Origin of the sequence: Marinobacter similis (assembly GCF_000830985.1) — a bacterium.
In the GTDB taxonomy this organism is placed as follows: Bacteria; Pseudomonadota; Gammaproteobacteria; order Pseudomonadales; family Oleiphilaceae; genus Marinobacter; species Marinobacter similis.
Genome location: NZ_CP007151.1, coordinates 2,928,679 through 2,986,349 on the forward strand (window position 1 = coordinate 2,928,679; position 57,671 = coordinate 2,986,349).

General features: G+C 57.0%; 47 protein-coding genes and 13 pseudogenes (2 of these 60 only partly in view). 39 read left to right on the forward strand and 21 right to left on the reverse strand.

What is annotated here, in order from left to right; translation table 11 throughout:
- On the reverse strand, window positions 1–806 hold the 5' portion of the coding sequence (gene ispB / locus AU14_RS13600) for an octaprenyl diphosphate synthase (protein ID WP_041341644.1). The gene continues 163 nt to the left of window position 1, outside the view; only the first 806 of its 969 coding nucleotides appear in the window; its start codon is at window positions 804–806; its stop codon lies beyond the left edge, outside the window.
- 254 nt (window positions 807–1,060) lie between these two features.
- Here ispB and rplU point away from each other — a divergent pair, with 254 nt between their 5' ends.
- The 4 genes and pseudogenes from rplU (at window position 1,061) to proB (ending at window position 4,145) form a co-directional block, all read left to right on the forward strand.
- The gene (rplU, locus tag AU14_RS13605; protein WP_041341647.1) at window positions 1,061–1,372 is read left to right on the forward strand and encodes a 50S ribosomal protein L21; all 312 of its coding nucleotides are present in this window, start codon (window positions 1,061–1,063) and stop codon (window positions 1,370–1,372) included.
- A 36-nt stretch (window positions 1,373–1,408) separates the two neighbouring features.
- Window positions 1,409–1,669: a 50S ribosomal protein L27 gene (gene rpmA, locus AU14_RS13610; protein WP_041341649.1), complete on the forward strand. Its 261-nt coding sequence runs from the start codon at window positions 1,409–1,411 to the stop codon at window positions 1,667–1,669.
- 135 nt (window positions 1,670–1,804) lie between these two features.
- Window positions 1,805–3,001: an Obg family GTPase CgtA gene (gene cgtA / locus AU14_RS13615; RefSeq protein WP_041341651.1), complete on the forward strand. Its 1,197-nt coding sequence runs from the start codon at window positions 1,805–1,807 to the stop codon at window positions 2,999–3,001.
- Between the two features lie 21 nt (window positions 3,002–3,022).
- Window positions 3,023–4,145: pseudogene (gene proB / locus AU14_RS13620) on the forward strand (glutamate 5-kinase).
- 112 nt (window positions 4,146–4,257) lie between these two features.
- Here the strand turns inward: proB and rpsT are convergent.
- Window positions 4,258–4,527 (reverse strand): 30S ribosomal protein S20, encoded by a 270-nt coding sequence (gene rpsT, locus AU14_RS13625; protein WP_041341654.1) that lies wholly within the window; start codon window positions 4,525–4,527, stop codon window positions 4,258–4,260.
- A gap of 269 nt (window positions 4,528–4,796) precedes the next feature.
- Between rpsT and murJ the strand changes: the two are divergent.
- The 20 genes and pseudogenes from murJ to AU14_RS23945 all read left to right on the forward strand — a co-directional run bounded on the left by murJ (window position 4,797) and on the right by AU14_RS23945 (window position 19,058).
- A pseudogene (murJ, locus tag AU14_RS13630) lies at window positions 4,797–6,376 on the forward strand (murein biosynthesis integral membrane protein MurJ).
- Between the two features lie 113 nt (window positions 6,377–6,489).
- A pseudogene (ribF, locus tag AU14_RS13635) lies at window positions 6,490–7,460 on the forward strand (bifunctional riboflavin kinase/FAD synthetase).
- A 71-nt stretch (window positions 7,461–7,531) separates the two neighbouring features.
- Entirely contained in the window at window positions 7,532–10,351 is a 2,820-nt protein-coding gene (ileS, locus tag AU14_RS13640; protein WP_041341656.1) for an isoleucine--tRNA ligase, read from the forward strand.
- Window positions 10,351–10,883 (forward strand): annotated as a pseudogene (lspA, locus tag AU14_RS13645) (signal peptidase II). The gene ileS and the pseudogene lspA overlap by 1 nt, the downstream one beginning before the upstream one ends.
- Window positions 10,880–11,332 (forward strand): FKBP-type peptidyl-prolyl cis-trans isomerase, encoded by a 453-nt coding sequence (gene fkpB, locus AU14_RS13650; RefSeq protein ID WP_041341658.1) that lies wholly within the window; start codon window positions 10,880–10,882, stop codon window positions 11,330–11,332. The pseudogene lspA and the gene fkpB overlap by 4 nt, the downstream one beginning before the upstream one ends.
- Window positions 11,333–11,378: 46 nt before the next feature.
- On the forward strand, window positions 11,379–12,332 hold the full coding sequence (gene ispH / locus AU14_RS13655; RefSeq protein WP_041341661.1) for a 4-hydroxy-3-methylbut-2-enyl diphosphate reductase: 954 nt from the start codon (window positions 11,379–11,381) through the stop codon (window positions 12,330–12,332).
- 215 nt (window positions 12,333–12,547) lie between these two features.
- Window positions 12,548–12,751, forward strand: a complete 204-nt coding sequence (locus AU14_RS21845; RefSeq protein ID WP_169745960.1) for a prepilin-type N-terminal cleavage/methylation domain-containing protein — start codon at window positions 12,548–12,550, stop codon at window positions 12,749–12,751.
- Entirely contained in the window at window positions 12,733–13,152 is a 420-nt protein-coding gene (locus AU14_RS13660) for a GspH/FimT family protein (RefSeq protein ID WP_236744081.1), read from the forward strand. Before AU14_RS21845 ends, AU14_RS13660 begins: the two co-directional genes overlap by 19 nt.
- Before the next feature lie 13 nt (window positions 13,153–13,165).
- On the forward strand, window positions 13,166–13,708 hold the full coding sequence (pilV, locus tag AU14_RS13665; protein WP_052472055.1) for a type IV pilus modification protein PilV: 543 nt from the start codon (window positions 13,166–13,168) through the stop codon (window positions 13,706–13,708).
- A gap of 14 nt (window positions 13,709–13,722) precedes the next feature.
- Window positions 13,723–13,821, forward strand: a complete 99-nt coding sequence (locus AU14_RS21850) for a prepilin-type N-terminal cleavage/methylation domain-containing protein (protein WP_236744629.1) — start codon at window positions 13,723–13,725, stop codon at window positions 13,819–13,821.
- A 47-nt stretch (window positions 13,822–13,868) separates the two neighbouring features.
- Window positions 13,869–14,114, forward strand: coding sequence for a PilW family protein (locus AU14_RS21855; RefSeq protein WP_236744082.1), 246 nt, complete (start codon window positions 13,869–13,871; stop codon window positions 14,112–14,114).
- Complete coding sequence (locus AU14_RS13670; protein WP_041341664.1) at window positions 14,063–14,815, forward strand: PilW family protein; 753 nt, start codon at window positions 14,063–14,065, stop codon at window positions 14,813–14,815. Before AU14_RS21855 ends, AU14_RS13670 begins: the two co-directional genes overlap by 52 nt.
- A gap of 13 nt (window positions 14,816–14,828) precedes the next feature.
- Entirely contained in the window at window positions 14,829–15,311 is a 483-nt protein-coding gene (locus AU14_RS13675) for a pilus assembly PilX family protein (RefSeq protein ID WP_041341667.1), read from the forward strand.
- Window positions 15,312–15,336: 25 nt separating this feature from the next.
- Window positions 15,337–15,711 (forward strand): hypothetical protein, encoded by a 375-nt coding sequence (locus AU14_RS13680; RefSeq protein ID WP_041341671.1) that lies wholly within the window; start codon window positions 15,337–15,339, stop codon window positions 15,709–15,711.
- Between the two features lie 67 nt (window positions 15,712–15,778).
- Window positions 15,779–15,964 (forward strand): vWA domain-containing protein, encoded by a 186-nt coding sequence (locus tag AU14_RS21860; protein WP_052472056.1) that lies wholly within the window; start codon window positions 15,779–15,781, stop codon window positions 15,962–15,964.
- Window positions 15,964–17,901 (forward strand): pilus assembly protein, encoded by a 1,938-nt coding sequence (locus tag AU14_RS13685; RefSeq protein ID WP_052472057.1) that lies wholly within the window; start codon window positions 15,964–15,966, stop codon window positions 17,899–17,901. The genes AU14_RS21860 and AU14_RS13685 overlap by 1 nt, the downstream gene beginning before the upstream one ends.
- Complete coding sequence (locus AU14_RS21865; RefSeq protein ID WP_052472058.1) at window positions 17,871–18,260, forward strand: hypothetical protein; 390 nt, start codon at window positions 17,871–17,873, stop codon at window positions 18,258–18,260. Before AU14_RS13685 ends, AU14_RS21865 begins: the two co-directional genes overlap by 31 nt.
- Window positions 18,250–18,603: a hypothetical protein gene (locus AU14_RS21870; RefSeq protein WP_052472059.1), complete on the forward strand. Its 354-nt coding sequence runs from the start codon at window positions 18,250–18,252 to the stop codon at window positions 18,601–18,603. Before AU14_RS21865 ends, AU14_RS21870 begins: the two co-directional genes overlap by 11 nt.
- A 6-nt stretch (window positions 18,604–18,609) precedes the next feature.
- Complete coding sequence (locus AU14_RS23940; RefSeq protein WP_158498322.1) at window positions 18,610–18,756, forward strand: prepilin-type N-terminal cleavage/methylation domain-containing protein; 147 nt, start codon at window positions 18,610–18,612, stop codon at window positions 18,754–18,756.
- A gap of 17 nt (window positions 18,757–18,773) precedes the next feature.
- Window positions 18,774–19,058, forward strand: a complete 285-nt coding sequence (locus tag AU14_RS23945) for a type IV pilin protein (RefSeq protein ID WP_158498323.1) — start codon at window positions 18,774–18,776, stop codon at window positions 19,056–19,058.
- Between the two features lie 33 nt (window positions 19,059–19,091).
- Here AU14_RS23945 and AU14_RS13695 read toward each other — a convergent pair whose 3' ends face one another.
- The 3 genes from AU14_RS13695 to AU14_RS13705 all read right to left on the reverse strand — a co-directional run bounded on the left by AU14_RS13695 (window position 19,092) and on the right by AU14_RS13705 (window position 22,846).
- Complete coding sequence (locus tag AU14_RS13695; RefSeq protein WP_041341674.1) at window positions 19,092–19,652, reverse strand: GspH/FimT family pseudopilin; 561 nt, start codon at window positions 19,650–19,652, stop codon at window positions 19,092–19,094.
- 111 nt (window positions 19,653–19,763) lie between these two features.
- On the reverse strand, window positions 19,764–21,146 hold the full coding sequence (locus AU14_RS13700; protein ID WP_041341677.1) for a sigma-54-dependent transcriptional regulator: 1,383 nt from the start codon (window positions 21,144–21,146) through the stop codon (window positions 19,764–19,766).
- A gap of 56 nt (window positions 21,147–21,202) precedes the next feature.
- Window positions 21,203–22,846, reverse strand: coding sequence for an ATP-binding protein (locus AU14_RS13705; protein WP_041341680.1), 1,644 nt, complete (start codon window positions 22,844–22,846; stop codon window positions 21,203–21,205).
- A gap of 93 nt (window positions 22,847–22,939) precedes the next feature.
- On the opposite strand from AU14_RS13705, the pseudogene AU14_RS13710 reads away from it, so the two are divergent.
- Window positions 22,940–24,603 (forward strand): annotated as a pseudogene (locus AU14_RS13710) (NAD+ synthase).
- A gap of 21 nt (window positions 24,604–24,624) precedes the next feature.
- Here the strand turns inward: AU14_RS13710 and AU14_RS13715 are convergent.
- The gene (locus AU14_RS13715; protein ID WP_041344007.1) at window positions 24,625–25,458 is read right to left on the reverse strand and encodes an outer membrane protein assembly factor BamD; all 834 of its coding nucleotides are present in this window, start codon (window positions 25,456–25,458) and stop codon (window positions 24,625–24,627) included.
- Between the two features lie 147 nt (window positions 25,459–25,605).
- Here AU14_RS13715 and rluD point away from each other — a divergent pair.
- From rluD to clpB, 3 genes and pseudogenes are all read left to right on the forward strand, one after another.
- Window positions 25,606–26,582 (forward strand): annotated as a pseudogene (rluD, locus tag AU14_RS13720) (23S rRNA pseudouridine(1911/1915/1917) synthase RluD).
- A gap of 87 nt (window positions 26,583–26,669) precedes the next feature.
- Window positions 26,670–27,320 carry a peptidoglycan editing factor PgeF gene (gene pgeF / locus AU14_RS13725; RefSeq protein WP_330217907.1) on the forward strand — a complete coding sequence of 217 codons (651 nt, stop codon included), beginning with the start codon at window positions 26,670–26,672 and terminating at the stop codon, window positions 27,318–27,320.
- Window positions 27,321–27,489: 169 nt separating this feature from the next.
- Window positions 27,490–30,065 (forward strand): annotated as a pseudogene (gene clpB, locus AU14_RS13730) (ATP-dependent chaperone ClpB).
- A 60-nt stretch (window positions 30,066–30,125) separates the two neighbouring features.
- On the opposite strand, the gene AU14_RS13735 reads toward clpB, so the two are convergent.
- Entirely contained in the window at window positions 30,126–30,587 is a 462-nt protein-coding gene (locus AU14_RS13735) for a DUF4124 domain-containing protein (RefSeq protein WP_041341683.1), read from the reverse strand.
- 535 nt (window positions 30,588–31,122) lie between these two features.
- Between AU14_RS13735 and AU14_RS13740 the strand changes: the two genes are divergently transcribed.
- The 6 genes and pseudogenes from AU14_RS13740 to AU14_RS13765 all read left to right on the forward strand — a co-directional run bounded on the left by AU14_RS13740 (window position 31,123) and on the right by AU14_RS13765 (window position 37,072).
- Window positions 31,123–32,841, forward strand: coding sequence for an acetolactate synthase 3 large subunit (locus tag AU14_RS13740; protein WP_041341686.1), 1,719 nt, complete (start codon window positions 31,123–31,125; stop codon window positions 32,839–32,841).
- Window positions 32,842–32,863: 22 nt separating this feature from the next.
- Entirely contained in the window at window positions 32,864–33,334 is a 471-nt protein-coding gene (gene ilvN / locus AU14_RS13745; RefSeq protein WP_041341689.1) for an acetolactate synthase small subunit, read from the forward strand.
- 65 nt (window positions 33,335–33,399) lie between these two features.
- Window positions 33,400–34,414 (forward strand): annotated as a pseudogene (ilvC, locus tag AU14_RS13750) (ketol-acid reductoisomerase).
- 90 nt (window positions 34,415–34,504) lie between these two features.
- Window positions 34,505–35,356, forward strand: coding sequence for a CDP-diacylglycerol--serine O-phosphatidyltransferase (pssA, locus tag AU14_RS13755; RefSeq protein ID WP_041341692.1), 852 nt, complete (start codon window positions 34,505–34,507; stop codon window positions 35,354–35,356).
- 101 nt (window positions 35,357–35,457) lie between these two features.
- The gene (gene msrP / locus AU14_RS13760; RefSeq protein ID WP_041341695.1) at window positions 35,458–36,432 is read left to right on the forward strand and encodes a protein-methionine-sulfoxide reductase catalytic subunit MsrP; all 975 of its coding nucleotides are present in this window, start codon (window positions 35,458–35,460) and stop codon (window positions 36,430–36,432) included.
- Window positions 36,433–36,454: 22 nt separating this feature from the next.
- Window positions 36,455–37,072 carry a protein-methionine-sulfoxide reductase heme-binding subunit MsrQ gene (locus AU14_RS13765; RefSeq protein WP_236744085.1) on the forward strand — a complete coding sequence of 206 codons (618 nt, stop codon included), beginning with the start codon at window positions 36,455–36,457 and terminating at the stop codon, window positions 37,070–37,072.
- Window positions 37,073–37,220: 148 nt separating this feature from the next.
- On the opposite strand, the pseudogene AU14_RS13770 reads toward AU14_RS13765, so the two are convergent.
- Window positions 37,221–37,433 (reverse strand): annotated as a pseudogene (locus AU14_RS13770) (cupredoxin domain-containing protein); the annotation flags it as partial.
- 200 nt (window positions 37,434–37,633) lie between these two features.
- Here AU14_RS13770 and AU14_RS13775 point away from each other — a divergent pair.
- Both AU14_RS13775 and AU14_RS13780 read left to right on the forward strand, forming a co-directional pair.
- Complete coding sequence (locus AU14_RS13775) at window positions 37,634–38,299, forward strand: response regulator transcription factor (protein WP_022990681.1); 666 nt, start codon at window positions 37,634–37,636, stop codon at window positions 38,297–38,299.
- Window positions 38,286–39,620 (forward strand): ATP-binding protein, encoded by a 1,335-nt coding sequence (locus AU14_RS13780; protein WP_041341701.1) that lies wholly within the window; start codon window positions 38,286–38,288, stop codon window positions 39,618–39,620. The genes AU14_RS13775 and AU14_RS13780 overlap by 14 nt, the downstream gene beginning before the upstream one ends.
- 120 nt (window positions 39,621–39,740) lie before the next feature.
- Here AU14_RS13780 and AU14_RS13785 read toward each other — a convergent pair whose 3' ends face one another.
- The 7 genes and pseudogenes from AU14_RS13785 to malE all read right to left on the reverse strand — a co-directional run bounded on the left by AU14_RS13785 (window position 39,741) and on the right by malE (window position 46,706).
- Window positions 39,741–40,355: a tyrosine-type recombinase/integrase gene (locus AU14_RS13785; RefSeq protein ID WP_041341702.1), complete on the reverse strand. Its 615-nt coding sequence runs from the start codon at window positions 40,353–40,355 to the stop codon at window positions 39,741–39,743.
- Window positions 40,356–40,602: 247 nt separating this feature from the next.
- Window positions 40,603–41,298, reverse strand: a complete 696-nt coding sequence (locus AU14_RS13790) for a hypothetical protein (RefSeq protein ID WP_041341705.1) — start codon at window positions 41,296–41,298, stop codon at window positions 40,603–40,605.
- Between the two features lie 15 nt (window positions 41,299–41,313).
- Entirely contained in the window at window positions 41,314–42,048 is a 735-nt protein-coding gene (locus AU14_RS13795) for a HupE/UreJ family protein (RefSeq protein ID WP_407942803.1), read from the reverse strand.
- A 48-nt stretch (window positions 42,049–42,096) separates the two neighbouring features.
- On the reverse strand, window positions 42,097–42,435 hold the full coding sequence (locus AU14_RS13800) for a hypothetical protein (protein ID WP_236744086.1): 339 nt from the start codon (window positions 42,433–42,435) through the stop codon (window positions 42,097–42,099).
- A gap of 516 nt (window positions 42,436–42,951) precedes the next feature.
- A complete protein-coding gene (gene malG / locus AU14_RS13805) occupies window positions 42,952–43,842 on the reverse strand; it encodes a maltose ABC transporter permease MalG (protein ID WP_041341711.1) in 891 nt (296 codons plus the stop codon).
- Window positions 43,843–43,851: 9 nt separating this feature from the next.
- The gene (gene malF, locus AU14_RS13810; protein WP_094191221.1) at window positions 43,852–45,345 is read right to left on the reverse strand and encodes a maltose ABC transporter permease MalF; all 1,494 of its coding nucleotides are present in this window, start codon (window positions 45,343–45,345) and stop codon (window positions 43,852–43,854) included.
- Between the two features lie 163 nt (window positions 45,346–45,508).
- Window positions 45,509–46,706: pseudogene (gene malE, locus AU14_RS23475) on the reverse strand (maltose/maltodextrin ABC transporter substrate-binding protein MalE).
- Between the two features lie 496 nt (window positions 46,707–47,202).
- Here malE and AU14_RS19150 point away from each other — a divergent pair.
- Together AU14_RS19150 and AU14_RS13825 are read left to right on the forward strand one after the other, a co-directional pair.
- Window positions 47,203–48,802 (forward strand): annotated as a pseudogene (locus tag AU14_RS19150) (alpha-amylase).
- Between the two features lie 5 nt (window positions 48,803–48,807).
- On the forward strand, window positions 48,808–49,689 hold the full coding sequence (locus AU14_RS13825; protein ID WP_041341716.1) for an aldo/keto reductase: 882 nt from the start codon (window positions 48,808–48,810) through the stop codon (window positions 49,687–49,689).
- 22 nt (window positions 49,690–49,711) lie between these two features.
- Here the strand turns inward: AU14_RS13825 and AU14_RS13830 are convergent.
- The 6 genes and pseudogenes from AU14_RS13830 to AU14_RS13855 all read right to left on the reverse strand — a co-directional run bounded on the left by AU14_RS13830 (window position 49,712) and on the right by AU14_RS13855 (window position 55,840).
- Window positions 49,712–51,492 (reverse strand): annotated as a pseudogene (locus tag AU14_RS13830) (ABC transporter substrate-binding protein).
- Window positions 51,493–51,677: 185 nt separating this feature from the next.
- A complete protein-coding gene (locus AU14_RS13835; protein WP_041341719.1) occupies window positions 51,678–51,953 on the reverse strand; it encodes a DUF2160 domain-containing protein in 276 nt (91 codons plus the stop codon).
- Between the two features lie 12 nt (window positions 51,954–51,965).
- Window positions 51,966–52,772 (reverse strand): carbohydrate ABC transporter permease, encoded by an 807-nt coding sequence (locus AU14_RS13840; protein WP_041341722.1) that lies wholly within the window; start codon window positions 52,770–52,772, stop codon window positions 51,966–51,968.
- Between the two features lie 10 nt (window positions 52,773–52,782).
- A complete protein-coding gene (locus AU14_RS13845; RefSeq protein WP_041341724.1) occupies window positions 52,783–53,649 on the reverse strand; it encodes a carbohydrate ABC transporter permease in 867 nt (288 codons plus the stop codon).
- A pseudogene (locus tag AU14_RS13850) lies at window positions 53,649–54,746 on the reverse strand (ABC transporter ATP-binding protein). The gene AU14_RS13845 and the pseudogene AU14_RS13850 overlap by 1 nt, the downstream one beginning before the upstream one ends.
- A complete protein-coding gene (locus tag AU14_RS13855; RefSeq protein WP_041341727.1) occupies window positions 54,746–55,840 on the reverse strand; it encodes an ABC transporter ATP-binding protein in 1,095 nt (364 codons plus the stop codon). The pseudogene AU14_RS13850 and the gene AU14_RS13855 overlap by 1 nt, the downstream one beginning before the upstream one ends.
- A 331-nt stretch (window positions 55,841–56,171) precedes the next feature.
- Between AU14_RS13855 and AU14_RS13860 the strand changes: the two genes are divergently transcribed.
- Window positions 56,172–57,671 carry the 5' portion of a sigma-54-dependent Fis family transcriptional regulator gene (locus AU14_RS13860; RefSeq protein WP_041341730.1) on the forward strand. 432 nt of this gene lie beyond the right edge of the window, so 1,500 of the gene's 1,932 nt are visible here — the first part of the coding sequence; the start codon lies at window positions 56,172–56,174; the stop codon falls past the right edge of the window.

Genomic DNA, 57,671 nt, shown 5'->3' on the forward strand with positions numbered 1-57,671 from the left:
TGGGACAGGTCGTCCAGACCACCTTTGCGGATGGCCTGACGGATGAGCTGTCGCTCTTCGTCACTGCCATTGGCCATGGCGTGAATCAGTGGCAGCGTGGCCTTGCCTTCTGCCAGGTCGTCGCCAACGTTCTTGCCCATGGTTTCAGCATCGCCGCGGTAATCCAAAACGTCGTCTACCAGCTGGAACGCCAGGCCCAGGTGTTTACCGTAGTCCTGAAGCGCCTTCTCCTGCTGTTGGCTGGCGCCGGCCAGCAGGGCGCCGGAGTGGGACGCGGCTTCAAACAGCATGGCGGTCTTGTTGTGAATGACCTTCATGTACTGCTCTTCGGTGAGATCCGGGTTTTTGACGTTCATTAGCTGCATCACTTCGCCCTCGGCAATGACCGCGGTGGCGTGTGAGAGTACGTTCATGATTGGCAGGCTTTCCAGCTCCACCATCATCTCGAACGCCCGTGCGTAGAGGAAATCCCCTACCAGAACGCTGGGTGCGTTGCCCCAGCGGGCATTGGCGGTGCTCCGGCCCCGGCGCATGTCCGAGGTATCGACCACGTCGTCATGGAGCAGGGTGGCGGTGTGCAGGAACTCGATCACCGCGGCCAGTTTCAGGTGATTACTGCCGCTGTAGCCGGCGGCCTGGCTGGAAAGCAGCACCAGCAGGGGCCGCAGGCGCTTGCCTCCGCTCTCAATAATGTATTGGGCAATCTTTTCCACCAAGGGAACGTCTGATGACAGCCGCTGGATGATCAGGTCGTTGACGCGGCTGAAGTCGTCGGCCACGGTGTCGTAAATGCGCTGGGCTGTCATGCGGCTTGTTGATCCCTTGTTTCTATTGGATGGCTACTGTTTGATGAAAGCGGCCAGTGATATTTCGGGCAGGTCGCGGCAATGCTAGGTATTGCTGCCTACAGTGTCAACTTGGCTTGTATTGCGCGGCACCTTTTCGTACAATCACGCGCCCAACTCATCCCAACCTGCGCTCCCTGCTATAGGGTTGCCAAAGAGCTTCCCTTAGAACCAGGTGGATAAGAGCAGGGATGGGTCAATCGCGGAGAAGGTTAATGTACGCAGTTATTGTTAGCGGTGGTAAACAGCACCGTGTAAAAGAAGGCGAAACACTGAAGCTGGAAAAGCTGGAAGTTGAAACTGGTGGCAACGTTGAGTTCGATCGCGTTCTGCTGGTTTCCGACGGCGACAAGGTTCAGGTAGGTGCGCCGGTTGTAGATGGCGCCAAAGTGACTGCGGAAGTGGTCAGCCACGGTCGTCACGACAAGGTTCAGATCATCAAGTTCCGTCGTCGGAAGCATTCCATGAAGCGTCAGGGCCACCGTCAGTGGTTTACTGAAGTCAAGATCACGGGTATCAAGGGCTGAGGCTCTCGAATTACCCCTTAGAGAAGGAGGCTGGTAATGGCTCACAAAAAAGCAGCAGGTAGTACCCGTAACGGTCGCGATTCCGAGTCGAAACGACTTGGTGTGAAGCGTTATGGCGGCGAAAATGTATCTGCAGGCAGCATCATCGTTCGTCAGCGCGGAACCCGTTTCCACGCTGGTAACAATGTAGGCATTGGCAAGGACCACACCCTATTCGCGAAAGCGGAAGGTCAGGTGAAGTTCGAGGTCAAAGGCCCGCAGAGCCGTAAGTTCGTGAGCATCGTTCCTGCTGCGTAAGCAGCGGCGATCCGGTTCTGTCGAACCTTAGGTGGCCCTGATATCATCAGATATCAGAGTTGCCAGGAGCCCCGCAAAGCTTCCTAGAGGCTGCGGGGCTTTTTAGTTTATGCGCGAAGCGCAAAGGGTTTATCAATGAAATTCGTAGACGAAGCCACCATCATCGTTGAAGCTGGAAAAGGCGGACATGGTTGCCTCAGTTTTCGGCGCGAGAAATACGTGCCAAAGGGCGGTCCCGACGGCGGCGACGGTGGTGACGGTGGCTCCGTGTATCTGGAAGCGGAAAGTGCGTTGAATACGCTGATCGACTATCGGTTCCAGCGTAAGCACAAGGCTCAGAATGGCCAGCCTGGTTCGGGTCGTAATTGCACAGGCAACAAGGGCGAAGACCTGGTGTTGCCGGTGCCGGTGGGAACCACCGTGGTGGATATGGATACCCATGAGGTGTTGGGTGATCTGACCCGCGCCGGCGAGCGTTTGAAAGTGGCTCAGGCCGGCTTTCATGGCCTTGGCAATACTCGTTTCAAGTCCTCGGTGAACCGGGCGCCCCGACAGACCACCAAGGGTTCCGAGGGTGAGCTGCGAAATCTCCGTCTTGAGCTGAAAGTGCTGGCGGACGTTGGTCTTCTCGGTATGCCCAATGCAGGCAAGTCCACGTTTATCCGTTCGGTCTCGGCGGCGCGGCCGAAAGTGGCCGACTATCCGTTTACCACGCTGGTACCCAATCTTGGTGTGGTCAGTGTGCAGGCGCATCAGAGTTTTGTGATCGCCGATATTCCCGGCTTGATTGAAGGTGCGGCGGAGGGTGCTGGCCTTGGCATCCGTTTCCTCAAGCACCTGGTTCGCACCCGTTTGCTCTTGCATCTGGTGGATGTGGCTCCCTATGACGGCTCCTCACCGGTCGACGCGGTGCGTGCGATCGAGCATGAGTTGGAGAAGTTCAGTGAAACTCTGGCTGAGCGTGAGCGCTGGCTGGTGCTGAACAAGGTGGATATGGTCGCCGAGGAAGATCGCGATGCCCACTGTCAGGCTATCGTCGACGAGCTGGGCTGGAAGGGGCCGGTGTTCTGGATCTCCGCGCTCAGTGGTGAAGGTACCAAGCCGTTGATCCAGGCCGTGATGCGCTGGATTGAGCAGCAGGCCGAGGAAGAAACTCAGAATCCTGAGGTGGCCGAGCGCGAAGCTGCTCGCCAGCGCCGGATGGACGAGGAGGCCCGTGTTCGGATCGAAGCGGAGCGCCAGGCGCGTCGTGCGGCCCGTCAGGACGACGACGATGACGACGACTTCGATGACGATGATTACGACGTCGAAGTGGTCTACGCCCCCGAGTAAACGAAGAGAGTCGCACGGATCATGAGTGAGCGCACCCATCTGCGTCGGGCCAAGCGCCTGGTCATCAAAATCGGCAGTGCCTGCTGACCAACGACGGTAAAGGCCTGGATGTGGCCTCGTTGGGCCTGTGGGTCGATCAGATTGCCGGTTTGATTGAAGAGGGTGTGGAAGTCGTGATCGTGTCCTCCGGTTCCGTGGCCGAGGGCATGAGCCGGCTGGGTTGGAAAGCGCGGCCGCAGCACCTGCATGAGCTCCAGGCTGCCGCCGCGGTGGGGCAGATGGGCTGGTGCAAACCTGGGAAGCTCAGTTCCGGCGCCATGGTTTGCATGCTGCACAGATTTTGCTGACCCACGATGACCTCTCGGATCGCAAGCGCTACCTGAACGGTCGCGGCACCTTGCGAGCGCTTCTGGACCTTGGCGTGGTGCCAATCGTGAATGAAAACGACACGGTGGTCACCGACGAGATCCGGTTTGGCGACAACGATACCCTCGGTGCCCTGGTTGCCAACCTGATTGAGGCCGACGGCCTGATTATCCTGACCGATCAGCTAGGCTTGTTCGATAAAGACCCGCGCAAGCACGCTGATGCCTCGCTGGTAGCCGAGAGCAAGGCCGGTGATCCGGCGCTTGATGCCATGGCTGGCGGTGGCGCCGGTGCGCTCGGGCGCGGTGGTATGCTGACAAAGGTTCGTGCTGCCCGACTGGCGGCCCGCTCCGGTGCCTTTACGGTTATCGTTGGTGGGCGGATCGAAGGTGTGATTACCCGTCTGCGTCAGGGGGACGTGGTAGGCACGCTGCTGCTGCCAGAGCAGGGAAGGGTCGCTGCGCGCAAGCAGTGGCTGGCGAGTCATCTGCAAACTCGCGGCAAGCTGAGTCTGGACGATGGTGCGGTCAAGGTTGTCTGTCTGGGTGGTCGAAGTCTGCTGCCGGTTGGGGTCAGGGAGGTTGTTGGTCAGTTTCGTCGGGGCGAGATGGTGTCTTGCGTCGATTCGTCGGGCAAAGAGGTTGCCCGTGGCCTGGTCAATTACGATGCGGATGAGGCCAGGGCGATCGCCGGGCGCTCCAGTGATCGGATTGCCGAGGTGTTGGGGTATGTTTCAGGTGACGAGATGATTCATCGGGATAATCTGGTTCTCGTGTAGATCCGAAGTGTAGATATAAAAAGTGTAGATATAAAAAGTGTAGATATAAAAAGTGCAGACACAAAAAAACCGGCCAGTTGGCCGGTTTTTTTGTTTCTGAAGAGAATGCCGCTTACGCGCTCTTCAGAGACTTGATCTTGGCGCTCAGGCGGCTCTTATGACGAGCGACTTTGCTTTTAGCAAAGATGCCTTTGTTGACCATGCTGTCCAGAATCGGCTGGGCCTGCTTGAAAGCAGCCTGTGCTTCTTCGTAGTTGCCGGACTCAATCTTGGTCTGGATTTTTTTCATGTAAGTACGAGCCATAGAACGCAGGCTTGCGTTGTGCTTGCGGTTCTTCTCGTTCTGACGTGCGCGCTTTTTGGCTTGCGGGGTATTTGCCACCGTAAAACTCCTGAAAATCTAAAATTCGTTGCTGAATGATTCGTTACATCGCGGGCGCGCCAAAACCAGCGCGTCGAAATAAATGACGCGGAACTATGCCGCTGAAACCCTGAAATGTCAAGACCATTGGTCATTTCATCACCCGGTCATCCCCCGGCACGAGAGGCCTGTGCTAAACTCGCGGCTCATTGGGTGAGGGTGTCCGGGCTGAGCTAGTAGTTTCCGAGACGCCTTGCCGTATCGCCGTCTAACGCCAGATCAGTACCTGCATGTCATCGGAACCCGAAACCAAGACCGAGCAAAAAAGCCTGCCAAAGGCCCCGGGACTGTTACGTTCCTCCGGGCTTGTTGGTGCCATGACCATGCTGTCCCGGGTGCTGGGCCTGGTTCGGGACATGGTCATAGCCCGTTATTTCGGTGCGGGCGCCGGTGCCGACGCTTTCTTTGTGGCGTTCAAGATCCCCAATTTCCTCCGCCGCCTGTTTGCTGAAGGTGCCTTTTCCCAGGCATTTGTGCCGGTGCTGTCCTCCTACCGCGAGCATCAGCCGGTGTCGGAGGTCAAGCGACTGGTTGACGCGGTGGCGGGTTCGCTGGGGCTGATTCTGTTGGCGGTCACCCTCGTGGCCATGCTGGGCGCTCCGGTGCTGACCGCGGTCTTTGCGCCCGGTTTCCTGGAGGAAGAGGTCAAGTTCGCCCTGGCCAGCGACATGCTGCGCATCACCTTTCCGTATCTGCTGCTGATCTCATTGACGGCGTTTGCCGGGGGCATACTGAACAGCTACGACCGGTTTGCCGTGCCCGCCTTTACCCCGGTTTTGCTCAATCTGGCGATGATTGGCGCCGCCATTTACCTGACGCCGCTAATGGCCGAGCCGGTTATGGCGCTGGCCTGGGGTGTGTTCATCGCCGGTGCCCTGCAGCTTTTCTTTCAGCTGCCGTTCCTGATGCGCCTGGGTCTGTTGCCGCGTCCCCGGGTTGATTACCGGCACGAGGGGGTTGGCCGTATTCTCCGTTTGATGGCGCCGGCGCTGTTCGGGGTATCGGTGAGTCAGATCAACCTGCTGCTGGATACCGTGCTGGCATCGTTTCTCCAGACCGGCAGTGTGTCCTGGCTGTACTACTCGGACCGCCTGTCGGAGCTGCCTCTGGGCGTGTTCGGCATCGCCATTGCCACCGTCATCCTGCCCAGCCTGTCCCGTAAACACGCGGCGGAGTCCGCGGATCAGTTTGCGGCCACCCTCGACTGGGCCGTGCGTGCCGTCCTGCTGATCGGTCTGCCGGCTGCGGTAGCGCTGGCACTGTTGGCGGAGCCCCTCATTGCAACCCTGTTCCATTACGGCGAAGTGACTGATCGCGACGTGTTGATGTCGGCCCAGAGTCTGCGTGCCTATTCCGCCGGCCTGCTTGCGTTCATGCTGATCAAGGTTCTGGCGCCGGGGTTCTTTGCCCGGCAGGACACCAAAACACCGGTCAAGATCGGCGTGATCGCCATGGTTGCCAATATGGCCTTCAATCTCATGCTGGTCATCCCGCTGGCCCATGCCGGCCTTGCGCTGGCGACCTCCCTGTCGGCCTGGCTCAATGGCTATCTTCTCTGGCGCGGGTTGCGCAATCAGGGTGCCTGGCGCAGCAGCCCGGGTGGGGGCGTTTCCTGCTCCAGATTGTCAGTGCGAACCTGGCGCTCGCGGCGAGCATTTTCTGGCTCAAGGCGCCCGTAAGCGAGTGGCTGGCGGCCGGTGGCTTCCAGCGAGCTTCTGATATGGCGGTGCTGGTGGGCGTTGGTGTTGCGGTTTACTTCCTGGTGCTGGCGCTGACCGGGGTGAGGGTAAGACATTTCCGCCAGAGGTAAGGTATAATCGCGCGTTTTCTCACCAGTGATCCCCGGTCCGGCAAAACCACGCGTGTTTGCCCTGGATGATGCGGGGAGCTGAAAGCCAGCTGGTAATTGAAGGTTCGCATTGCATGCGTCTGATCCGAGGCCTGACCAACCTGACTCTGCTGTCCCGGCGGAGGATTCTCCTCTTGCTGGTGGCTGTGTCGCGACCATTGGAAATTTCGACGGGGTGCACATCGGGCACCGGACCATCCTGGAACAGGTCAAAGAGAAAGCGGCCAGCCTGGGTCTGCCGTCGGTGGTCATGGTTTTTGAGCCTCAGCCGAGAGAGTTTTTTCAGGGCAAGGAGGCGCCTCCAAGACTGATGTCGTTCCGGCAGAAATTTGAGGCCCTGACAGCGGCGGGTATTGATTACGTGCTGTGCCTGCATTTCAACAGCCGATTCCGCCGTTTGACCAGCCAGGAATTCATTGACGCCGTTCTGGTCAATGGCCTGGGCGTGCGCCATCTGGTGGTGGGCGATGACTTCCGCTTCGGCTGTGACCGCACCGGTGATTTCATGCTGCTGCGGGAGGCCGGCGAGAGCCAGGGGTTTACGGTGGAGAATACCCTCACGGTGACCATTGACGGGGAGCGGGTGAGCAGTACACGGATTCGCGACCGGCTGGGCCTGAACCGACTGGCCGAAGCGGAAGCGCTTCTGGGCCATGCCTACCGGATCACCGGTCGCGTGGTATACGGGCGTCAACTGGGACGCGAAATCGGGGCGCCAACAGCCAATATTCTGCTCAAGCGCATGGCACCCCTGAAGGGCGTTTACGTCGTCAGCACGACGCTTGATGACGGTTCGACCTACGATGGCGTTGCCAATATCGGCCTGAGGCCAACGGTGGATGGCAAACAGCCGGCGCTGGAAGTGCACCTGTTTGACTTTGCTGGCACACTCTACGGTCGCCAAATCGACGTTGTGTTTCGTGAGGCCCTGCGCGAGGAGATCAAATTCGGCTCCGTGGACGCGCTTAAAGAGCAGATCGCCAACGACTTTGAGGATGCCCGGGAATGGCTGTCCAGGAACGGATCCTGTCGTACCGCGCATTGAAAACCGGTGGCTTCGGCCCACACATTAGTGATTACTGACCCAAACTGACCAAAAGAGCACGCACACAGACCATGAGCGACTATAAGCATACCCTGAATCTGCCGGAAACCGCCTTTCCCATGCGCGGCAACCTGGCCAAGCGCGAGCCGGAAATGCTCAAACGCTGGCAGGATCTGGATGTCTACGGCAACCTGCGCAAGCAGCGCGAAGGGCGGGAAAAGTTCGTTCTTCATGACGGCCCTCCCTACGCCAACGGCAGCATTCACATTGGTCATGCGGTCAACAAGATTCTGAAAGACATGATCGTGAAGTCCCAGGGCTTCATGGGTTATGACGCTCCCTATGTGCCGGGCTGGGACTGCCATGGCCTGCCGATCGAACATAAGGTCGAGCAGGAAATCGGCAAGGCCGGCGTGAAAGTGGATTACAAAACCTTCCGCCAGGCCTGTCGCGACTACGCCGCCAAACAGATTGAAGGGCAGAAGGCCGATTTCATTCGCCTGGGTGTTATGGGGGAGTGGGACAAGCCCTACCTGACCATGGATCCCAAGGTGGAAGCTGGCATTGTCCGTGCCCTCGGTAAGATTGTTGCCAAGGGGCATCTGGTACGCGGTTTCAAGCCGGTCTACTGGAGTGTGGTGGGTCAGTCCGCACTGGCAGAGGCCGAGGTCGAGTACCAGGACAAGACGTCCACCCAGATCGATGTGCGATTCACCGCCGTGGATCAAGGCAAGGCTCTGGCGCCGTTTGGAACAGACAGCGGTGAGGGTGATGTCTCTGTCGTGATCTGGACCACCACGCCCTGGACCATTCCCGCCAACCAGGCCGTGTCGCTCAACGCCGAGCTTCAGTACGCCCTGGTCCAGGCTGATCTTGGCCAGGGACAGGAGCGTCTGATTATGTCCGCCGATATGGTTGAGGGCGTGATGAGTCGCTGGGAAGTCGGGCAGTACGAGGTGCTGGGCACCTGTACCGGTTCCGAACTCGAGCACCTGGCGCTGCAGCATCCGTTCTACGACAAGCAGGTGCCGGTCATCCTGGGTGACCATGTATCTACCGAAGCCGGTACCGGTGCGGTGCACACCGCACCCGACCACGGTATGGAAGACTTTGAAGTGGGCAAGGCCTACAACATCGGCACCATCAACCTGGTTCAGGCCGACGGTACCTACACCAGTGCCGCTGGCGAACTGGCGGGCGTGCACGTCTATAAAGCCGATGAGCCGGTTTGCGCTGCCCTGACGCGCGAAGGCAAGCTGGTGCGCTCCGAGAAGTTCCGGCACAGCTACCCGCATTGCTGGCGTACCAAGACACCGCTGATCTACCGCGCCACGCCGCAGTGGTTTATCAGCATGGATAAGCAGAACCTTCGGGCCGATGCGCTTGAGGCTATTAAAGGCGTGCGCTGGGTGCCGTCCTGGGGCCAGAACCGTATTGAAGCCATGTTCCAGCAATCCCCGGACTGGTGTATCTCGCGCCAGCGTACCTGGGGCGTGCCGATCACCCTGTTTATCCATAAGGAGACCCAGGAGCTGCACCCGGATACCCAGGCGCTGATCGAGAAGGTGGCCAAGCATATCGAAGTGGATGGCATCGATGCCTGGTACGACATCGAAACCAAGTCTCTCCTGGGTGGCGACGCTGACCAGTACGATAAGGTCACTGACACGCTGGACGTCTGGTTCGATTCCGGGGTTACCCACGAATCCGTCCTGCGGGTTCGGGACGAGCTGGGCCAATTCCCGGCGGACATCTATCTCGAAGGTTCGGATCAGCATCGGGGCTGGTTCCAGTCGTCCCTGAAAACCTCCATCGCCATGAACGGCGAGGCGCCGTATCGCCAGGTGCTGACCCACGGGTTTACCGTGGACGGCAAGGGGCACAAGATGTCCAAGTCGCTGGGTAACGTAATCGCGCCCCAGGAAGTCATGAACGAACTGGGTGCCGATATCCTGCGGCTCTGGGTCGCTGCGACTGATTACAGCGGTGAGATGACGGTGTCCAAGGATATCCTGCGCCAGACGGCCGATGGCTATCGCCGGATTCGCAACACCTCACGCTTCCTGCTCAGCAACCTCAGTGGCTTCGATCCTGAGCAGCACACTGTTGCGCCGGAAGACATGATTGCGCTCGACCGCTGGATGGTGGATCGCGCTCTGCGGCTCCAGGAGGAGCTGCAAGAGGATTACCAGAACTACGCGTTCCTGCGCATCTACCAGAAGGTTTACAACTTCTGCGAGTCGACCCTGGGTGGTTTCTATCTGGACATCATCAAGGACCGTCAGTACACCACACCGGCAGACAGCCTGGCACGACGCTCCTGCCAGACCGCGCTTTATCACGTAGCCGAGGCGCTGGTGCGTTGGATTGCGCCGATCCTGAGCTTCACCGCCGACGAAATCTGGCAGCACCTGCCGGGTAAGCGTGGCGACACGGTGTTCTATGAGACCTGGTACGACGGTCTGACCGAACTGCCGGAAACCGCTGAGCTGGGCCGGGACTACTGGCGTGAGATCTTCAGCGTGAAAGAGGCGGTCAATAAGTGCCTGGAAGACGCCCGAGCCCGCGGTGAAATCAAGGGCTCGTTGAGCGCGGAAGTGACTCTGTTCTGCGAAGGCGATCTGGCCGCTAATCTGAAGCACCTTGGCGAAGAACTGCGTTTTGTCCTGATTACTTCCGAGGCCACCGTGAAGCCCGCTTCAGAAGCCGGCGAAGCCGAGCTGACAGCCTACGAGGGGCTGCGGGTGGCGGTAACACCGGCTGCGCACGCCAAGTGTGAGCGCTGCTGGCACCACCGGGAAGACGTCGGTTCCAATACCCAATACACCGATCTCTGTGGTCGCTGTGTGACCAACCTGGAAGGGCCAGGCGAAGCCCGCGCGTTCGCCTGATGGACTCTGTGATGGCGGAAGCGGAAACCGGTTCAAAAATGAAATGGCTGTGGCTGGCGGTGCTGGTGATTGCCCTTGATCTGGGCACCAAAGCTCTGGCCACCGCGATGCTGACCTATGGCGATCCGGTGCCGGTTGTGCCGATGTTCAATCTCACATTGCTGCACAACACCGGCGCGGCCTTCAGCTTCCTGGCGCAGGCTGCCGGCTGGCAGCGCTGGTTCTTTGTAGCCTTGGCGCTGGTGGTGAGCTGCGTGCTGGTGGTCTGGTTGAGAAAACTCCAGCACCATGAAACCTGGACCGCCATTGCCATCGTACTGATTCTTGGCGGCGCCCTCGGCAATGTCTATGACCGTGTGGTTCATGGCTACGTTGTCGATTTCCTGCATTTCTACTGGCAGGACTGGCACTTCCCCGCCTTCAACCTGGCAGACACGGCGATTACCGTCGGTGCTGCATGATGATCATCGATACGTTCCGCTCGCCTGCCAACTCTGGCGGCGATGCCGACAGGAGTGACTCACGCTCATGAAAGAATTGCCCGTAGACAAGGGAACCCGCGTCAAACTGCACTTTGCCCTGAAGTTCACGGACGGGGAAGTAATTGATTCCACCTTCGAAAAAGAGCCGGCCACGCTGGAAATCGGCGATGACAACCTGCCGGAAAATTTCGAAGCTTACTTGATGGGGATGAAGGCCGGGGAGCGCGCCAGTTACGAAGTGCCGCCCGAGAAGGCCTTTGGCCAGCACAACCCGAACAACTTGCAAACCTTTAAGCGCCACGAATTCAGCGCCGACATGGTGCTTGAGCCTGGCGTTATGATTTCCTTCGCGGATGCTCGCCAGAGCGAGCTGCCGGGGGTTGTGAGCCGTGTCGAGGGAGACGAAGTCGAAGTGGACTTCAACCATCCGTTGGCGGGGCGTACACTGACCTTTGAAGTGGAAATCATCGACGTCGAACCGGCGAAACCGACGCACTGACGCACTGACGTCGACACGGCTCATTTTTTACCAGCGGGAACCCAGCATGCAGATCCGACTCGCCAACCCACGTGGCTTTTGCGCCGGCGTGGACCGCGCCATCGAAATCGTCAATCGTGCCCTCGATGTGTTCGGAGCACCCATTTATGTGCGCCACGAAGTGGTCCACAACAAATTCGTGGTGGATAACCTGCGTAATCGCGGCGCCGTCTTCGTGGACGAGCTGGACGAGGTGCCTGACGACAAGCTGGTGATCTTTAGTGCGCATGGGGTATCCCAGGCTGTTCAAAGTGAAGCCGCCCGCCGTGGCCTGAAAGTCTTCGATGCGACCTGTCCATTGGTGACCAAGGTGCATATGGAAGTCATGCGCTACAGCCGGGATGGCCGCGAGTGCATCCTGATCGGACACCACGGCCACCCCGAGGTGGAAGGCACCATGGGCCAGTACGATCACAGCAACGGCGGTGATATCTATCTGGTGGAAGACGAGGCGGATGTCGCCAAGCTGAAGGTAAAAGACGCCAGCCGTCTTTCCTACGTTACCCAGACGACATTGTCCATGGATGACACCGCTCGGGTGATCGACTCCTTGCGGGCGAAATTCCCGCAAATTGAAGGCCCACGCAAGGACGACATCTGCTACGCCACCCAGAACCGACAGGATGCGGTAAAGCAGCTGGCGGGTGATTGTGATCTCATGCTGGTGGTCGGTTCTCCGAACAGCTCCAACTCCAACCGCCTGCGCGAGCTGGCGGAGCGTATGGGTACACCGGCTTACCTCATTGATGAGGCGGCACAGATTGAGCCGGAGTGGCTGGATGGCAAGACTGCGGTAGGTGTTACGGCTGGGGCGTCTGCGCCTGAGGTTCTGGTAAATGAGGTGATAGAGCGTTTGCGCGAGCTTGGCGGTAACGTTCCGCAAGAAGTCGAAGGGCGTGAGGAAAATATTGTGTTTTCTATGCCTAAGGAGCTGCGTATTGATGTCGTCGAGGTTTCCTGAGCTTGCGACGTGCCCCTTGCTTCAGGGCCTGCTCGCGACCAAATAGTTGGCTGGCCCTGTCTCTTTGTTCGATCAATTGCATCACTTGTGATCTGAATCTCAGTGAATTGACGCCTCTAACCGCTCGTCCATAGAACTCCTCCGTTTATCGCAAACCCTTGGCGACCGACAGTGCTCCCGGCTAATCTGTAATCGATCAGAAATAGGGAAGATTTATGTCTCGGGTCTCACGCTCCGCGGGTTTTACACTCATAGAACTGATTATCACCATAATCATTCTGGCCATTGCCGCATCGTTTGCGGTTCCATCCTTTCGTGAAACGGTTCTTAACAATCGTTTGACGCTCAAACTAATGAGACCTCTAGCCTCATCAGTTACGCCCGAAGTGAAGCATCGAAGTTGCGTGCCGGTGTTGTGACAGTTTGTGGTTCAACTGACAACGCCAGTTGTTCCGGTAATGCCGCGTGGGAGAACGGTTGGATTGTTTTTCGCGACATTGATGGTGATCGTTCGCTGGAGGCGGCAGATGGTGACCAGCTGTTGAAGGTCGGTAGTGCTTTAACCGGCGGAAACACATTGAGAATCGTAGATCTCAGCAGTGACGGCGGCAACTGGGTTCAGTTTGCCAGCAACGGCTTTCCGATTCCCTCGGCAGCGGGAAATGCCTCGGGGACATTCGTCATTTGCGACGAGAGAGGCGCCGCTCAGGCGCGCGCTGTTTCAGTAAACGTGTCCGGTCAAACCCGGTTGGCGAGGGATACTGGTGGCACGGCGGGGGTCCTGAACGACCATGATGGCAACGATATTTCATGCCCGTAAGAGGCGCACGGTAATGAATCAGTCACGAATTGCTCATATCCAGCGCCTGCGTAATCGAGCGCGGGTGCGTATCCAGAAGGGGTTCACCCTCATCGAGATACTGGTGACCTTATTCATCCTGGCCATCGGCTTGCTGGGGTTGGCGGGGTTGCTATTCGAAGGCATGCGCAACAACCAAGGTGCGTACCTGCGTACGCAAGCCAGTATTCTGGCGTACGACATGGCGGACAGGATGCGAGCCAACGCGGATCAGGCCACGAATTACCCTGATTTCACCACCGCGGGTGCTTCGACAGCACTCCCGGCTTGCGCCGGTGCTAACACTGGCTGCACTCCGAGTGATCAGGTCACGCTCGATCTGGCTGAGTGGACGCGTCAGATTCAGAGTGTAGGGACGGATATGACCATGGTGCCAGGAGGCGTGGGCACGATCGGCTTTGATGCAGCCTCCAACGTGTACACCATCACGGTGCAGTGGCAGGAAGCCAGCCGAGGTGGCGATGCCGGCGAACAGATCGCCGGGGATAATGCCTACTCTGTCCGCTTTACCTTATGAGGCCCGGAACGATGATGCTTGTCTACTGCCGGAAACACTTGGCCCCGGAATCTAACCAGCAGGGTTTGTCTCTGGTTGAACTGTTAATCGCGTTGGCGCTCAGTTCCACCTGATTCTGGGTATTTTTACGGTGTATATGGATTCAAATCAGTCGTCTCGTTTGGGCACATCTCTGGCGAGAATCCAGGAGTCCGGACGCATCGCGACCGACATCATGGCCCGGGATATGCGAATGGTGGGCTTTCAGGGTTGTGCCGATCCCGATGATGTAACCATGAACGTAATTGCCAATAACCCGCCGACGTCGGATTTTTTCGCCTCGACCCTGCGTGGTTGGGAGGTTGACGACGGAGCATGGCCGATGGCACCGAATTCGACGGCACCCCGATCGAATCCCGGGCGCTGATCGGCAGCGATGTACTGGCGGTGCAACGTGGCGAGTCCGTGGAGGTGGAGGTAACCGGTAATGTGACTCCAACCAATGCCAATCTTCAGGTTGCAGGCCCGGACATTGATCTGTTCTCTCAGAATGACATCGTGCTGATATCCGATTGCGAGGCGGCCGACTTATTTCGGATCTCGAGCAATCCGTCTTCTGGCACATGGGCGCATGCCAACAACGTAAACTCCTCGAACCGTGTGAGTCAGGAGTACACCGATGACGCCCGAATCATGCGCTTTTCCGCCAACGTGTATTTCGTCGCAGATACAGGAAGAAATGATGCCCAGGGTAACGACATACGAGCGCTATACCGGGGTACGAACAACCTCCTGAACAGCGCAACACCCTCGTTTCAGATCGATGAAATCGTGGAGGGCGTGGATAGCCTCCAAATTGAATACGGCGAATTGCTGCCCACTGGCAACATGCGCTACGCCACCGCCGACAATGTCGGCAACATGGCCAACGTGGTGGCTATTCGGGTTGGTATGTTGATCAGCGACACCGATCAGGTGCGAAACAATGCCGATACGGCTGATTACGCACTGCCGGGGGAGACCATTGAGGCCACAACGGGAGCAGCAGCCGGTGCGGTCACCCATCCCGAGGACCAGCGATTGCGACGCTCCTTCGTGTCGACGGTCATGCTTCGGAATCGTGATTGAGGGCAGATAACTGATGAAATTGTTACCTAACAACCAACCGCTCAGCGATCAGCGTGGTGCAGCCCTGATCGTGAGCTTGATCATTCTACTGGTCCTCACGCTCATTGGTGTGGCAGGCATGAATACCTCAGTGATGCAAGAGCGCATGGCCGTCAACTCCCAGAATTCCAACCGTGCGTTCCAGGCGGCCGAGAGTACTGTCGGGGCTCTGACCAATGAGCTGTTCGCCAATAATCTCGACTTGCTGCGTGAATCCATGCAGTCGGCCTCTGAGGAAAGTTCGAAGGTCGCCCACACGCTGGATTCTGGCAATGGCATCACAGGCAATTACCAGGTGCGTTATCTCGGGGAAATCATTATCACCAGTGGTAGTTCCATGAACGCTGATGAAGGTTCTAGCGCATTGAAGGGCTATCGCTACGAATTGATTGGCGAGTCCGAAATGGCGAACACGGGTGCAGCAGCGCGTGTGTTCAAAGGGATCGAATACTATTGACCGGTTCGGTCGAAGGGAGAAAACGATGAACGTGATAGGTGTACTTGGTGTTGTGTTGGCCGGCGTACTGGTCTTCATGGCCGGCGGTATGGCCCATGCTCAGGAATCGCGCTCGATGCTCGATGGTGACGTGCTGGCCGCTGAAGCGGGTCAGGTGGAGTTGGTCACCAATGCGTCGGGCGAGGTCGTTCAGGTGCGAGTGGCGAATTGCGAGCGATGCGCGCAGGAGAGCTACCTACCGTCTCGAAATCTGCGCGTCTCGCAGTCGGGGAGACCGGATGCTCCGGAGTCACCGAACAGTTTTAACGGCCAGGCCGGAACCGTTGTGGTGAATCTGCAGTCGGGCATGGTCGAACAGATTATTTTCTGGGCATTGCCAAATAGGGGGAATGACCAATGAAACATTTGAGTCGAGTTGTAACTGGCGTGTGCTCCGCTGCCTACTTTTCCATGGCGGGCATGGCAGCGTGGCGGACGATACTGAGATCTTCTTCACCGATCGTGAAGGTACGGTTACCCCCAATGTGATGCTGATCCTTGATGCCTCTGGAAGCATGGGGACCAATGACGTGGATGGCAAAACCCGTCTTAGCGTTATGAAACAGGCGACCAAGGATCTGGTCTCCAGCCTCAGTGACGTTAACGTGGGCTGATGGTTTTTGGCGGTAATGAGGGCGCCTATTTTAAGACGCCCGTAGGGCCGATCGAGGACCAGAGAAACACGATTACGAGCAAGGTCGACGCCTTGACCGCTGGCGGGAATACGCCGCTGTCAGAAAGCCTTTTCCAGGCGATGCGGTATTACCAGGGTGAAGACGTGTTCATTCGCAGTACGGATGAAAATGATGCAGACAGCAATCCGAAAACGGTTGATGGCGTAGCGGCAAACGGCAGCTTCATCAGCCCGATAAAATTCTCGTGCCAGCCCAATTACGCCGTGGTCTTGACGGATGGCGTGCCGACCTCCGATACCAATCATGAAGAAACCATTGAAGGCGTGGTCGGCTCCTGTTCAGGAAACTGTCTGGACGAGATTGCCGACCATATGTTCACGGAAGACATGATTCCGTCTGCCAAGGACCCGAGCGACCAATTCCCTGGACAACAGAAAGTCTCCACTTACACCGTGGGCTTCAAGACGGATCAAACCCTGCTATCAGATACTGCCAGAAAAGGTGGCGGCCAGTACCTGCTCGCCGATAACGCCTCCGAGCTGACTACGGCGTTGCAAAAAGTGCTGGACGACGTAAGGGCACGATCAACTACCTACGTTGCTCCCGGTATCGCGGTCAACACCTTTGACCGTCTCAACCACCTGAATATGCTCTATTACGCTCTGTTCCAGTCCGACAAAGGAGCAATCTGGGATGGCAATCTTAAGCGGTACAAATTAACCATTCAAAAAGATGACACGACTGGGGAAGCGAAAGCGGTCATTGTTGACGTGAATGACAACGCCGCAATTGACGAGGCGACCGGCTTCTTCAAAGAGACCGCGAGGAGTTGGTGGAGCCCGGCCGCCGATGGGCCTAACGTTAGGGAAGGTGGTGCTGCCTCCCAATTGCCTGAGGCAACCTCCAACAGGAAAGTATTTTCTAACCTAAGTTCAAACCGCAGTGATTTGTCACATTCCAGTAACGCTTTGGTCACCAACAATAATAATTTGACCGGAGCGGACTTCGGCAACAGCGCCATGAGTTCGGCCGAGCTCGCGGAAATCATCAACTGGACGCGGGGTGTGGATGTCAAAGATAAGGATGGCGATTCGGAAACCACCGACGCGCGCAAATTCCTTGCGGATCCCTTGCATTCAGTACCGCAGCTTATCATCTATGATGCGACCTCGACGCCTCAGGATATTTCGATTTTCTACGGTGATAACCAAGGCTACATTCATGGCGTAGATGGTGCGAACGGGGCGTCTCACTTTTCCTTCATTCCTCGAGAATTGTTGAAAAACCAGCCGACCATGATGAATAGCACGGATCAGTCCAGCAAAGTGTATGGCATGGACGGTTCCCTGGTGACTTGGGTAAAGGATGCCGACCGAGATGGTGTGATTGGGTCTTCTAACGACGATTTTGCAAGAATCTACGGCGGAATGCGTCGTGGAGGCAAAAGCTATTATGCGCTGGATGTGACCGACAGAACTTCCCCGAAATTGCTCTGGAAAATCACCGGTGGCGTCGCAAACTCGGATTTTGAGGAGTTGGCTCAAACCTGGTCAAAGCCCGTGAAGACCAAGGTGGATATCAACGGCAAGCTGTATGAGGTACTCATTTTCAGTGGCGGATATGACACCAATCAGGACTCCGTCGATGTGCGGACGGAAGACTCCTCGGGTCGAGCGTTGTATGTTGTCGACGCTGAGACAGGCAATCGCCTCTGGTGGGCTGGACCTGCAGGAAGCGGCGCGGATCTCGAACTTGCTGACATGAAATACAGCATCCCTGCATCGCCCAAGGTTCTTGACGTCAATGGCGATGGCCTTGCCGACCAGGTGTACGTAGGCGATATGGAGGGCAGATTCTGCGATTTGATTTCAATAATACGAATCGGTTGCAGGATTTTGCCACCGCCGGCCGCATAGCCAACTTGGCTGGGGACGGTACAGCCAACAACCGGCGTTTTTACCATGCTCCAGATCTGTTTGGTATCAAGATCGGCGGGGCTCGCTATCTGGGTCTGGTCATCGGGTCTGGTTATCAAGCTAGCCCGCTGAATAAAGAGATTGATGATCGTATATACATGCTGAAAATTGCCGCCGTCAGCTCGGCGCCACTCGATCCGTCCGATCCAAACGAAGAGACAGTTCTGTACCAGACAATCACTGAGTCTAACCTGTACGACGCTACTGATAATCTGATTCAGCAGGGCAATGCTACGGAGCGTGACGCCGCGGCACAGGCATTGGCGGGCCAGCAGTTGGTACATTCGTTTGGAAAATGACGGCGAAAAGGTTCTGGCATCCAGCACCACCATCAATAACGAGGTCTTTGTGACTACTTATGAGCCGAAAGTCAGCTCCGACCCGTGCCTACCCCCAACCGGGACTTCACGGCTCTATCACCTGTCCGTTCTTGATGGGCGTGCCGTCCGTAACTATGACGGAGTGGGAGAAGCTAGCGAGCTTACCAAGCCAGACCGGTACGTTAAGTTGCGGACCGGTGGCTTGCCTCCTACGCCCCAACGGATGCGGGTAGACGACACGAACGTGGTGTGTGTTGGTACAGAGTGTCAGGCGATTGATGCGATCAGTGGCGTGGTTGAAACCTACTGGTATGAGGATTAAGCGGGGATGGGTTACCCAAGAAAGGAAGGAGGTTTTACGCTCATTGAGTTGCTGATTGTTGTCGCAATTATCGGCATCGTTGCGGCCATTGCCTATCCAAGCTATCAGGAGTACGCGGAACGAACTCGCAGGTCGATGCCCAGGGGGTGTTGATGGAGATGGCGGCTGCGATGGAACGCTACTATGCCTCCAACAACAGTTACGAGGGTGCGGCCGATGGCGGGAGCGATACAGGTCCTCCTGCCATCTTCGCTGACGAGGCACCTTTGGAAAGCAACCCGAAATATTATGACTTGACCATCGAGGCAGCGGACGCCATGACTTATACGTTGCGAGCTACTCCAAAAGGTATTCAGACGGGTGATGGCAGGCTTGAGCTGGATTCCACGGGAGTCCGGCGTTGGGACAGCGACGACGATGGTTTCGAAGCGAGTGAGGACACCTGGAATCAGTAAGAACGTTGAAGAAGCCGGCCGGCGCCGGCTCCTTCAACAGCTGATTTTCGCCCCCCAGGGTAAGCGAATCTTCCCGTCATGGTCATGATCATATTCGACCCGAAACCGCCCAGCAATATTGACTGGCATATAGGTCATTGTACCTTGGGAGGTATTGTCCGGGCACAATACCAGGCTGCCCATGGAGCCTTCACTCATGCCTTTTTCGTTGAATCGGAAGTAACCACGCCCTGCGGTTCGTGAGTGAAGAGTGAACGACGTCAGGTCAACCTGCACCCGACGCAACACGACGTCGTTGTCGGGTGTTCCGTCTTTATTCTCATCGATAAATACCGAAATGGGCCGTTCCCAATCATCTACACATCGACGAGCTGGGGAGAGAGGGCACGCAGTGACAATGGTCCTCTTGCTGGCCGCGGTCCAGCGAGCGAATGCAAAAAGCGTGTGGTAATTTTCGAGTATCGCCCGATGCCGTGAACTGCTTACAAAAGAGCTCCAACTCTGAGTGGCAAAGCTGGCAGCAATGGCCAGAATCGAGACGGTAATGACGAGCTCGGGCAAAGTATACCCAGCCCCTCTCTTGGGCGCGTGCATAGTTACGTTCCTTGTAACTGATTGACTTGAACCCGGCGTCTTGCCAGGCGGCACAGAGAGTTTACTCAGATAAGCCGATAAAAACCGGTGAGCTCCTCGTTTTGTGAAGCATTACTCCATTCCGAGCTTCTTCAACCGATATCTCAACGCCCGAAAGCTTATCCCCAGGCGCTTGGCCGCCGCTGTCTTGTTCCAACGGGTAGCCTCCAGAGCTTTTTCAATGGTCTGTCGCTCGATCGTTTCGAGATAGCCTTCCAGGTCAATCTCGCCTTCCGGCACCGAGATGCTGCTGTCGCCTACTGATCCGGTATCGCCATTAAGGGATGACGCAGATGACGGGGTCCCATTGCCGAGATGAAGATCGTCCGCATCTATCGCATCGTCATCACACAAAGTGAATGCCCGCTCCAGAATGTTCTCAAGTTCCCGCACGTTGCCTGGGAAATCGTAGCTCTGGAGGTGTTGCAGTGCAGCCTTGGTCAGGCTGGCCGGATTGCACTCATATTCGCCCGCAATTCGCTCAAGGATGTGGTCCGCAAGCAAGGTAATGTCATCACTTCGGTCCCGCAGCGGCGGCACAGCAAGTTCGATGACGTTGATTCGGTAATACAGATCCTGGCGGAAGCTTCCCTCCTGGACCAGATCGGGCAGATTTTTGTGGGTGGCACTCAGCACCCGAATATCCACTGCCACCTCTTTGGTATCACCCACAGGCCTTACTGCTTTTTCCTGGATAGCGCGTAGCAATTTTACCTGCATCGCTAGGGGGAGATCTGCGACTTCGTCCAGGAATAGAGTACCTCCGTTAGCGGAGCGGAACAGACCGTCCTTATTTTCGATGGCACCAGTAAAACTACCCTTCTTATGCCCAAAAAACTCACTTTCCATCAGCTCCGACGGAATCGCACCACAGTTCACCGCAATGAAAGGACCCTCACGCCGTGGCCCCTGCAGGTGAATCATCCGGGCGACCAGTTCCTTACCGCTGCCTGATTCGCCGCTGATGAATACAGGTGCTTGGCTTCGGGCCAACTTGCGGGTCTGGTTGCGCAGTTTCTTGATCTGGGGTGAGTTGCCCAGCAGCAATCCGGGCTCATCGGCGGCGTCGTCCTGTTCGGGTTTGGGCTGCGACAATCGCAGGGCGCTGTTTACCAATTCCCGCAGGCGGGGTAGTTCCACCGGCTTGGATACGAAGTCGAATGCCCCGGCTTTCAGGGACTGAATGGCCGTATCCATATTGCCGTAGGCGGTGATCACGGCAACTGGGGTGGCGGGCGCGTGTTGCTGGATCCACTGCACCAGTTCGATGCCATTGCCGTCAGGAAGGTTCATGTCCGTGAGGCACAGGTGAAAGCTTTGTTCGTCCAGCAGTTTTCGGGCACTGGTCAGGTCCGAAGCGGTCTGTGCCTTGATACCCATGCGGGTCAGGGTGATTTCCAGCAGATCCCGAATGTCTGGTTCGTCGTCAACAATCAGCGCGGTGTGAGTGGTCATCGTCGTGTGTCGTTTCCCTGTTATTGTGCAGGCGCGCAATATCCGCAGGCGCCGTATTAAATCAGCCGCCCGGGGTGCGCAAAAGTGATGCGAAAACAGCAGCCGGGCTGATTGTCGTCCACCAAAGACAGGTGGGCCTGATTAGCCTCGCACAGTTCCCGGGCCAGATAAAGACCGAGGCCGGTGCCGCTTTTGTCGGTGGTAAAGAACGGCTCAAAAACCGATCCCTGGTGTTCTTGCGAGATGCCCGGGCCGGTGTCCCGCACATCCAGGTAAGCTCGTTCACCGTCCACGGTTGCGCCTCCGCGAATTTCGATACGGCGCTGGCCGGTTTGCTGCTGGCTGTAGCGCAGGCCGTTGTCGCACAGATTAACCATCACCTGCTCGATCTGGCTCTTGTCGAAACGGGCAGGGGGTATGTTGGGGGCAAGGCTCAGATCAATAATTGAGCCGGCTGATTCTTCCTGGGTTTGCAGGTAATCCTCTTTAAACTCTTTCAGCCAGTCGGAAACGTCAATTAAATCGGCATTGGCGGTCCGTCGGCGTGACAGGTCCAGAACATTTTCCACAATACCGTTCACGCGTCGCGAGTGGCGCCGGATGATGTCCAGCATCTGCAGGTCGCCCTGATCCAGATGCGGCGATTCCTCCATCAACTGCGCAGCGTGGCTGATCGCGCCCAATGGGTTGCGGATTTCGTGGGCGATACCTGCAGTCAGGCGCCCCAGGGAGGCCAGCTTCATTTGCTGGGCCTGCTGGGTGATCTTGCTCATGTCTTCGATGAATACGAGGATCTGATCGCCTCGTTCCTGGTCGAGCTGGGTGAAGTTGACCTGCAGAATGGGGGAGGTCTGGAACGGCCGGAATGGCTCGATGCGGCGGGTCGGGTCCCTAAGCCAGGACTCAAGGCCTAGTTTTAGCGCTTGGGGGAGCATGCGTGTCCCCTCCGTCTGTTCCGTCCTGTCAGCGGAGGGCTCACCAAACAGCAGTTCCTCAGCCGCCGCGTTTGCCAGCCGGATCTGGCCGGATCGGTCGAGCAACAAGATGCCTGTGCGCATGCGCTGGATGATCTGTTGGTTGATCCGTTCAAGTTCCGCAAGGCTCTGGGCGCGGCTACTGGCAAGTGCTTCACTGCTGCGCATGCGCTTGGAGATTGATTGCAGCACAAAAGCCGCTGCGAAATAGAGAATGCCTAGCGAGCCGGCTCGAACAATGTCATCCGCGTGCTCGTCCAGCGCCAGCACCGCCCACCCGGAAATGCCGAGCGAGCAGATGGCCGCCAGCGCGGCATAGAAAAAACCCATTCGGCTGGGTGTCAGGATGTTGCCCGCAGCCACAGATACGATCACCAGGTTGGCCAGGCCGTTGGTGATGCCGGTGCTGGTTAGCAGCAGCCAGTGCATGATCAAAACATCGAGCAGGATCGAAAGCGTAATGTGGCGGCGACTGGGCAGGAACCCCGCCAGGATAAGCAGGGCGACGAAAGCATTCAGGCCAAAATAGCCGGCTACTCCAGCCTGGTAGTAGTCCAACAGACGGAAACTGGAGTCCAGGTTCACGGGCTCAACAAATAGCAGCCCCAGTAGGATAAGGCTGACGACCAGGCGGTAATGGTTGTAGATGCGAAACAGCTTCTGCTGTTGCTGATCGGACGGGGAAACGGGGCCGAGCTCAGCTTTTTGTTGTTGTGTTGCTGTCATGATTTACCGGAATCCGCTGGTGGTCGGAAGAAATCCTCGCGCTTGCGGGGTTATAATAGCCTTTTCGTGGCAATGAGTTACAGGAGCCGATTTATGTCCGTTTCCGGGAGTGTATCTTCCCCTCAACTTTCCCCAAAGAAACTCCGGGTGGTTATGGCGCAGCTGGATTTTCTGGTGGGCGACATCCCTGGCAATACGGACCTGATCATCGAGGCCACTCAGCGTGCTGCCACTGAGCACGAGGCGGATGTGGTGGTGTTTCCCGAACTGTGTTTAACCGGGTATCCACCGGAGGATCTGCTGCTCCGGCCAAGCCTGGAAGTGAGGGTGTTTGAGGCTCTGGAGCGCCTGCAGAAGGAGAATCTGGCGCCGGCCATTGTCATTGGAGCCCCGTTGCGGGAGGGCGCGCTATTATACAACGCCGCAGTGGTGATTGATGCCGGCGCGATGACCGGTCGCTATTTCAAGCGCTTTCCGCCTAATTATCAGGTGTTCGATGAGAAGCGCTACTTCGCCGAAGGCCGCGATGTGGTCACCCTGGATATTCGTGGCGTCCCGGTGGGCATCACGGTCTGTGAGGACATCTGGAAGGATGGCCCGGTGGAAGAGGCAGCCGCCGCCGGTGCCAAACTGATCCTGAACCTCAACGCATCGCCCTACGACATCGATAAGCAGGCGCGCCGCAAAGCTCTGTTGGAGCGTAAGTCCCGGGAGAATCAGGTCAGCATCGTGTACGTCAATCTCGTTGGTGGCCAGGATGAGCTGGTGTTCGATGGTGGCTCCATGGTGTTCGACCACTCCGGCCAGATCAGCTGCGAAGCGCCCCAATTCAGCAACGGCCTGTTCCCGGTCGATTTCTTGTGTGAGCACCACTGCCAGCCAGTGTCCCAGCCGCTGCCGGCCGAGCCTTCTCTGGAGCCAATGTCTACAGTGCACTGGTGACCGGTGTCCGGGATTACGTCAACAAGAATGGTTTTCGCTCGGTGGTGCTCGGACTGTCTGGCGGTATTGATTCCGCGGTAACACTGGCCGTGGCTGTTGATGCCCTGGGTAAGGATCGGGTCCGGGCGGTGATGATGCCGTTCCGTTACACCTCCAGCATGAGCCTGGAAGATGCCGAAGCCGAGGCGGTGGCGCTCGGGGTCCAGTATGACGTGTTCTCCATTGAACCCATGTACGACGCGTTTATGGCCGGGTTGGCCGGACCGTTTGAGGGCACCAGTCCGGACACCACCGAGGAAAATCTGCAGGCGCGCCTGCGGGGCGTTTTGCTGATGTCGCTGTCCAACAAGTTTGGCTCACTGGTACTGACCACTGGTAACAAGAGTGAGATGGCAGTCGGGTATTCCACGCTTTATGGGGACATGGCTGGCGGCTTCGACGTTCTGAAGGACGTACCCAAGACCCTGGTGTTCCGGTTGGCGACCTATCGCAACACCGTGTCACCGGTGATTCCGGAGCGGGTCATTACCCGTCCGCCATCGGCGGAACTGGCGCCGGACCAGAAAGATGAAGACAGCCTGCCGGGCTACGATGTGCTGGATCAGATCCTGAATCTTTATGTCGAACGGGATTTCAGCGCCGATGCCATTGTGGCCGAAGGGTTTGAGCGTGCCGACGTGGACCGGGTGATCCGGCTAGTGGATATCAACGAGTACAAGCGTCGGCAGGCGCCGATTGGCGTGCGGATTACTGAGCGGGGCTTTGGCAAGGATCGCCGCTATCCCATCACCAATGGATGGAAAAGCGGCAAGTGACGCAAGGGTCGGGCGGCGAGGTTACTCGTCGCCCATCAGGCCGAAGGTGATAGCGCTGGTCAGTGACCGGTCCTCCCGTTTCAGAACGTCAGCCACGAGCTCACCGTCTTCGTTGAGCGCCTCGCTGTCGGGGAAGTTGGTTTTCAGCAGGGCAATGGCATCCCTCGCACCTTTCTTCAGATCCAGGAAGCGGAAAGTCTCTGCCATAATGATCAACGCCTCTTCGACCACCGGTGACGTCGGGTAGTTCTCAACCACGTAGCGCGCCCGGTTATTCGCAGCGATGTAAGCCTCCCGCTTGATGTAATAACGTGCCGCGTGAAGTTCCAGCGCCGCCATTCTGTTCCGGATGGCAATCATTCGCTGGCGGGCATCGGCCACGTACTCACTGTCCGGATAACGGTTCAGCAGTTCGGAAAAATCCCGAAAGGCCTGGGTTTGTTCACCGGGATCCCGCGCGGAGACGTCGACCGGGAAATAGCGGGCCGCCAGGCCAAGGTCGAGGTTGTAAGATGCCAGCCCGCGCATGAACAACGCATAATCGGCGTGCTCGCTCTGCGGGTTCAGGCGGAGGAAGCGGTCGGCCGCGGCTCGGGCACCTTCCAGGTCAAGATTCTGGAAGCGGGCGTAAATCAGGTCCAGCTGAGCCTGCTCGGCATAGCGCCCGAACGGATAATAGGTTTCCAGTGCGTCGAGATTTTCCTCGGCTTCGTTGAAATTGCCCGAGTTCATAGCCTCGCGGGCATTCTCGTAATAGGTCTCTTCCGGCAGTACTTCTTCCTGCTTGTTGGAGGCGCAGGCACTGACCAAAACCATCAGAGTGGCCAGTAGCAGTAAACGGACAACTGATCTCATGCCGGATTCCCGTATAATGTCGATAAGTTCAAAAGAGCCGCCATTGTAGCGGGGAAGAAGCCGCATGTGCAGACTGTGCCTCTTTCTTTGAAAAAATGTTCGAAAAATTCTTTGTGAAACGTAACACACACCGGCCCCGGGGGCTTAATGTCATCTGATAATCGAATTACCGCCAGTTTTGTGGTGCCACCAGAACTGAGTGACCGGCGTCTGGATCAGGCTGCGGCTGACCTGATGCCCGAGCATTCCCGTTCGCGGCTGCAAAACTGGATCAAGAGTGGCGCGCTGACCGTTAATGGTGAGAAGCGCAGGCCTCGGGACAAGGTCATGCTTGATGACCGCCTGGAGCTGGATGCCGAGCCCGAAGCCAAGTGAGCTGGCAGGCCGAGGAGATCACGCTGGATATCGTCTATGAAGACGAGCATCTGCTGGTGATCAACAAGCCGGCTGGCCTGGTGGTGCACCCGGCCGCGGGCCACGCCGATGGCACTCTGGTGAATGCGCTGCTTAACTACGCACCGGAAGTGGAGAACCTGCCCCGGGCCGGTATCGTGCACCGTCTGGACAAAGACACGTCGGGGGTCATGGTGGCGGCGCGCAGTCTGGTTGCCCACACCTCCCTGGTAGATCAGTTGCAGACTCGGACCATGGGCCGGGAATACGATGCCGTGGTCGTTGGCACCTTGACCGGCGGGGCAACGGTGGACGCACCGATTAGCCGTCACCCCCGTGAGCGCAAGAAAATGGCGGTGGTTCCCAGCGGCAAGTCGGCAGTGACGCACTATCGGTTGGTTGAGCGGTTTGCCGCGCACACGCACATTCGTTGCAAGCTCGAGAGCGGCCGTACCCATCAGATTCGGGTTCACATGGCTCATGTGAAGCATCCCCTGGTGGGCGACCCGATGTACGGCGGCCGGCTGCGCTTGCCCAAAGGCACCACCGAAGAGCTCCGGGAGGCTCTGGCCGCCTTTAACCGGCAAGCCTTGCATGCCCGTCAGCTCACCCTTGAGCACCCGGAAACTGGAGAGACTATGTCCTGGGAGGTACCTGTGCCCGAGGATATGGTGGAACTGATGGCGGCGCTTCGAAAGCATGTCAAAGACCTGGAAAACCATGACTTCTGAGCTGGACCTGATCCGGCCGGACTGGCCTGCGCCTGATCGGGTTCGGGCGGCCAGTACCACCCGGCTCGGCGGTGTCAGCCAGCCTCCGTGGCACTCGCTGAACTTGGCAGTCATGTGCAGGATGATCCGCAACACGTCACCGTGAATCGAGGTCGGCTGGCCAGCGAATTGGCGCTTGAGCAGGGCGCCTTTGGCTGGCTGTCGCAGGTGCATGGCACTGAGATTGTGGCCTTGCCGGTTGATGGCATTCCGGAGGCGGATGCCTCCATCACGGCTCAGGCCGGGCAGGTGTGCGCCATCCTGACCGCCGACTGCCTGCCCGTGCTGCTCTGTGACCGAGCCGGTACGCAGGTGGCGGCTGCCCATGCCGGATGGCGTGGTCTATGTGCCGGAATTTTGGAACAGGTGGTGACTAGCTTCACCGCTCCATCAACCGAAATCATTGCCTGGCTGGGTCCGGCCATTGGTCCCGCGCACTTCGAAGTGGGACCAGAAGTCCGGGACGCGTTCATGGCAGCCGACGATAGAGCCGCCGAGGCTTTTTCGACATCCGGTGCCCGCTCCGGGCATTTCGTGGCAGATATTTATTGCCTGGCCCGGCAGCGGCTTGAAAAGGCCGGTGTCACTGCCGTTTACGGCGGTAATCTATGCACCGTCTCTGATCCCCAGCGTTTCTACTCCTACCGCCGAGACGGCCAGACTGGTCGTATGGCAACCCTGGTCTGGCTCGAGCCCTGAAAACCCGTTGCCGGGGTTGGATGACCCCGGTCAACTTCTTGATGGCTTCGTGCCCCGGCCGCTTGAAGTCCCCACGCTTGCCCCTACATTAAACTCAAAGCAGTGCGGAAGTTGGTCCAGCCCAGAGCTCGGCCGACATCCCGGACCTACGAATCGGGGAAAAGAACCTATGAGAATCGATAAGCTGACCAGCCGGTTGCAGACCGCCCTCGCGGATGCTCAATCGCTTGCGGTGGGCAAGGATCACAACTTTATTGAGCCAGTTCACCTGATGCAGGCGCTTCTGGATCAGGACGGCAGTGCCATACAGCCTTTGCTGAAGCAGGCCGGGGCAGAGCCCGGGCGTATTCGCCAGGCCATTGCCCGTGAGCTTGAGCATCTGCCGGAAGTTCAGGGCTCGGCCGGCGACGTCTCCATGTCCAACGACATGGGGCGCCTGTTCAACATTGCCGACAAGCTTGCCCAGAAGCGCAAGGACCAGTTCATTTCCAGCGAACTGATGCTGCTGGCGGCCCTGGAAGACCGCGGCACGCTGGGGCGGGTGCTGCGCGAGCAGGGCGTCGACAAGGCGGCCCTGGAGAAGGCCATTGATGAGGCCCGCGGCGGCGAAGCGGTGAACGACGCAGGCGCTGAGGAGAACCGGCAGGCACTGTCCAAGTACACCATTGATCTGACCGAACGTGCCGAGGAAGGCAAGCTGGACCCGGTGATTGGTCGGGACGACGAGATTCGTCGCACGATTCAGGTGTTGCAGCGCCGGCGCAAGAACAACCCGGTGCTAATCGGTGAGCCTGGTGTGGGTAAGACCGCTATTGTTGAAGGTCTGGCCCAGCGCATCGTCAATGGCGAAGTGCCCGACGGCCTGAAAGATAAAAAAGTGCTGTCTCTCGATATGGGCGCCCTGATCGCCGGTGCCAAGTTCCGGGGTGAGTTCGAGGAGCGCCTGAAGGCGGTTCTGAATGAACTGTCCAAGCAAGAAGGGCAGATCATCCTGTTCATCGATGAGATTCACACCATGGTTGGTGCCGGCAAGGCGGAAGGCTCCATGGACGCCGGCAATATGCTGAAACCGGCGTTGGCCCGCGGCGAGTTGCACTGTGTCGGTGCCACCACCCTGGATGAATACCGCGAGAATATCGAGAAGGATGCCGCGCTTGAACGCCGGTTCCAGAAGGTGTTGGTCAGTGAGCCCAGCGAGGAAGACACCATTGCCATCCTGCGGGGACTGAAAGAGCGCTATGAGGTGCACCACGGGGTCGAGGTGACTGACGGTGCCATCATTGCTGCGGCCAAGCTGTCGCATCGGTACATTGCTGATCGGCAGTTGCCGGACAAGGCCATTGATCTGGTGGATGAGGCTGCGAGCCAGATTCGCATGGAGATGGACTCCAAGCCCGAAGCCCTCGACCGCCTCGAGCGCCGGCTGATCCAGCTCAAGATCGAGCGGGAAGCGCTGAAAAAGGAAACCGACTCAGCCTCCAAGAAGCGGCTGGAAGAATTGTCCGGTGTCATTACCGGTGTCGAGCGCGAATACGCCGATCTGGAAGAAGTCTGGAACACCGAGAAGGCGGCCTTGCACGGCTCCCAGAAGATCAAGAGTCGGCTGGAACAGGCCCGCATTGATCTTGAAAACGCCCGCCGGGCCGGCGATCTGGGCAAGATGTCGGAGCTTCAGTATGGCCAGATTCCGGAGTTAGAGCGTCAGCTCGATATGGCTAGCCAGGCTGAGATGATGGAGATGAAACTGCTCCGTAACCGGGTAACCGACGAGGAGATCGCGGAGATTGTCTCCAAGTGGACCGGCATTCCGGTGTCGAAGATGCTGGAAGGCGAGCGCGACAAGCTGATGCGCATGGAAGAGGCGCTGCACGATCGCGTCATTGGCCAGGACGAGGCAGTGGAAGCAGTGTCCAACGCCGTGCGCCGTTCCCGGGCTGGACTGTCCGATCCCAATCGCCCGAACGGTTCGTTCCTGTTTTTGGGGCCCACCGGTGTCGGTAAGACCGAGTTGTGCAAGTCGCTGGCGTCGTTCCTGTTCGATACCGAGGAAGCGATGGTCCGCATCGACATGTCGGAGTTCATGGAGAAGCACTCGGTGGCCCGGCTGATCGGTGCCCCTCCGGGGTATGTCGGCTATGAGGAAGGTGGCTATTTGACCGAAGCCGTCCGCCGTAGGCCCTATTCGGTCCTGCTGCTGGATGAGGTTGAGAAGGCCCACCCGGATGTCTTCAACATCCTGTTGCAGGTGTTGGAGGATGGCCGGCTGACCGACGGTCAGGGCCGTACGGTTGATTTCCGGAACACGGTTATCGTGATGACTTCAAACCTGGGTTCGGACATCATTCAGCAGAAAGCGGGTGAAGAAAATTACGAGGCCATGAAGGCGGCCGTGATGGAGGTGGTGGGCACCCATTTCCGCCCCGAGTTCATTAACCGGGTCGATGAGGTGGTGGTGTTCCATCCGCTGGCGGAGAACCAGATCCAGGGCATTGCCAAGATTCAGATCGAGCTCTTGGCAAGCGTCTGAAGGATCAGGAGATGAAGTTGGCGCTGGACGACGCCGCCATGGAGTTGCTGGCGGAGGTTGGCTACGATCCGGTCTACGGCGCGCGGCCCCTGAAACGTGCCATCCAGCGGATGATCGAGAATCCGCTGGCACAGAAACTTTTGCGCGGAGATTTCGTGCCCGGGGATACAATCCTGGCCACGGTTCAGGATCACGAGCTGGTGTTTGCGAAGGCCTAAGCAGAGTAGGGACCGGATCGACGTTGATCCGGTCCCCGTTTTTCTGATGTCAGCAGTCTCTTAGCCTTCTTCAGGCCCGCAGCTCTCGGTGACGATCTCTTCAAACTGAGTACGTTTCTGTGCGATTTCTTCCGGCGTTAAGTACCGTTGTTCGCCGTCTTCCTCAATCCGGATACGGGCATTTCGAGCCATTACGTCAAGATTGGCTTGTGCAGTGGAACAATTGGCTTCGCGCTGCTTCTGTCGAGCCTCCTCGGCAGCCGACTGACGTCGTTGCTCCGCAGCTTCCTGCTCCTGTTCTTCCAGTGCATTGACCCGTTCCGTCGGGCTTGGGCGGTTGGTCGAAGACGGCGAGGCGCTTCCCGACCGTACATTTACCTTTTCCGCTTGCGCGCCGTTCGGCTGGCGGTCACCAAAGTGAGTCACTCCGTTCTCGTCAGTCCATTTGTACACGGAAGCGCCCATCGAGACACTTGGTAATACGGCCAGTAACAAGCTCAGCGTCAGGATATTTTTATTCATGAGTCCACTCATCATAGGTTTACTGCACCCGGTGCAGATCAAAATCTGTGTGCCCGGATTCATCTCGGTGCTAGTACGTATTCAAGGACATCATGCCACCGGTGTCAGCATTTTTCTTCCATTTGGTTCAAAACTCCGCAAGACAATGTCGCCCGGCGTCTTTTTTGGGGTGCGATCAGGGTGCGATGGAGGGGCAATAAAGGCGTGACGGCTATTGACAGGGAGTTTCCCGCTGTCAGAATTACCGATTGCCTGAGGACTGGGGTCAATACGGCAGGCAATCCCGAGCGAGTAACCCCCGTTAATCACCACACTGAACGCACCGCGCCGTCGTCGCGGGATGGTTGTTGCTTACTTGCAACCCGTTGATTGGCCGTTCTCCGCAACCCTCAGGAGGGCGGCTGGCCATGAGACAACCTCTTATTAAGGTGTGGAGGAGCAGCCGGTTCCGCTTTCACAAGAAGCAGGGAAACCGTGAATCCAGGCAACCGGGTGTACCCCGGCTCATTCACTCGTAGGAAGAGGGTAGAAAATCGTGGAGTTATTGTCTGGCGCCGACATGCTCATTCGTTCCTTGCAAGATGAAGGGATCGAATACGTTTACGGCTATCCGGGTGGTGCAGCCCTTCATATATATGACGCGCTGTTCAGGCAGGACAAGGTCAAACATATTCTGGTCAGGCATGAGCAGGCTGCGGTCCATATGGCCGACGGCTACGCCCGTGCGACCGGAAAACCAGGTACCGTACTGGTGACCTCGGGTCCTGGAGCCACCAACACCATTACTGGCATTGCCACCGCCTTCATGGATTCCATCCCCATGGTGGTGCTGTGCGGTCAGGTTGCGTCCACACTGATTGGCGAGGATGCCTTCCAGGAAACCGACATGATCGGTGTTTCCCGCCCGGTGGTTAAACACAACCTCAGCGTTCGTCACCCGGAAGACATTCCCGAGGTGATCCGCAAGGCCTATTACATTGCCGCCACAGGCCGCCCCGGCCCGGTTGTGGTTGATATCCCCAAGGATATGACCACGCCGAACGAGCGTTACGAGTATTCGTACCCCAAAAAGGTCAAGCTGCGCTCCTACAACCCGGCCATTCGCGGCCACGCCGGTCAGATCAAGAAAGCGGTCGACATGATGCTGGCGGCCCGCCGTCCGATCATTTATGCCGGTGGCGGTGTTATTCTGGGTAAGGCCTCTGAGCAGCTGACCGAACTGGTTCGCACTCTTGGTTACCCGATCACCAACACGCTCATGGGTATCGGCTGTTATCCGGCCAGCGACAAGCAGCACCTTGGCTGGCTGGGCATGCACGGCACTTACGAAGCCAACATGGCGATGCACCACTCGGATCTGATTCTCTGTGTCGGGGCGCGGTTTGATGACCGGGTCACCAACGCCACCGAGAAGTTCTGTCCGGGCGCCCGCATCATTCACATCGATATCGATCCGGCGTCCATCTCCAAGACTGTGGATGCTGACGTTCCCATCGTGGGGCCGGTTGATGCGGTGCTGAAAGAAATGCAGGCGCTGGTGAAAGAAAGTAAGGAAAAGCCGGACGCGGATGCGATCGCTGCCTGGTGGAAGCAGATCGACGAGTGGCGCGCCTTCCACGGCATGCGTTACGAAACCAGCGACGATGTGATCAAGCCCCAGGAAGTCATCGAGATGCTGTGCAGGCTCACCAACGGTGAAGCCTTCGTGACCTCCGATGTGGGGCAGCACCAGATGTTTGCGGCCCAGTACTACAAGTTCGACAAACCCAATCGCTGGATCAACTCCGGTGGCTTGGGCACCATGGGCTTCGGTTTGCCTGCGGCGATGGGCGTCAAGCTGACGCACCCGGACGATGAAGTGCTGTGCATCACCGGTGAAGGCAGTATCCAGATGAATATTCAGGAGCTGTCCACCTGTAAGCAGTACAACCTTCCGGTGAAGATCATCAACCTCAACAACCAGGCCCTGGGCATGGTCAAGCAGTGGCAGGACATGAACTACGAGTCCCGTCACTCGCAGTCCTACATGGAGTCGCTGCCGGACTTTACCAAGCTGGCAGAGGCGTATGGCCATAAGGGCATGGTGATCGACAAGAAGGCCGATCTGGAAACCAAGCTGAAAGAAGTGTTGGCGATGAAAGACGAGCTGGTGTTTGTCGACATCTACGTTGATCGCTTTGAGCACGTCTATCCGATGCAAGTAGCCCGCGGTTCTATGAAGGACATGTGGCTCAGCAAAACGGAGAGGGTGTAATCATGCGTCGAATCATTCTGTTTTGCTTGAAAACGAACCGGGTGCATTGTCCCGCGTTGTTGGCCTGTTCTCCCAGCGGAACTACAACATCGAAACGCTGACTGTGGCGCCCACCGAAGACGAGACCCTGTCCCGTCTGACCGTGACCACTACCGGGTCGGACAAGGTCATCGAGCAGATCACCAAGCAGCTCAACAAACTGATTGAAGTGGTCAAGCTGGTGGACCTGACTGAAGGCTCCCACATCGAGCGCGAACTGATGTTGGTCAAGCTGAAGGCCACCGGTTCCCAGCGGGCTGAGATCAAGCGTACCGTGGACATCTTCCGGGGCCAGATTGTTGACGTCACCAGTTCGGTTTATACCGTTCAGCTGGCGGGCGACAGCGAGAAGCTCGACGGATTTATCCAGGCGGTTGGCACCTCCGGTGTCCTCGAAGTGGTGCGTACCGGTGTCTCCGGCATTGCCCGCGGCGAAAAGGTTCTCAGCCTGTAACGGCTATTGATACGAATTGAACATCATGGCCTGATAGGGCCATTACAAATAACAGAGGTTTTGTCATGCAGGTTTACTACGATAAGGATTGCGATCTTTCCATCATCCAGGGCAAGAAAGTTGCCGTCATCGGTTTCGGCTCCCAGGGCCACGCTCACGCGTGCAACCTGAAAGAGTCCGGCGTTGACGTTACCGTTGGCTTGCGTCCGGGTTCGTCTTCCATTGCCAAGGCTGAAGCCTATGGCTGAAGACCAGCGACGTGCCTTCCGCCGTTGCTGCCGCTGACGTGGTCATGGTCCTGACTCCGGACGAGTTCCAGTCCGAGCTTTACAAGGCCGAAATCGAGCCGAACCTGAAGCAGGGCGCCACACTGGCCTTCGCTCACGGTTTTGCCATCCACTACAACCAGATCGTCCCGCGTAAAGACCTGGATGTCATCATGGTTGCTCCGAAGGCTCCGGGCCACACCGTGCGCACCGAGTTCGCCAACGGTGGTGGTATTCCTGACCTGATCGCCATCTTCCAGGACGCTTCTGGCACCGCCAAGAACGTTGCCCTGTCCTACGCCAGCGGCATCGGCGGCGGTCGTACCGGTATCATTGAAACCACCTTCAAGGACGAAACTGAAACCGATCTGTTCGGTGAGCAGGCCGTGCTGTGTGGTGGTGCCGTTGAACTGGTCAAGGCCGGTTTCGAGACCCTGACCGAAGCGGGCTACGCGCCGGAAATGGCGTACTTCGAGTGCCTGCATGAGCTGAAGCTGATTGTTGACCTGATGTACGAAGGCGGCATCGCCAACATGAACTACTCCATCTCCAACAACGCGGAGTATGGTGAGTACGTGACTGGCCCGGAAGTCATCAACGAGCAGTCTCGCGAAGCTATGCGCAACGCGCTGAAGCGTATTCAGAGTGGTGAGTACGCAAGATGTTCATCTCTGAAGGCGCTCTCAACTACCCGTCCATGACTGCGCGTCGTCGCCAGAACGCGGCGCACGAGATTGAAACCGTGGGTGAGAAGCTCCGTGGCATGATGCCGTGGATCTCTGCGAACAAGATCGTGGATAAAGACAAGAACTGATCGGGTTTCTGACTAGTTCTTGAGAAGCGCGGCCCGGGTGGCCGCGTTTTTCGTATATACTCCGCCCAAACGCTTTCCGGAGTAATGGGAATGACTGACGAAAGAAAGAATGCCGAAACCGACGCCCAGCACGTGTCGTCGGAGCAAAAGCACGAACAGGTTTCCGAGTATGAAGTGGAAGCCGGTGAAGTGGTTGAAGAGGAGCTGGTAGAGGGAGCCCCGGTTCGCCGCAAGGGCATCTACCTTCTGCCGAATGCACTCACGACAGCGTCCCTGTTTTCGGGTTTTTACGCCATCGTGTCTGCGGCCAATGGCATGTTCGATAACGCGGCTATCGCGATTTTCGTGTCCATGATTCTCGACGGTCTCGATGGCCGCGTCGCCCGCATGACCAATACCCAAAGCAAGTTTGGTGAAGAGTATGACTCTTTGGCCGACATGGTGGCATTTGGTGTGGCACCCGGTTTGGTGGCGTTTTTCTGGTCCCTTAATGGTCTGGGGAAAGTAGGCTGGGCAATAACCTTTATCTATGTGGCCGGTGCTGCCCTTCGCTTGGCACGCTTCAACACCCAGATTGGCTCCGTCGACAAGAAGTTCTTTGTCGGCCTGGCGAGCCCCGCCGCGGCCGCCTGTGTGGCTGGTCTGGTGTGGTGTTTCCACGAATTCGAACCGTCTTCCTGGCTGACGCTGCTGACAATTATTGTGGTAGGTGGTACCGGCGTGATGATGGTCAGCAACATCCTGTACCGCAGCTTCAAAGATCTCGATATGCGTGGACGGGTGCCATTTGCGGCAATCCTGCTCGTGGTTCTGATCTTTGTCGTGATCGCGCTTGATCCAGCGACCGTACTATTTACCGGGTTCTTGTTGTATGCCCTGTCAGGTCCGGTGCGGGCGCTGTTCAGAGGCAAACCCAAGCGTGGTGCGGAGGAGTCTGCGTAAGGTAATGAGTCCCGGGCTTCTGTGGCCCGGGAATTAAATGCGGAACCTCCGGTCAACCTTACCAGCGCCCGATGCCCGGGCGACTTGAGCGGAGAGTTTCGATGTTGATTAAGAGTCGCCCCTCCTGGGCACTGTCCCACCGCCACGTTACCCCCGAACACATCTATCTGAACCGTCGCCGATTCATGTCCGGTGTTGCCGCTGGCGCTGCGGGCCTCGCTATGCCCGGGTTACTGTCTGCAGCGGCGGCCCCGGTTCAGGGCGAGCCGCTCGATTTCACTCGTGCGCCCCAGTTCTCCACCGGGGAAGAAAAAACTCCGTTCAAAGACGTTATCCGCTACAACAACTTCTATGAGTTCGGGACCGGAAAGGACGACCCGGCCAAGTATGCCGAGTCCATGTCGGTTGATCCCTGGTCCGTGATTGTGGATGGCGAGTGTGGCAAGCCGGGTACCTATGCCCTCGAAGACCTGCTTCGGCCCCATGACTATGAGGAGCGGGTATACCGGTTACGGTGCGTAGAAGCCTGGTCCATGGTGATTCCCTGGGTCGGGGTACCGCTTGCCGATGTAGTGAAGCGGCTGGAGCCGACGTCCAAAGCCAAGTATGTCTATTTTGAAACCCTGGAGGACCCGGAGCAGATGCGAGGACAGCAGTCGATATTCAGCACCATCGATTGGCCGTATCGGGAAGGGTTGCGAATGGATGAGGCCATGAACGAATTGGCGTTTCTGGCTGTCGGCCTCTATGGCAAGGCTCTACCTAAACAAAATGGTGCGCCGATTCGATTGGTATTGCCCTGGAAATACGGGTTCAAGAGTATCAAGTCCATTGTCAGGATTCGTTTTCAGGAAACGCGGCCGAAGACCACGTGGGAGCGAATTGCTCCCAGTGAGTATGGCTTCTACGCCAATGTGAATCCTGAGGTCGACCACCCGCGCTGGAGTCAGAAGCGCGAGCGTCGACTGCCATCGGGGTTGTTGTCACCAAACTGGATCGAGACTGAAAAGTTCAATGGTTATGGTGAGCAGGTCGCTGGCCTCTATAAGGGCATGGACTTGCGGAAGTTCTATTAATGCCGGGAATGCTCGGTATTGAGTGGCGCCGAAGTGCGGGGGTGCTGCTAGGGTTCCGCTGGCTGGTGGCGGTGCTGGCATCTTTGCCTCTTATGTTGTTGGTTGGGGATATGTCAGTGGAGCCGTGGGACCGGATCCCGGCCAGATCATTACCGAGGCGCTTGGCCTTGCCGCCTTCCAGCTGCTGTTAGCAACTTTGGCGATGACTCCGCTCCGGCGCTGGACCGGTTGGGGCGGTTGGCTACGGGTCCGGCGCATGCTCGGTCTGTTTGCCTTCTTCTATGCGGTGCTCCATGTTCTGGCTTTTCTGCAATTCATTCTTGGTTGGTCGGATTTGTGGGCCACCTTTACCAAGCGGCCTTACATCATTGCCGGCGCGGTGGCATTTCTGTGTCTTGTGCCGCTGGCTGTAACGTCGCCTGTGAGTGCGATGCGCAGGTTGGGTCCTTATTGGAAGCGTTTGCACAAGTTGATTTATCTGGCTGTGGGTGTTGCCTGGGTCCATTTCCTATGGCAAGCAAGAAGTGATCTGGGTGAAATGGTGATGTACGGTCTGTTATTGGCGATTCTGTTAGGGGTGCGAGCTATTGGTCAGGCTGGTCCAGTCTGGTCCCTCTTAAAAAGGGCTGATATTGGTTGAATACTGCTCAAGTTGTGCGCTTGTTAACCTGCCTCATGCGTGGAAACCCGTAGTTTTGGAATTTTCTTCCCAAAGCGCGTTGACAGTTTTCCTGACGCCTGTAAAATGCGCACCACTTCTGAGGGACAAGCCACTGACACAGCGGCTACCGAGGGGTTTCACCCGGCTTTACACTGATTTCTTCGGGTTCGTAGTAGTTGTCGTACATCTCGACAGTTATGGTTCGGCTGGCCTCCGACGCTTTGCCAGGTTCACCGCTTGTAGCGCCGTGCCCGTGGCCACCATCATGGGCGCCAGCCGCAAACGCTGTTGCCGACATTGAAAGCGCCATACCCGCTACGAATAGTTTTGATGCATTCATCTTTTTATCCTCTGTAAAATAAAACTCGCGAAAACACTGCTGGATTGAGCCCCAATCTTGAGCAATGTCCAGAATCGGTTGTTACCTTCTCTCACTAACCTGAATTCTTTCTGAAAAACTCGAACTATTTTCCGTTCAGGCTGAATTCAGGTTAATCAGTCACACTTTCGACCGCGGACCATACAGAGAAGGAAAAACTCATGCGTTTACTGCTCGTCGAAGATGACCGCTTGCTTGCTGAGGGTCTGGTCAGGCAGTTGGGAAAAGCAGGTTTCAGCGTTGATACAACTCCCAGTGCCCGAGAAGCCGTCGTTCTGGGTGAGCAAGAGGATTACCGTGCTGTTGTTCTGGACCTGGGTCTACCTGATGGCAACGGGCTGGACGTATTGAGAAAGTGGCGAACGAATCACGTCAGCTGTCCGGTCTTGATTCTGACCGCGAGAGGCGATTGGCAGGATAAGGTTAACGGCTTGAAAGCCGGGGCAGACGATTACCTGGCAAAACCTTTTCAGACAGAAGAGCTAATCGCACGCCTCAACGCACTCGTGCGTCGAAGTGAAGGAAGGGTCCATGCTCAGGTTAAAGCCGGCCGCTTTGAACTGGACGAAAACCGCCAAAGCCTCAAGATGGACGACGGCGTGGAACATACACTTACCGGCACCGAATTCCGGCTGCTACGTTGTTTGATGAGCCGCCCTGGCCACGTCTTTTCCAAAGAACAACTAATGGAACAGCTTTACAACTTGAATGATAGCCCGAGTGAAAACGTCATTGAGGCGTATATTCGGAGGTTAAGGAAGCTAGTGGGCAGCGAAACCATCTCAACACGACGCGGCCAGGGGTACATTTTTAATGCGATTCCTTAAAAAGCCTGCGTCCGTAAAAGGAACCTTGCTTGCGCTGTTACTGCCCGCCGGAATTGGTCTAATGGGGGTAGCGTGGTTGGTCCATGGTTTGCTACTCGACCGAATGTCCCGGGAGTTCGTTGAAAGCCGACTGAAAGATGAAGTCGCTTTCCTTGAACACCAGATTCGCGACGCGAATGGTGAAGTTGACACTCTCCAGACGGGCGATTATTTCCAGGATGTTTTTCATCATGCCTTTGCCATACATACACCCGAACAGACCATCATTTCACCCGATACTTGGGAGCCCTTGTTAACGCCTCTGATTGAAAACGAAGAAGACGGAACCGTTCGCGTAGAAGATGCCGAAACCACTGATACTCCCTTAGACATCCTCGCCTACCGAAAGTCTTTTCAGGTCGGTGAAACACCCATCGTCGTAATCGTTTCTGAAGATCTGGGTGCGCTGAAACGCAGCCAAGCTGCACTTCATGCCTGGACCGCCGTAGTATCAGTTCTGTTGATTATGCTCTTGGTCGCCGTGCTCTGGTTCGGTATCACGATGTCCATGCGACCGGTTGTCACACTCAAAGCCGCATTAAAAAGACTCCAGGACGGAGAGATCTCCCGAATCAACGTTCAGTCGCCAGAGGAGTTCCACCCGCTGGTTCTTCAACTAAATCAGTTGCTGGACTCCTTAGATCAGCGACTGGAGCGCTCCAGGGACGCTCTCGCAAACCTGTCTCATAGCGTCAAAACCCCCATCGCAGCCGTCCGGCAGATACTGGAAGACGACACACGTCCCCTCGACACTACTCTTAGGCACCAGATGGTGGAGCGACTACGCGATATCGATAGGCAATTAGAGGCTGAAATGCGTCGAAGCCGTTTTGCAGGGCCCCAGATTGGGAAAAGCGCCTACCCCATAAAACAGGCACGGGATCTTTTGTGGATGCTCGGTCGTTTATATCCGGAAAAGTCGTTTGAACTATCGAGTTCTCTGCCTGAAGACAGCCGATGGCCGATAGAAGAACATGATCTTAATGAAGTATTGGGCAACTTACTGGACAATGCTGGCAAATGGTCTTCGAGATGCGTAGAGCTCTCTGTGGAACAAGGCAGCGGCTTCAAGCGAATAGTTGTTGCTGATGATGGCCCAGGGGTTAATCACAAGGATTTAGCCAGTTTGGGCCAAAGGGGTCTGCGGCTAGATGAGCAAACACCTGGGCACGGTCTCGGCCTTGCTATCGTTCGAGATATAGTGACTCGCTATGAAGGTAAAATCAGCTTTTCGACTAAGTCCTGTAGCGGTTTACGCGTTTCTATCGAATTATTAAGATAAAATCGAATGTTCGCTTTTGTTTAGCAACTGGAGGAGCCTGATCGCAACCCGAGGGTGATCATCGACTGGAGCTGGCAGCTTCTGCGGCATCCACAGGACCAAGGACACAAGTTACGCAACTTAGATCTCAATACTCTCGGCTATCTCCAGAGCATCCTCCACCTCGACACCAAGGTATCGCACTGTACTGGACATATTTGTATGGCCGAGTAACAACTGGACCGCTCGAAGGTTTTTGGTCTTTTTGTAGATCAGTGTTGCTTTGCTGCGTCTCATTGAGTGAGTGGCATAGACTGAAGGATCGAGTCCAATGCTGGTTGTCCACTTCTTGACGATACGGGCATATTGATGAGTAGTGATGTGATCAAACTTCCTCATCCGGCTCGGCCATAAATAATCCATTCCAGATAGTCCGCGAAGTTCGATCCACGCTTCGACCGATTCGCGAGTCTTTTTGGTTATCTCAAACTGAACAGGCTGACTGGTTTTCTGCTGGATGACTTGCGCCCGATCCAGAACCTCTCCGTTTCTGGAAATATCTCGAACCAAAAGCTTAACCATATCGCAAGACCGGAGTTTGCAATCAATCGCCATGTTGAACATCGCCAGCTCGCGGATGTTCTTTGCGATCTCTAACCGAATACGGATAGCCCATATTTGTTCGAGTTTGAGTGGTAGCTTTTGGCCAACGAGCTTCCCCTTGTTCCAGGGAGCTTTGCTGATAGGAAGTGTCATGACGTGGCCCTCTTCGGAGGGTAAGGGCCTTTAAGTATGGTTCAGAAGATTGTTCTCTGCTGGCCAACCTGGTCGCAAAGCGGACATTCATCCTCGCCCATGCCCAACCATTGTCCTGGCATTCCATTGCGCACGGTACAAGCCTCGAAGTTCCCTCGACGAATGAATCGCTAAGCAATACTTAGCTGAAAAAACCGGCCCCGTGGACGCATGAGGCCGGATGTCGGTACATTTATCAGAGTTTAAATCACAACACCTTCTTCAACTGCCCGTAGTCTCCTCCGGTGCGCAAGACCAGCGTGATGTCGTTATCGTTCCGGTTCCTGAAGAACCAGCCATGGTCGCCGGTGAAGGCTGCTTCCAGCTCACCCTCGTCTTCCGGCACGCCCCGGCCTTTTTCATAGGAAATGGACTGGCCGCTTCCATTGCCATGGGTATCAAAGTTGATCGGGCCGCCCTCAGCCACCCAGGAGAACCGGGCTACGGCACCTTCCTCCATGGTGAGTTTGTATTCGGTGCCTTCTCCTGGTGTGAGGACCACACGCACTTCATCCTGCCACTGCGGTTCCGCAATTTCTGGTTCAGGTGCAGGCTCTGGTTTGGCAGGTGCAGCCTCTGCCTCAGGTGACGGGGCAGGTTCCTCTACGACTTGCGCCACGACAGGTTCTTTCACTTCCGGGGCCTTCTGATCGACCGAGGATTGCACCGCAACCATTTGGGCAGCCTGGTCAGCAGCCGCTTCTTCGGCGAGCTGTTCTTTGATCTCGCCCATTTCTGTCAGGCCCAAAAGCCGACCTGCGCCGGTTGGGTCCAGGGCGTATTCGGCGGGCATGACCACGGTTACCAGCAGAGCCAGCGCCACAACAGCGGCAACAATGGTTGATCGAACCAGCTTGGCGGTGCTGGGCAGTTCTTCACGGTTGGGTATATCGTTGTTGTACATGGGGAATCTCCAGAATCAGGCGACAAAGTAACCGGTGAGCTGATAGCCAAAGAGCAGAAAACCTGCACTCATCATGGCCACGTTAGCGGTGTAGGCATGGCGGAAAAATCCGTCGGTTTTTCGCCAGAAGCTTATGGCAATCAGGATCATGGCCAGGGCGATCAACTGTCCGATTTCCACGCCCACGTTGAAGGCAAGGAGGTTCGGAATCAGGCCGTCCGGCGAGATGTCGTATTCGATGATCTTGGTGGACAGGCCGAAACCATGGAAGAACCCGAAAATCAACGTGGCGGCCTTGGTGTTGGGCTGGAACCCAAACCACCGCTGATAGGCACCTATGTTGTCCAGTGCCTTGTAGACGATGGACAGACCGATAATCGCATCAATGATGTAGCTGTTGATGCCCACGTTGAAGTAAACCCCCAGCAGCATCGTGGTGGAATGCCCCAGGGCAAACAGGCTCACGTAGATCGCGATGTGCTGCATGCGATACAGGAAGAAAATGACACCCAGCAGGAACAGCAGGTGGTCATAGCCGGTGACCATGTGCTTGGCCCCCAGATAGATGAACGCAATGAGGTTTATCCCGGTAATTTCCTGGATGTATCCCTTGTCGCCCTGAGCGACGGCATGGGCGAGCGCATCGGAGCTCACACCCAGTAAGCCCAGGGTCAGAAATATCCAGAACAGACGACTGCCGGTGCCGGTTGAGGACACACCACGACAACCGCCAAGCAAGCTTGACAACATAAAGACTCCAATCGAATTTGTTTTCTCGGGCCGCGAAAGCGGCAAGAATCAAGTGGAAAGGGAGACTTTTGGAGGGCGTTCAAGCCGATAGCGCAAACTGCGGGGAGAACCTCCGGCAAAGGGCACGGGCTGCCGGAGAACGGTCAGGCTTTGGGAAAAAAATGGAATTCTGAGCTGGTCCACGGTCTCGTGGGTGTGGTTGCCAGCATCATGATGCAGTGATGATGTCTCTGGCTCCTCGTCAAAATCGTGGGGGTGTCCATGGCCACCATGACTGCCTGGATTAGCGTCAGACTGGGATTCCCAATCGCCCGCTAACTCAGCCACACCGTGAGAGAACGACTCGCCAATCACCGACAATGAAAGGCCCGCCAATGCAAACAGCATGACGAGCGTCGGAAGCAGCTTTCTCTGGTGGATGGCCGAAATCATCAATCTAATGGGTCGAGTCTGTGGTTGGATTTCAACGAAAACAGAGGATACCACCGCCCCATGGGGGATCGGAATTAAACATGGTAAATGTGTTCACAGTCACCACTTTGACAAAGCTTGAAACAGAATCTGTTGAAGTTCTATTCGTTCATCGTTGAGTGGTTTGCCTTCTAACCGCCGCTTGGCAAAGTTGAATCGCCGCCACCTCTGGAATGGGGTGAATGCAGAGACATTTCTTGTGCAATTCGGGAGGAATCCGAAATTTGGGGTGCTGCGAATGTTCGCTTTTGTTTTGGGAAACATAGGGCCAGCCAAAACCGAAGGCTTAGATCCCCAAAACCTGTCCGGTTCGGCCAAAAAATGGTGACAAGCACACGGAAGAACAAAAAAATCCCGGTCAGTGGGGGGATTAATCTGACCGGGTCGCGAAAAAGTACGCTGGAAGACGCTGTTGTCGCGTAAAGGTAAAGCCTAGCCCTTCACCCCGCCGGCGGTTAGGCCGCCCACAATCCACTTCTGGCAGTACAGGAAGATCAGGGTGATGGGCAGGCCAGACAGCACGGCAGCGGCTGCGAAATCGCCCCAGAGGTAATTCTGTTCGTAGAGGTACTGTTGCGCACCCACGGCCAGTGTCAGCTTATCGGTATCCACCAGCAGCACCGAGGCCATCGGGTATTCCATGATGGTCATGATGAACGCCAGGATGAACACCACCACCAGGATGGGCACCGACAGCGGCAGCAGGATATACCGGAACGCCTGCCAGGTGGTGGCACCATCAACAATGGCAGCCTCTTCCAGGGACCGGTCGATGGAGTCGAAATAGCCCTTGATGGTCCAGATGTGCAGTGCCATACCACCCAGGGAGGCAACAATCACGGCACCGTGGGTGTTCAGGCCAAGCCAGCTGACGTGATTGCCAATCTGATCAAACAGGGCGTACAGCGCAACCAGCGACAACACCGGCGGGAACATCTGGAAAATCAGCATCGACTTCAGCACCGCCCCCTTGCCGGCGAAGCGCATGCGCGCAAAGGCGTAGGCACTGGTAGTCGAGAGCGCCAGGATCAGCACCGATGACGCCACCGCCACCTTGATGGAATTCCAGAGCCACAGCAGCACCGGGAACGGCGGCTGGGTGGTGACTCCGTCTTCCCCGGTGTAAGGCAGGCCAAGCGCCAGGTACCAGTGCTCCAGGGAAGGGTTCTGCGGCAGCAAGCTGCCTGAGGCGAAGTTACCACTGCGGAAGGAAATGGAAATAACCATCAGCAGCGGAAACAGCACGATTGCGATGAAAGCCAGCATGCCAAGATGAGAAGCCAGCACGCGGTATTTGGTTGATTGGGGTTGAACCATCGCCATGGGAAGCTCCTATACCTTGATCTTGGACAGTTTGAGATTGATCAGCGACAGCGCGCCCACAACCAGGAAGATGGCAGTGGCAATAGCGGCAGCCAGACCAAAGTTCTGTCCGGAGTCCTGGAACGCAATCCGGTAGGTGTAGCTCACCAGCAGATCCGTTGTTCCGGCCGGCGTGCTCGCACCGATGATATCGGGTGCACCACCGGTCAGCAGTGCGATCAGGACAAAGTTATTGAAGTTGAATGCAAAACTGGCAATCAGCAGCGGCATCAACGGCTTGATGATCAACGGCAATGTGATGTTGAACAGATTACTGACCGGCCCGGCGCCGTCCATCGCGGAGGCTTCGTAAAGATCCCTGGGGATGGCCTGCAACAGCCCCATGCACAACAACATCATGTAGGGGTAGCCGAGCCAGGTATTCACTATCAGGATCATGGTTCGCGCCAGCGCCGGATCACTAAACCAGTCCGGACGCAGCCCGAACAGGCCTTCCAGCACCAGGTTGATTTCACCGAAGTTCTGGTTGAACAGACCCTTGAACACCAGGATCGAAATGAACGCCGGTACCGCGTACGGCAGGATCAGCATGGTGCGGTAGAAGCCTTTGCCCCGGATCTGGTCCCACTGCAGCAGGTTAGCCAGCAACAAGCCCAGCGCCAGTGTGAAGATCACGGTGGCTACGGCAAAGGACAGGGTCCAGACAAAGATCTGGAAAAAAGGACCACGGATGGTCGGATCGCTGACTACCTTCAGGTAATTGTCCCAACCGATATTGACGGTCCAGCCTGGCGACAGGGTCTCGCCATCGGCGCTGCGGTAAAAGCCGGTCTCGTGATCGGGAAAATAGGTTGTTCCGGTTTGATTGTCGGTCAGGCTGCCATTGTCGTGCTGACTGAACTGCGGATGAATCGCCGCGAAGGAGCGCAAGCTGGCCTGACTGAGTTCACGTCCGTCTTCGGTGATCAGCGTCACCTGCGACAACAACTCGCGCAACTGAATAATGTCGCGAATGCCCAGAGCCTCGCCTCGGGGCTGGCCCGACAGCGGCAGTACCGGCGCCGTAGTTTCGCCGGCCTCCAGCTCCATGGGTGCCGAGGTCAGATTCTGGTGCTTGCCCTTCAGGTGAACGATGTAACCGGCATTGGTCTTGTAGAGCTCGTAGTCGTAGCGCACCGCTTCTGACTGGTAGGTCCGGCTCAGCAGGTTTTCCTGCACTTGCCCGAAACTCAGCAGGTTACTGGCACTGTAGTTGGTGAAACCAATGCCAATGGTGTACATCAGCGGGAAGATTACGAACAGGCCCATGCCGGCGATCGCCGGAAAGATATACCGGTGCGCGTACAGTTTGCGGTTGAAGAACACCATCACCGCAGAGGCTGTAAGCACCAGGAACAGCATGGCGAATACGAACTCGCGCTGGGCGTACAAGGCCAGGATCAGGTAGAGCGACATGCCAACCAAGGCGGCAAGGGCGCTCCACTTCAAAAATGCTCGAAACATGAAGTATCTGCTTTCGATTCCGGGAGAGGACAGGGTTTCCGTTATCATTGTAGTCAGCCCGTAGGTTGCCACCGCTTCAGGGAGGCGGTGGCAGATTGTCGTCCATGGGTGTACTCGTGCGGTTACGGGCAGCGGTCCCTGCTGCCCGAACGGCCCACCGGTATTACCGGGTGATGCGCTGGGCCGCCGCGTTCAAGGCGTCTTCGACAGGCTGTCGGCCAGAGGTGATGTTCTGCAGAGCCGGCCCCATGGATGACCAGAAGGCTCCCATGGCGGGAACGTTAGGCATGGGATCGCCCAGCTGAGCATTCTCGAACGTCGCTTGATGTTCGGGTTTGACGACAGCTCGTCCATGAATTCCTTGTTGGCTACAGCGCCGAGCGGTACGTCGTCATTCACCATTTTCAGGCCTTTGACAGACAGCGCGTAGTTCTCCAGGAATTCAACGGCCAGGTCCTTGTTGGGACTGGCTGAGTTCAGTGTCGCCGCCATAACGCCGACCATCGGTTTGCTGGGCTCACCGTCAACGGTGGGCAGCGTAGTTACACCAAAGTTGATGCCACTCTTCTCCAGGTTGCCCCAGGCCCAGGGACCGTTGATCATCATCGCAGTCTCGCCTTTGTTGAAGCTCGACTCCATAGCGCTGTAATCGGCGCCACGGGGCATAACGCCCTCCTCGATCAACGTGGTCAGCGCCTGTGCGCCCTTGACCGCGCCTTCGGTGTTCACCCGGTGTCCTTCACATTCACGGAGCCGTCATCCGCCTCGGCGAAAATGTAGCCGCCAGCCGCTGCCAGCATGGGCCAGGTGAAGTAGGTGTTGTTGTAGTCCCAAAGAATGGCTTTCTTGCCGTTTGCCGCCAGTTTCTTGTGCACCTCGGGAATGTCCTCGAAGGCGTTTGGTGGCTCCGGCAGCAGGTCTTTGTTGTAGATCAGACCAATCGATTCAACAGCCATGGGATAGCCGTACTTCTTACCGTCGACGGTGACGGCATCCCAGGTGAAACCGTAGTTGGCATCAACCACCTTGCTGGAAGGCTTGATCTCCGAAATGATGCCGCTCTGAGCCCACTCACCAAAACGGTCATGGGCCCAGATAAAGATGTCGGGACCATTGCCGGTAGCGGCGGACTGCTGGAATTTGTCGGTTGCATTGTCAGGGTGGGCAACCTCAACCGGAATGCCGGTTTCCTTGGTGAACCAGTCACCCACTTCCTGCAGGCCATCGTAGCCTTTGTCACCATTGATCCACACCAACAGCTTGCCCGATTCGATTTCTGCATGGGCAGGCGCGGAAAGCCCAACCGTGGCGGCGACGATAGATGCGGCGAGGGTACTGCGAATAAAGAGTCGACGATTCATCAGGTGTTTCCTCTGTCTGTTCTTGCCTTATTCTTGTTGTCCGGCCGTTCGCGAGGTGTTGGTGAGCCGGGATGAACGCAAAATGCTCTTTTGCGAGTCTTTGCACTTTGTTGCAACCGAGCTAAATAAGCATCCCCCCTTATTTCATTCCCCGAGGCGTAGCGCGGGGGAGTAGAAAGGCGTAGAGATCTCCGTCTACCACCCCGGTTCCGACTCTGCTTTCATGTCATGCACAAGAACCATAATCCCAACCGGAGCTGACACCATGAAACCCTGCGTCTCCCCACTGTCTTTCTCGACCGGCATGGCCGCTGCGCTGCTGATCACCGGCTGTGCGACCGACAACTCGCAGCGACCCCACTCCGCTGCCATGGCAGGCCCGCCAGGCGCAGTCCCGACTGACATGTTCTGCGAGGCCAGCACCAGCGAGATCAGTATCCCGGTCGGCAACACCTTTGCCGAAGGCGAGCAGGTTCGCGACTTTTACAGCGGCCGTATGGCCAGGGTCCAGGATGGTCAGGTCACCCTGAAGCCGGCAGATGGTGCTGAAGGCCTGGTCTTGCTGGAGCCGGCAGAAGATAGCATTGGCCAGTTCAAATGGGCAGGTGCCACGGTCTATTTCGCGGTAACAGACCGTTTCGCCAATGGCCGCACGGACAACGATCTGAATTACGGCCGCCAGCGCGACGGCAAAGACGAAATTGGCACCTTCCACGGCGGCGATTTCGCCGGTCTGACCCAGAAACTGGACTACCTCAGTCAGCTAGGGGTGAATGCCGTGTGGATCACCCCGCCCTTCGAGCAGGTGCACGGCTGGGTAGGCGGCGGCGACCGGGGCGATTTTCGCCACTATGGCTACCACGGTTACTACGCCCTCGATTTCACCGTGCCCGACGCCAACTTCGGCACCCGAAGAATTTCGCACGCTGGTCAACGAGGCCCACAAGCGGGACATCCGCGTGGTCGTGGACGTGGTGATGAACCACCCCGGCTACAGCACCCTGCAGGACATGCAAACGTTCGGTTTCGGCTCACTGTATGACGGCTTCGAGAAGCATTTGCCCGACCAATGGGGCCAATGGCAGCCTGAGTCCTGGGAGAACAACCACGCCTACCATGCCTTCATCGATTACGACCACAGCGATTGGCGCCACTGGTGGGGTAAGGACTGGGTCAGAGCCGGTATCGCCGACTATGACACCCCGCCGAACGCCTCGATTGACGCCCAGCGCGGCTCCCTCGCGTTCCTGCCCGATTTCAAAACCGAATCCGACCAGACCGTGGACCTGCCGTTATTCCTCCAAAACAAATCGTCATCCCGGGCTGAAGCCCTGACTGACGCTACCGTGCGTGACTACCTCGTTTCCTGGCTGACCAGCTGGGTTCGGGACTTTGGCGTAGACGGGTTCCGGGTCGACACGGCCAAGCATGTTGAACCTGAAGCCTGGAACGAACTCAAGCAACAGGCCCAGCAGGCGCTGAACGATTACCGTGCGCAAAACCCGGATGCCGCCCTGCCCGCCGAGGAGTTCTGGATGGTGGCCGAAGTGTTTCCGCATTCAGTTCGCCGCAGCGGCTACTTTGACGCTGGCTTCGATGCCGTGATTAACTTCGACCTGCAAGAAGAGGCCAGTGCCGGCGCCAAGTGCCTGCCCGCCATGGAAGCGGTCTATCAGGACTACGCCAGCAGAATGCATGGCGAGACTCCATTCAACGTGATGAGCTACATCTCATCCCACGATACCAACTTGTTCAGCCGCATTGCAGGCGATGATCCGGTATTGCAGAAACGGGCTGCCGCGGCTCTGTTGCTGACGCCCGGCGCGGTACAGATTTTCTACGGCGACGAGACCGGACGCCCTTTCGGAGCAACGGGCTCGGACCCGCACCAGGGTACCCGGTCGGACATGAACTGGGCCGACCTTGAGCAGCCAGAGACAGCAAACATCCTGGGTCACTGGCAGGCCCTGGGACAATTCAGGGACCGCCACCCTGCCGTTGGCGCCGGTGCTCACAAGCTGATTAGCCAGCAACCCTACACCTTCTCAAGAACTCACGGGCACGACCGAATTATCGTCGCCTTCGCAAGGAAATAGCACTGATGACAGACTCAACCGATTACCTGGCCCATACGCCACTGATCCTCGGCATGATGCGGCTGCATGATCACACCGAGCTGACCAACCCCGCTAACCTGGCCAACTGGATCAACGCGCGGCTGGACCAGGGCCTGAACGTGTTCGACCACGCTGACATTTATGGCGATACCGAGTGTGAGCGGATTTTCGGCGAGGCACTGGCCGCCGATCCGAGCCTGCGCCAGAAAGTGCGGATCATCACCAAGACCGGGATCGTTCATGGGCATCAGGACGAAAGTCGCTGGAAGACCAAGCACTATCGCGCAGAGGCTGGCTACATTGCCAACGCCATCGATCGCGCCCTGACGCGTCTGCAGGTGGAGCAAATCGATACTTTCCTGATTCACCGGCCGGATCCGCTGATGCAGGCAGATTCCGCCATGGCGGCGCTGGAAAGAGCGGTCGAGGCGGGCAAAATCCGGCAAATCGGTGTGTCCAACTTCCTGCCGGAGCAATGGCGCTGGCTCCAGCACAACTGCAAACTGCCGCTGGTGTGCAACCAGAGCGAGCTGTCGCTGAGCCATACAGAGGCGTTGTTCGACGGCACCATGGAGGCGCACCTGAAGGATGAACTGCGCTGGCTGGCGTGGTCACCGCTGGGCGGCGGCGCACTGGCCGATGCCCTGCCACAGGAACTGCTGGAAGCAGCGAAAGAGGAAACCGGCCTGTGTGAAACCGGCCTGGCCATTGCCTGGTTGCGGCAACTTCCAGGTTCGCCAATTCCGGTGCTGGGCTCCATGCGCGAGTCTCGCATTCAGGCAGCCCAGGCCGGCGCCCAGAGCGTGTTGCCTAGGTCGCTCTGGTTTGCACTGCTGGAGGCGGTCCGCGGCCATCGCGTGGCCTAAAAACAAAAAAGCCCGGCTCACTTTATAGTGAACCGGGCTTTTTTTGGTAAGAAATACCGCGTTTAGCGGGCTTCTTCCAGGTCTTCAGCAGCTCATCGTAGGCAACGGTCTTGCCCTGAGGCTTCTCGTTGGCCAGCTTGGCCTTCGGTGAGCCCGGCTGATCCAGCCAGTACTGCGGATCGCGCTCCTCGTTCAGCTTCGGACCACAGTTCGGCATTACGCTGGCACGCTCCAGGCGCTCCATAACGCGATCCTGAGCCTGCGCCAGTCCGTCCAGTGCTTTCTGGGGAGTTGCCTCACCGCTTGCAGCCTGGGCGATATACTGCCACCACAGCTGCGCCAGCTTAGGATAATCAGGCACGTTGGTACCGGTTGGTGACCACTGTACCCGAGCCGGGCTGCGGTAGAACTCAACCAAGCCACCAAGCTTGGGCGCCATTTCAGTCATCGCCTCAGACTCGATGTCAGACTCACGAATAGGCGTCAGGCCAGCGATAGTCTTTTCCAGTGACACGGTCTTGGACACGGTAAACTGCGCGTACAGCCACGCGGCCAGACGACGCTTTTCCGGGGTGGACTTCATGAAGGTCCAGGAACCCACGTCCTGATAACCCAGCTTCATGCCCTCTTCCCAGTAGGGCCCACGAGGAGACGGAGCCATCCGCCACTTAGGCGTGCCATCTTCGTTGACCACCGGCAGGCCGTCTTCGATCATGCTGGCCGTGAACGCGGTGTACCAGAAAATCTGCTGGGCAACGCCACCCTGTGCCGGAACCGGGCCGGCTTCAGAGAAAGTCATGCCCTGAGCTTCGGGCGGCGCAAACTCACGCAGCCAATCGACGTACTTGGTGGTGGCAAAGACGGCAGCCGGGCCATTAGTAGCACCACCGCGACTGACACTCGACCCTACCGGATGACACTCGTCAACCCGGATACCCCACTCATCAACGGGCAGACCGTTAGGCAGCCCCTTGTCACCGGCACCGGCCATGGAGAACCAGGCATCAGTGAAACGCCAGCCCAGTGACGGGTCTTTCTTGCCGTAGTCCATGTGACCGTAGACTTTCTCGCCGTCGATCTCTTTGACGTGGACTGAGAAAAACTCAGCGATGTCTTCGTAGGCGGACCAGTTAACCGGTACACCCAGCTCATAACCGTAAATGTCCTGGAACTGTTTCTTCAGGTCTTCACGCTCGAACCAGTCGGCACGGAACCAATACAGGTTGGCAAACTGCTGGTCTGGCAGCTGGTAAAGCTTGCCGTCAGGACCGGTGGTGAATTCAAGACCGATGAAATCCTCGAGATCCAGGGTCGGCAGGGTCAGGTCCTTGCCTTCGCCATTCATGATGTCCTCAACCGGCATCACCTTTCCGTATCGGAAGTGAGTGCCGATCAGGTCCGAGTCGTTTACCCAGCCGTCGTAGATATTGCGGCCAGACTGCATTTGCGTCTGCAGCTTTTCGATCACGTCACCTTCCTGAATCAGCGTATGCGTCAGGTTGATGCCAGTGATTTCAGAGAAGGCCTTGGCCAGAACGTTAGATTCGTACTCGTGGGTAGCGATGGTTTCCGAGACAACGTTGATGTCCATGCCACGGAATTCCTTCGCGGCCTCAATGAACCATTTCATCTCCTGCATCTGCTGCTCTTTGGTCAGCGTTGATCGCTTGAAGGAGTTGTTCACCCACTTTTCGGCCGCGTCCAGATTCTCATTGGCACTAGCTGCAGGCTCAAACCAAGCGCCGCAGCACCGATAGCGGCGCCGAGAAGCATGGTTCGGGGATATTTATTGTTCTTAAACATATCCGACCTCGTTCGTCCTTATTGAATGGAGCGGAACAGCCCCTGCCCCGCTTCCAGAGTCATAGCGCTCATAGGGCGCTATTCTTTCATGTCGAAACCGAAAACTGATCGATTCCGACCATGATCCAGAAATTAGTTCGTTTGCGAAATCTTTACAACCGGACGCCCAGTCTTTTCAGCTCCGGCTAACCCCAGCGCAACAGCACCAGCAGCCAAAGCACCGACACCGCCAGCGCAACCAGTAGCGTGATATCACTGACCGCGAGAAAGGTCAGGTGGATATACGCGGCCGACAGCAAGCCAATGAACAGGCGGTCACCTCGAGTTGTGGCGATGGGCAGAAAGCCCTTTCGCTCGGTACAGGGTGAAACGATTTCGTAAACGGTCATCACCGCCAGGATGGCTGCAATGACGGCGAAAAAAATGGCAACGGACGGAGTCCAGTTCATCCACGCAAGCATGTCTGTTCTCCTTTAAACGCGTCCAAGAGCGAAGCCAGTGGCAACATGGTTACGCACGAACCAGATCACCAGAATGCCGGGGATGATGGTCAGCACACCGGCCGCCGCCAGAACCCCCCAGTCGATCCCGCTCGCCCCTACCGTTCGGGTCATGATGGCAGCAATGGGCTGGGCATCCACCGATGTCAGCGTTCGCGCCAGTAGTAACTCGACCCAAGAGAACATAAAGGCGAAAAACGCGGTCACCCCAATGCCGGAACGAATCATCGGCAGAAAGATCTTCACGAAGAATTTGGGGAAACTGTAACCATCAATGTAGGCCATTTCGTCGTACTCGCGCGGCACCCCGGACATAAAGCCCTCCAGGATCCAGACCGCAAGCGGCACGTTGAACAGGCAGTGCGCCAGAGCAACCGCAATGTGGGTATCGAAAAGGCCGATGGACGAATACAGCTGGAAGAATGGCAGCAGGAAAACCGCGGGTGGTGCCATGCGATTACTCAGCAACCAGAAAAACAGATGCTTGTCGCCGACGAACTTGTAGCGGCTGAATGCGTAGGCGGCCGGAAGCGCCACCAACAGCGTGATCACCACGTTGATCGAGACGTACAGCATGGAGTTCAGGTAACCGTTGTACCAACTCGGGTCGGTAAAGATGGTCGCGTAGTTGGCGAAGGTGAAATTCTCCGGCCACAGGGTCAACCCGCTCAGAATCTCCTGGTTGGTCTTGAACGACATGTTCAGCAACCAGTAGATCGGCGTCAGTAGCAGCACGATGTAGATCGTGATCCCGATGTTTTTGGAACGTGTCTGTTTCATCGCGCCCTCCTTATTTTTCTTTGTCGGCGTGAGTGATGGCGGTAAAGAACAACCAGGAAATCAGCAATACGATCAGGAAGTAGATCAACGAGAACGCAGCCGCCCGGCCAAGATCAAACTGACCGATGGCCATGGTCGTCAAGGTCTGGCTGAGGAATGTGGTTGAGCTTCCAGGGCCGCCACCGGTCAGAACGAAGGGTTCGGTGTAGATCATGAAGCTGTCCATAAAACGCAGCAGCACCGCGATGATCAGCACGTTTTTCAGGCGTGGCAATTGGATGTAACGGAACACCGCCCACTTGGACGCGCGATCAATCTCCGCTGCCTGATAAAACGCCTCCGGAATCGCCCGCAAGCCCGAGTAGCACAACAGGGCCACCAGCGGCGTCCAGTGCCACACATCCATCAACAGCACGGTAAACCAGGCATCGACGGTGTCGCCGGTGTAGTTGTAATCAAAGCCCATGGAATTAAGTGCCCAGCCGAACAGGCCGATGTCAGCACGACCGAAGATCTGCCAGATGGTGCCCACTACGTTCCAGGGGATCAGCAGCGGAATGGCCAGCAGAATCAGCACCAGCGATGCTTTCATGCCGGATTTCGGCATCATCAGGGCAATACCGATACCCAGGGGAATCTGAATCATCAGCACGGCACCGGAAAACAGGAACTGTCGCAGCAATGAATCCTGCAACCGCTCATTGGTCAGTACCTCTTTGAACCATTCGGTGCCCACGTAGTAAGCCTGGCCAGGTCCGAAGATATCCTGAACCGAATAGTTCACGACCGTCATCAACGGTACCAACGCCGAGAAGGCGACCAGAAGGAAGACCGGCAGCACCAGCCACCAGGCACGGTTATTGGGTATTTTGACCATCACTGCTGCTCCTTGATCAGAAACTCATCCACGTACAGCATCAGCACTGTTTCGGGAAAAGGAGGTAAACACTGGCGCCCACGTCGCTATGGAAATCTTCGCTCTGGCGCACTTTTAGCTTCTTGCCACCCACTTCAACGGTGACAATCTTGTAGGTGCCAAGATCCTCCACGTCCAGAACCGCAGCCTCCAGGGAGTCATCCGACGGGCTTTCCGAAATTTCGATAAATTCCGGGCGAATACCAATTTTCAGGTTATCGCTCTTCACCCGTTGCAGCAGGCTGTTCTGCCACGCCTCGAGCGGCACGAACACACCGTTGAACATCACCCCATCCGGGCGCCGTTCAACGGGGATCAGGTTCATCCCCGGACTGCCGATAAAGAAACCCACAAAGGTGTGGTTGGGCCGCTCGAACAGCTCCGTTGGCGTACCGAACTGAACAATCTGACCGCCGTACATCACCGCGATCTTGTCAGCAAAGGTGGATGCCTCGAGCTGGTCGTGGGTGACGTACACCATAGTGATGTCGAACTTTTCGTGGATCTGCTTGAGCTTGCGTCGCAACTTCCACTTCAGCTGTGGATCGATCACCGTCAGCGGCTCGTCAAACAGGATCGCAGAGACGTCCTCACGCACCAGGCCACGCCCCATGGAAACCTTCTGCTTTTCATCGGCAGTCAGGTTCTTCGCCTTTTTGTAGAGCTTGTCCCCGATTTCCAGCACTTCCGCGATCTCATGGACGGGCCTTGATCTGAGAGGTGGGCACCTTGTTGTTCTTGAGCGGGAACGCCAGGTTGTCGAATACCGTCATCGAGTCGTAGATCACCGGAAACTGGAACACCTGGGCGATGTTGCGTTCCCTGGGCGACAATTCGTTCACCCGGCGGCCGTCAAACAGTACATCACCCTCGGAGGGCGCCAGCAGTCCGGAAATGATGTTGAGCATGGTGCTCTTGCCACAGCCCGAGGGGCCCAACAGTGCGTAGGCACCGCCCTTCTCCCAGACATGGTCGAGTTGGCGAATGGCGTAGTCTTCCGCTCCGGTTGGCGTGGCACTGTAGCTGTGCGCCAGCGATTTCAATTGAATTTCAGCCATCAGGCAGCTCCTCCTGAAATCTGGGACGGGGTGTGCACCAGCTGTTCGTTGCTGTCGAACACGAACAGCTTATTGATCGGCAGGTAAACCTTGACCGGCGCACCGGTGTGGTAGGAATGAACGCCCATCAGCTGCAGTACCATTTCAAAATGACTGTTCTCAACGTGCATGAAGGTTTCCGAGCCACTGATTTCGCTCAACTCCACCTCCATAGACATCTCCAGATCATCATCGCTGGTCGGCACCAGACCGATGTGACTTGGGCGAATACCGAACCAGTAATCGCCCGGCGTCAGCTTTGACAGCCCCTGTGTCAGGGCGTGATGGGAGTATTCGTCAAAGGTGACTTCGGTGGCCGACACCCGGCCCCGAATCATGTTCATTGGCGGCTCGCTGAACAACTGGGCTGCCAGCGTATTGACCGGTGCCCGGTATACATCCATCACCGGCCCGCTCTGCACCACTTTCCCTTCGTGCAACAAGGTAGTCGTGCCACCCAGGGCGAGTGCTTCATTGGCTTCCGTAGTTGCGTACACGGCAATGCACTGGCGCTCCCGGAAGAGATGACGCAGTTCCGCCCGCAGCTCTTCTCGCAGTTTGTAGTCCAGGTTTACCAGGGGCTCATCAAACAGCACCAGGGTCGAATCCTTGACCAGGGCACGGGCCATGGCCGTGCGCTGCTGCTGGCCACCGGACAACTCCAGGGGGTGACGCTTCAGCAACGGCTCGATCTGCAGCATCGAGGCGGTTTCCTTAACCCGACGATCGATCTCGCTCTCGGGCGTCTTGGCCAGGCGCAGCGGTGAGGCAATGTTTTCGTAGACCGTGAGGTTCGGGTAGTTGATGAACTGCTGATAGATCATCGAAATGTTGCGGCTCTGGACTGACTGGCCGGTTACGTCGGTGCCGTTATAGATCAGGCGGCCGCTGGTTGGCTTATCCAGACCAGCCATCAGCCGCATCAGAGACGTTTTTCCAGCCAGGGTACGACCAAGCAGAACATTGAAAGAACCCGCCTCAAAGGTGAGGTTGGCATCCCGGATGAAATCGACACCATCGACCTCATGGGAGAGATTCTCCAGTACTAAGGACATAGACCTTCCTTTTTGTTCTTTTACGAACGCTAAGCGGAGTGTGTTGGCGGACTCCGAACACTACAAATGCAAAACGCCAACGCAATCCATGTACCAGTTTTTTTCAGATTGTAAGTGGAAACACTTATAACCATGTTTTTAAATCATTTTTTTAGGACTTCAGAAATTTTTCGGGTGATGTTCGAATGTTCGTTTAACACTGATTTGTTCAGCTTGAACATTGACGAAACGGTCAATTGAACACATGATTGAACAATTCGTGCCGCCGATCTGAACAGTTACGACGCACTCGACCAACAACAAAAGCCAAGGCGACCACCGGATCAGGGTTATGCGAAAAAACGAACGCTCAGAAGAACGACAGCTCGTAACCGACTCCTGGAACCGCTGCCAGGCCTGGGGGCTCAGCCACGACGACAAACCGGCAGCCCGAACCGCCGATCCGGCCTATCTAAAGCAAGTCGAGCTGAAGCACCACGAACTGATGGCCAGCACGGCTGCCGAAGTGGTGCCCTATTACCGGAATGTTCTGTCCAGTAGCCGCTGCCTGATCCTGATGGCCGACCCGGACGGCACCATCCTTAAAAGCTGGGGGGACGAACGCGTCACCGACGCCCGCCTCCGGCCATGGCTCCAGCGCGGCGCCAACTGGCAGGAATCCCTGTGTGGCACCAACGCCATTGGCACCGCGATTGCCAACCAACTACCAGTGCAAGTCCAGCGCAATGAACATTTTCTCAAACAGTTCCGCAGCTTGATTGGTTCGGCCGCGCCCATTTTCGACACTGAGAAACAGCTCGCGGGCGTGCTCAGCGTGTTCAGCGACGCCTACCTGCCCCAGGCCCACACCCTGGGCATGGTGCGTCTGCTGTCCCAGTCGGTGGAAAATCGTTTGATCATTCGGCAGTTCGAAACCAGCCACGTCCAGATCACGCTGAATACCACCGCTGACAATTTCGACAGCCCCTGGTCCGGCATCCTGATTTGCGACAGTGCGGGCAAGATCGTGGCCAGCAACCAGCGCGCCGACCAGCTGCTGGCCACCAGCACGGTGCAGCGTTACCTCGACGAACTGTTCACCAGTTCTCGCCAGCACATCCTGGGCCACCCGGAACACACCGCCATTCAGCTTGTCACCAAGGGCAAAGTGCGCCTGAGCGCCCGGCTAAAGCGCCCATCCGCACCCACCAACGCGGCCACCACCACAACAGCCGCTGCCGGCAACCACAACTCACAGGCGGATCCGGGTAACCGCGACATAGCGCCACCTCAGGATCTCTCCAGTCTTGAGTACGGTGACAACTCGGTGCGGCGCTGTGCCGATCAATCGCTAAAAGTGCTCCAACGTGGAGTACCGGTTCTAATTACCGGCGAAACAGGGGTGGGCAAGGAGGTTATGGTGAAAGCCCTGCACCGGGCCAGTCCGCGCTGTAATGAACCATTAGTGGCAGTCAATTGCGCGGCCATCCCGCCGGAGCTGGTGGAGTCAGAGCTGTTCGGTTATGAATCGGGTGCCTTTACCGGCGCGCGGGCACAGGGCTCCCTGGGCTTAATCCGGAAAGCCCACAAGGGCATCCTGTTCCTGGATGAAATCGGCGAAATGCCATTGGCGGCACAATCCCGCTTGCTTCGGGTGCTGCAGGAGCGGGTCGTCACCCCGGTTGGGTCCACCGAGAGTGTGCCCGTGGACATCCTGCTGATCACAGCGACCAATCGGCCCCTGTCCTCCCGGATAGAGACCGGCCAATTCCGGGCAGATTTGTTTTACCGAATTAACGGCTTGTCGGTGCAGCTGCCGCCCCTGCGCCAACGCACCGACAAACGTGAGCTG

Coding starts and splice junctions, on each gene's coding strand:
- rplU (WP_041341647.1), top strand. CDS start 1,061: ATGTACGCAGTTATTGTTAGCGGTGGTAAACAGCACCGTGTAAAAGAA.
- rpmA (WP_041341649.1), top strand. CDS start 1,409: ATGGCTCACAAAAAAGCAGCAGGTAGTACCCGTAACGGTCGCGATTCC.
- cgtA (WP_041341651.1), top strand. CDS start 1,805: ATGAAATTCGTAGACGAAGCCACCATCATCGTTGAAGCTGGAAAAGGC.
- ileS (WP_041341656.1), top strand. CDS start 7,532: ATGAGCGACTATAAGCATACCCTGAATCTGCCGGAAACCGCCTTTCCC.
- fkpB (WP_041341658.1), top strand. CDS start 10,880: ATGAAAGAATTGCCCGTAGACAAGGGAACCCGCGTCAAACTGCACTTT.
- ispH (WP_041341661.1), top strand. CDS start 11,379: ATGCAGATCCGACTCGCCAACCCACGTGGCTTTTGCGCCGGCGTGGAC.
- AU14_RS21845 (WP_169745960.1), top strand. CDS start 12,548: ATGTCTCGGGTCTCACGCTCCGCGGGTTTTACACTCATAGAACTGATT.
- pilV (WP_052472055.1), top strand. CDS start 13,166: ATGAATCAGTCACGAATTGCTCATATCCAGCGCCTGCGTAATCGAGCG.
- AU14_RS21850 (WP_236744629.1), top strand. CDS start 13,723: ATGCTTGTCTACTGCCGGAAACACTTGGCCCCGGAATCTAACCAGCAG.
- AU14_RS13670 (WP_041341664.1), top strand. CDS start 14,063: ATGGCCGATGGCACCGAATTCGACGGCACCCCGATCGAATCCCGGGCG.
- AU14_RS13675 (WP_041341667.1), top strand. CDS start 14,829: ATGAAATTGTTACCTAACAACCAACCGCTCAGCGATCAGCGTGGTGCA.
- AU14_RS13680 (WP_041341671.1), top strand. CDS start 15,337: ATGAACGTGATAGGTGTACTTGGTGTTGTGTTGGCCGGCGTACTGGTC.
- AU14_RS13685 (WP_052472057.1), top strand. CDS start 15,964: ATGGTTTTTGGCGGTAATGAGGGCGCCTATTTTAAGACGCCCGTAGGG.
- AU14_RS23940 (WP_158498322.1), top strand. CDS start 18,610: ATGGGTTACCCAAGAAAGGAAGGAGGTTTTACGCTCATTGAGTTGCTG.
- AU14_RS23945 (WP_158498323.1), top strand. CDS start 18,774: ATGGAACGCTACTATGCCTCCAACAACAGTTACGAGGGTGCGGCCGAT.
- AU14_RS13695 (WP_041341674.1), bottom strand. CDS start 19,652: ATGCACGCGCCCAAGAGAGGGGCTGGGTATACTTTGCCCGAGCTCGTC.
- AU14_RS13700 (WP_041341677.1), bottom strand. CDS start 21,146: ATGACCACTCACACCGCGCTGATTGTTGACGACGAACCAGACATTCGG.
- AU14_RS13705 (WP_041341680.1), bottom strand. CDS start 22,846: ATGACAGCAACACAACAACAAAAAGCTGAGCTCGGCCCCGTTTCCCCG.
- AU14_RS13715 (WP_041344007.1), bottom strand. CDS start 25,458: ATGAGATCAGTTGTCCGTTTACTGCTACTGGCCACTCTGATGGTTTTG.
- AU14_RS13735 (WP_041341683.1), bottom strand. CDS start 30,587: ATGAATAAAAATATCCTGACGCTGAGCTTGTTACTGGCCGTATTACCA.
- pssA (WP_041341692.1), top strand. CDS start 34,505: ATGACTGACGAAAGAAAGAATGCCGAAACCGACGCCCAGCACGTGTCG.
- msrP (WP_041341695.1), top strand. CDS start 35,458: ATGTTGATTAAGAGTCGCCCCTCCTGGGCACTGTCCCACCGCCACGTT.
- AU14_RS13775 (WP_022990681.1), top strand. CDS start 37,634: ATGCGTTTACTGCTCGTCGAAGATGACCGCTTGCTTGCTGAGGGTCTG.
- AU14_RS13780 (WP_041341701.1), top strand. CDS start 38,286: ATGCGATTCCTTAAAAAGCCTGCGTCCGTAAAAGGAACCTTGCTTGCG.
- AU14_RS13785 (WP_041341702.1), bottom strand. CDS start 40,355: ATGACACTTCCTATCAGCAAAGCTCCCTGGAACAAGGGGAAGCTCGTT.
- AU14_RS13790 (WP_041341705.1), bottom strand. CDS start 41,298: ATGTACAACAACGATATACCCAACCGTGAAGAACTGCCCAGCACCGCC.
- AU14_RS13795 (WP_407942803.1), bottom strand. CDS start 42,048: ATGTTGTCAAGCTTGCTTGGCGGTTGTCGTGGTGTGTCCTCAACCGGC.
- AU14_RS13800 (WP_236744086.1), bottom strand. CDS start 42,435: ATGCTGTTTGCATTGGCGGGCCTTTCATTGTCGGTGATTGGCGAGTCG.
- malG (WP_041341711.1), bottom strand. CDS start 43,842: ATGGCGATGGTTCAACCCCAATCAACCAAATACCGCGTGCTGGCTTCT.
- malF (WP_094191221.1), bottom strand. CDS start 45,345: ATGTTTCGAGCATTTTTGAAGTGGAGCGCCCTTGCCGCCTTGGTTGGC.
- AU14_RS13825 (WP_041341716.1), top strand. CDS start 48,808: ATGACAGACTCAACCGATTACCTGGCCCATACGCCACTGATCCTCGGC.
- AU14_RS13835 (WP_041341719.1), bottom strand. CDS start 51,953: ATGCTTGCGTGGATGAACTGGACTCCGTCCGTTGCCATTTTTTTCGCC.
- AU14_RS13840 (WP_041341722.1), bottom strand. CDS start 52,772: ATGAAACAGACACGTTCCAAAAACATCGGGATCACGATCTACATCGTG.
- AU14_RS13845 (WP_041341724.1), bottom strand. CDS start 53,649: ATGGTCAAAATACCCAATAACCGTGCCTGGTGGCTGGTGCTGCCGGTC.
- AU14_RS13855 (WP_041341727.1), bottom strand. CDS start 55,840: ATGTCCTTAGTACTGGAGAATCTCTCCCATGAGGTCGATGGTGTCGAT.